Here is a 57,671-nt window from a genome sequence, read left to right as displayed (position 1 = left end):
TTGAACGCGGAGGGGTCCGCGTCGTTGCTCCGCAGCCCCGCCCGGAACATCCCCGGCGGCATGAGCGTCAGCAGCCCCATGTTCACCATGAAGCTCACCGCCTCGTCCGGCTCCCTCAACTTCCGGATGGACTCCGAGAGCGTCTTCTCCAGCGCGGGTGAGCGCAGGTCCTCGGGGCTCGCCACGACCTGCAGCATGCCCAGGTAGTTCCCCAGACCCGAGGGCACCCCCAGCGCGCTCCGCAGGTTCGTGGGAACGAAGGTCCTGAAGCGCAGCTGCTCCTGCCCCCGCTCGCGGCGCAGCGCGCTGGCCGCACGGAAGACCGCGCCCACCAGCAGGTCATTGCGGCTCACGCCCTCCGCCGTGGAGACCGCCTTGAGCCGCTGCCACGTGTCCGCCGGAATCCGCAGCAGGTGGTGCCGCGTGTGCGTGGGCCGCGTGGCCGGGTCATCGGCGAGCACCGCGGAGGCGCCCTTGTCCGTGTCTCCCATGGAGAAGTGACGGCGCACCAGTCTCCACATCCCCGCGAAGCCCCGAGGCCGCAACAGCTCCCGCAGCCGCTGCCCACCATGCCCGGGGAGTCGAGGCGACAGCGCCCGTCCCGCGCGCAGCTCGTTGTACCGACGCACGAGCAGGTCCAGCATCAGCAGCCCACCCTCACCATCAACCGCGCAGTGGTGCACCGTGAGACACAGCCGGTACCCGCCCTCGGGCCGTGGCGCATGAATCACCCGCCACGGAGGCAGTCGCCGCAAGTCCATCGGCGCATCCAACAGGCGTGAGTCCTCCGCCTCCACCGGAGCGTCGGACCAGCACAGCAGCCGCGAGGGCTCCACCCAGGGACGACGGGCGACGAACCTCGCCACGCCCAGCGCCGCCTCGCGCACGAACGAGCGCGCCAACGGGAGCTCGTTCAACACGGCGGCGACAGCGCGCTCCAGCGGCTCGCGCTCCAGCGGCGTGGCCGTGTCCACGAAGTGATGCGAGTTCATCCGCGAGCCAGGACCGTCCTGCAGGTAGAAGTAGCGGTCCAGGCCGTTCAGCTTCAGCGCCTGCGACTCAGGCGCGAGCGGAATCACGAGCAGCATCAACACCGCGGCCACCAGCGGCGGCCATGCGGGCACCACCAGCCACAGCAACGCCGAGGCGACCGCCAACTCCACGAGCAGCCCCCGCCGCGGCACGCGCAACAAGCTCAGCGCGCCATGGGCGAACCCGAGCCAGGCCCACCCACCGAGCCCCGCGGAGAGCAGACACAACACCAGGCCGGCCGCGCGGGTACCCACGACGAACGGCGCTTGAAAGGACGAAGGTGAGGACATGGTGCGAGTCATGACGGAGCCGTGGGGCTACACCCGTCCCGACATTCCTTTCTGACGACCATCGAGGAAGGGCTTGAGCACCGGGCCCAGGTGCCCCAGCACGCTGAAGCGCAGCCCCTCGATCTCGACGTAGACCTGGTGAGTCCGGGGATGGAAGGCGACGACGCGCAGCCTGGCGATGCCCTCCTGGGTCCCCAGGTACGTGCTGAGGACGGCGACCTCCTCACCCTGCGGGAGCGGAGCATGGAGCCGCAGGCTGTCGGCCCCATCCGGGAGGACCAGCGACTCCAGCGAGTAGTACGCCGTCATCCCCGCCGCGTGGTTGATGGCATCGAGCGCGAGCGGCGACACCCGCAGACGCGGAGTGCTCGTGAACGAGAAGAGGTCGCTCGTCCCCACTTCCTTCACCCACGCCGCCTGCTGCGTGGCCGACACGAACCGCAGCTGACGGCAGCCCTGCATGCGAGGCCCCAGGTAGGCCTCCTCGCCCTGGTTGTAGAACGGACCGAAGTCCTGACGTCCTTCCGCCGTGAAGAGCGCCGCCGCGCCGGCCTCCACCGTCACGTCGGCCACGTCCCGCCGCGCGCCGAGCAGCACCGTGCCGGTGTAGAGCTTGCGTCGCAGGGGTGGCAGGTCCGCGCGCGGCCTCAGCTCCATGTCCACCTGGACCGTCACCGCCACGCGCCCGTGCGCATCCAGGACGCCCGTCCGCGCATCGACGAGCAGCCGCGTGCTCCGGCCCTCCCACACCTTCGCGGCCTGGTGGTAGCGGACCGACTCCAATCCCCTCACCTGGAGCCCGGGTCGCAGCAACAAGGCCGCCTCGGCCATCAGCTCCATCCCGAAGGTACCCGGCAGCACGGCGACGCCGTTCACCTTGTGCTCACGCAGGTAAGGGTCCGTCTCCAATCGCAGCTCGCGCAGCGCGGTCAGCGAAGTCTCCGTGCGCTCCAGCACGGCGCCCACCATCGGGAAGGTCTCAGGGCTCAGCGCCTCGTCGTCCTGCCGCCCCCGGTACTCCTCCACCACGAGGTGGTAGTTCGTCCCGCCCATGCCGAAGGCGCTGACGCCCGCCCGACGTGGACCTCCATCCTCGGGAGGAGCCCAGGCACGAGGCTCGGTGATGACCTGGAAGGGCACCGTGTCCCACGCGATGTCGGGATTGGGGCGCTCACAGTGGAGCTGCGGCGGCATCACCTTGTGCTCCAGGCTCTTCAGGACCTTGACCAGGTTGATGACACCCGCCGCCGAGTGCAGATGGCCAATCATCGACTTCACCGAGCCGATGCCCACCGAGCCCGGCGCGCGCCCCTGCATCACCTGCGAGTAGGTGGAGATTTCGGTGAAGTCCCCCACGGGGGTCGCCGTGCCGTGGCACTCGATGTACTGGATGGACGCGGGTGAGACGTCGGCGCGCTCGAGCGCGCGGCGGACCGCCAGCTCCTGGCCCACGGGGTTGGGCGCGAGCAGCGACTTGCCCTTGCCGTCACTCGACGAGCCGATGCCCTTGATGAGCCCGAGGATGGTGTCTCCATCCCGCTCCGCGTCCTTCAATCGCTTGAGCACGACGACGCCCGCGCCCTCTCCGGGGATGAACCCGGACGCGTCCGCGTCGAAGGGGCGGCTCCCGGTTCCGCTCATGCCCCGGAAGGTGCAGTTGATGGCGTACAGCTCCGGCGCCAGGTCCGCGAAGGAGCCGCCCGCGAGCACGACGTCCGCCAAATCCAACTGGAGGTTCGCCACGCCCGCCTCGATGGCGGCCAGCGAGGACGCACAGGTGCTCTCGTAGATGCCCGTGGCGCCCTTGAACCCATACACGTGGGCGATGAGCGTGGCCTCCGAGCTGCCTGCGTAGCCCGCGTGCGTATACGGCGTCATGGGCGCCATGTGCGCCTTGAAGTTCCCCTCCGCGCGACGGGCGAGCCCATCGACGGCGCCAGCGGCCAGCCCGCTCTCCTGGAGCACGCGGCGGAACAGCCCATCCATCTCCGTGTAGGCGATGCGCAGCTCCACCTCGCGCTCACGCAGGCGGCCGGGCATGTCCGCCATGAAGACGGCCGTCCGCTTCGGTGCCTTCTGGGGCGCCGTCGTCTTGCGGAGCGCCTCCGCGGCGACCGTCAGCGCGAAGACGTGCGAGCGGTCCAACTGGACGGCCAGCGTCGGCGGGATGAGGAACGCCTTCTCGTCGAAGGTGAAGTCCTCGACGAAGCCGCCGAGCGGGCAGTAGATCTTCCCCGTCACACCCTCGGGCCCGAAGTACCGGTCGATGTCGAACCGCTCCTTCGGAATCCGGATGATGGAGTCCTGCTTCGCCATCACGTTCTCGAAGAACGTGTCGCTGTTGTGCGCACCGGGCGCGAGGGCGCCATACGCGACGACGGCGACAGGCTCCCGCTTCGGCGGGGGACCGAGGCTCGCCACGAGCTGCGCGTGGTACTCGGGCAGGTACTCCTCCAGCGTGAGGTGGTAGGCCTGTCCTCCCATCGCCAGGGAGTTGATTCCGGCGCGACGCGGGACTCCGCCAGCGGGCGCCATCCACGGCACGGGCCGCGAGCGCACCTGGAACGGCGCGCCCTCCACACGCAGCTCGTCCCGCGGCTCGCGCACGTGCGCCTGGGCCGGCAGCGTCTGGTGCTTGAGCGCCATCAGCGTGCGGACGATGCCGGGCAGCGTGGAGGCCGACAGCAGGTAGCCCACCATGTTCTTCGTCGAGCCCAGCGTGAGACCGCCGGGCGCATGGTTGCTGAACACCTTGCCCATGGCGGTCAGCTCGGAGGCCTCCAGGAACTCCACGCCGTTGGCGTGGCACTCCAGGTACTGCACGGACTCGGGGGCGTATCCCGCCAGCTCGTAGGCCCGCTGGGCCGCGGTGACCTGCGCCTCCACGGGCGGGCTGATCAACGCGCCCCGACGGCCATCGTTCGCGCCGCTGATGCCGCGGATGACCCCGAGGATGGAGTCGCCCTGCTTCAGCGCATCCTCGAGCCGCCGCAGCACGAAGAAGCCCGTGCCCTCACCCAGCAGCGTCCCGGAGGCGTTGGCGTCGAAGGGCCGGGGCTGCGCCTCGCGCGTGAGCAGGCGCATGCGCTCGAAGGTGACGAAGGGCGCGGGCGTCAGGTACGGGCTGGTGCCTCCCACCAGCGCGACGTCGTAGTCCCCCAGCGAGAGCCCGTTGACCGCGCTCTCCAACCCCAGGAGCACGGACGAGCACGCGGAGTTGACGACGAAGTGCGGGCCCTTCAAGTCGAACAGCGAGCAGGCGCGGCCCAGGGCCAGGCTCATGCCCGACACGGTGCCTCGGGTGAACTCGCGGTGGCTGACCTCGCGGAACGTCTTCTCCGAGGACTCCAGGATGCGACGGCGCGCCTCCTCGGGGAGCCCCGAGTCATCGACGGCCTTCTGGATGGCCTCCATCAACTGCGGCAGGTGCCAGAGGAACGGATGGGTGATGCGCGAGTCGTAGCCCATCTCCGAGCCGCCCATGATGACGGCGGTCCGCTCCCGGGCGAACTCACGCTCCAGCAGGCGCGCATCCGCCAGCGCGCGACGGATGGCCTCCACGGTGTACAGCTCGCACCGGTGCAGCTCATCGAGCATCTTCGGCCCGACCTTGTACTCACGCCAGGGCAGCTCCAGCTCACCGAAGAAGGACGCCCTCCACACCTCGCCCTTCTCCGTGTCGGACGCGTCCTGGCTGTAGAAGCTCTGCCACTTGAAGCGCGACTCGGGCACCTGCGCGAACCGGGGCGTCCCCGCGACGATGTATTGCCAGAGCTGCTCGGGTGTTTCAGTCCCCGCCACCATGCACGAGGCCCCGATGATGGCGATGGGCGTGGACTTTCTGATGGCGGACTGCGGGTGCGAAGTCATCTCACGGACTCGTTGAGCAAGCGGTGGACATCACTGAACGCCAGGAGGCGATGGAAACGCGCGACTTCACCCGCCGAGGCCGGGTGCCCCAGTCGGACCACGTCTGGAAGCGCCTGGAGACACGCCCCGAGCGACTCGCCGGTGCCAGCCTCGAGGAAGACGCGGACGCCGTCGTCATGGAGGCGGCGCACGTGCGGCCCCAGCCGGGACGGCTGCGTGTCCAGCAGGGCGAGGTGCCGGGTGAGGAACGCCTCGGGGAGCGGAGCCTCGTAGTAGCGACCATGGATGGCGGAGAGCACCGCGACCGTGGGAGCCCTCCACGTGAAGCGGGACAGCTCAGCCCGAAGCTGCTGGAGCCCTTCGACGGAGTGGGCGGACGCGCCGAGCCGGGCACGCAGGTGCAGCGCCCCCAGCGCGTCCTTCATGGAGAGCATCCCGCTCGCGACCAGGGCGCTGTACTCGCCCGTCCCCTCCCCCAACAGGACATCGACCCGAAGCCCGTACGAGCGCAGGAGGCGGAAGTACGCCACGCCCGCCAGCACCTCGGCCACGTCGGTGACGAAGGTGTCCTCGGCCTTCGAGGCCGCGTGGAGCGGCTGTCCCGTCAGCGACTCGAAGGCGGAGCCAACCTCCGTGAGCGTCTCCTTCACGGAAGGAAACCGCGCCGACAGGTCGCGCAGCATCACCTCGCTGCGTGCGCCTCGATGCGGAAACACCCACGCCCCCCGTCGCGTGAGCAACCCAGCCTCCAGGCGCGGCCGCGACTCGCGAGGAGAGAACTCCTCCACGACGGCGTGGTAGCTGGTGCCGCCCAGGCCCAGAGAAGTGACGCCAGCGCGACGCGGGCCCTCCTCCGAGGCCGTCCAGGGCACGATGTCGGTCGGCACGCGGAAGGGCAGCTCCCGCCATGGGATGGCCGGGTTGGGCGTCGCGAAGCCCACGTTGGGAGGAACCTGCCCGCGGTGCAGCGCGAGCGCGACCTTGAGCAACGACACCGCTCCGGCTCCTGAGTTCAGGTGGCCCAGGTTCGACTTGATGGAGCCCAGCAGCACCTGCTTCCCCGCTCGCCCCTGTCCGTAGACGGCGCGGTACGTCTCCACCTCGACCGGGTCTCCCACGGGTGTCCCCGTGCCATGGCCCTCCAGGTACTGGAGCTCATCCGGCGAGACGCCCGCCTTCTCCACGGCGCGACGCACGGCCTGGACCTGTCCCTCCGAGGACGGCGCCCAGATGGAGGCGCTCTTCGGGTCCGTCGCCCCCGCCACGGCGCGAATCACGGCATAGACGCGGTCCCCTGCGGCCTCCGCGTCGGAGAGCCGCTTGAGCGCGAGCATCGCGGCGCCCTCGCTCGTCACGTAGCCATCCGCGCGTGCATCGAAGGGGAACGAGCCGCTCTGGGACAGTCCTCCGAACGAGCACCACTGGACCAACCCATCCACACCGAGCGACGCATACATGCCGCCCGCGAGCACCAGGTCACACTCCCTCGTGCTCAGCAGCTGCGCGCCCAACTCCACCGCCGCGAGGCTGGAGGCACACGCGGACTCCACCATCATCGCCGGTCCCTGGAAGCCCAGGTGATGCGCGACACGTCCGACCGCGAGGCTGCCCAGGTAGCCGGGCAACGTCTGCTCGGTGATGGGGGGCAGGTCCTTCTTGTAGTCCCGCTCCACCTCGCCGCGGATGAGCGCCGCCGTCGCGTCGTCGATGCCGCGCTGACGCAGGTGCTCGGCCAATCGGCCGTCGAACTCGGCGTAGTACACGCGCGCCTGCGCCTGGAACTCGCGCTCCAGGGGAGGCATGTAGCCCATCGCGATACCCACGCGCTTCGGGTCGACCGCCGCCGTGTCCTCGAGCGCCTGCAACGCGGCCCGCATCGTCCAGCTCTGCCCCCGGTCAATCTGCGCCGCGACCTCGGCGGGGATGCGGACCTGCTCCTGGGGCCAGCTCCCGTCGACGATGGTGCCCACGAGGTTCGTGTAGGGCCGGGCCTTGCTCTTGCGCGTGGGGTCCAGGTAGCGCGCGGTCTCCGCTCGCTCCGGAGGCATCGCGCCAATCGCGCAGCGCTTCGTGAGCAGGTTGCTCCAGAGCTGCTCCACGTTCGCGGCGCCGGGGAACACGCCGCCCAGCCCCACGATGGCCACCGGCTCGGAGGGCCGAGGAGGCGGCAGGGTGCGCGCCAGTCGCGAATGGACGTCCGAGGAGAACTCCTCGAGCGTCAGGTGGAAGCTCAGTCCGCCGAAGCCGAACGCGCTGACGCAAGCCCGTCGCAGCCCACCCGCCACCGCCGGCCAGGGCAGGCCTTGCTTCGCGAAGTAGAAGGGCGTGCCTTCCAGCGAGATGCCTTCGGCGCCCTCCTGGAACGAGCGCTGCGGAGGCAGCACCTGACGGCTCAGCGCCAATGTGGCCTTGAGCAACCCCGCCGCGCCCGAGGCGGCCTGGAGGTGTCCCGTCAGCTCCTTGACTCCGCCCAGCATGACGGGAGCCGCGCCTGCTTCATCCTTCCAGAGCGTGCGCAGGCTCTGGAACTCCGTCGCGTCCTCGCTGGGAATCCCCGCCGCATGGCACTCGACGTACTGCACGTCACGAGGCCCGTAACCCGCCTGGGCGTAGGCCCGGCGCATCGCGAGCACCTGCCCCTTCGAGTCCGGCACCACCAGCGATGGGCCCTGTCCCTCGGACGCCGCGCCGATGCCCCGGATGACCGCGTGGACCTTCGTCCCCGTCGTCACCGCGTCGTCCAGGCGGCGCAGGACGAACACCCCGACGCCCTCGCCCAGCAGCGTGCCGCTCGAACGACGGTCGAACGGCGCCAGCACGGTGGTGCCCAGGCCGCCCAGCTTGCTGAACGCGACCAGGTCATGCGGCGTCAGCAACTGGCTGCATCCCGCCACCACCACCGCGTCACAGTCGCCCGCGTTGAGGTGCTGACTGGCGCTCTGGAGCGCCGCGAGCGTGGAGGCATAACCGGCGTCCACGGCGAAGTGCGGGCCGCGCAGGTCGAAGAGCTTGGCGGCCCTCCCTGCCCAGATGCTGCTGAAGGACGCGGTCGCCTCCGTCTCACTGGTGCCCGCGAGCTCCGAGTCGAGCTGTCGGGTGAGCACCTCGGCCAGCTCGGAGGCGAGTCCCGGGTGACGCGCGTTCAACGTCGTCGACGCTGACAACGAGCGCAGCATGTCCACCAGTCGGGCCTGCACCCGTGAGCCCGGGCGCAGCCCACCGCCCATTGAGCCGAGCACCATTCCGATGCGCTCCGGAGCCACCGCGCCGAGCCCATCTCGCGCATCGTCGAGCGCCTGCGCCGTGGCCTCGATGAACGCGAGCTGCATCCGGTGCATGTCCCGGAGCACCTTGGGAGGAATCCGGTACTTCTTCGCGTCCAGTCGGGGCTCCTCCACGAGCGCGCCGTGGAGGCTGTGCGTGCGGTCCGGCGTCGAACGGTCCGCCGCGAAGTACCACTCCGGCGGGAACTCCCGCGCGTTCAACACACCCAGCGCCGACGCCCCCGTCGTCACCTGCGTCCAGAAGGCCTCGACGTCGTTCGCGCGCGGAAGGACACAGCCGACACCGACGATGGCGACAGGTCTGAAGCGAGGAGCGCTCATGGAACCTCCCGCACGGAGAACCCGCGGAAGAGCGCGACCCGCCGTCCCTGCTCGTCCCACGCGACGACGTGGAAGGTCTGCAGGTCATCGTGGGCCGAAGTCCTCCGCGCGAACACCTGGACCTCTCCGCGCGGAATCGCGTGCAGCTCACCGGACGTGAGCTCCAGCGGGAGCACCGTCCGCTCGCGGCACAACACGCCCAGCGAGAACGCGACATGGAGGATGGCGTTGAGCAGGGACGCGGGCCAGCCCGGTGCACTCGGGTCCTCCTGCCATCCGGACGCCGAGCGGCCCGGGGGTGCGACCACGGCGAGGAGCTGGTCTTGCGCGGGACGCCGATACCGCAAGCCCGCGAGGAACGTGGGCCCGTGCTGAATCTCGCGAGGCAGCCGGTACAGCGCCTCGTAGCGCTCGGCCTCGGTGAAATCCAAGGACTGGAAGCGCGCGGGCGACTCGGAGCGCTCACCCATCCGGACCTCCCCCGAGGCGTGCGTCCTGTGGATGCGAGGGAAGCCCTCACGAGGCGGTGCCATGCTGGAGGAGATGCCCACCGTGACGCGATTCGACTCCGTGGCCTCCGCCGTGACGGAGAACTGGAGCGCGCGGGTGTCCTTGAAGCGCGCCGCCTGCACGAAGCGCACGTCACGCACGCCGAGCACCTGCCGCTCCGGCTGCATCCGATGCGCCGCCTGCGTCATCAGTCCCACCAGATACGCGGCGGGGAACACTGGCGCGCCTTCGACGACATGGTCCAAGAGATAGGGGTCCGTGCGGATGTCGACCCCGCGCTCGAAGCGCCAGCCCGCATCCGTGGCGCTCACCTCCCCAAGCGTCGGCTCATGCGCGCTCATGTCGAGGACACTCCCGGGGCCAGTCGCCACCCCTGCCCCACTCGACGCCAGTCCTCGCGCGTGTCGTGGAGGACCGCCAGCGCATAGCCCTGCCCCGCCACGAGCACTCCGGAGACGGCCTGCTCCCGGCGCCCCGGGAGGTCCAGATGGATGAAGCGGACGAGCGACTCAGGCCCTCCCGTCAGCGGCGCGAGGCGGAGACCCTCCACCTCGGCCTCTCTCCATCCAGAGAATGTCACCTGTTGCAGCGCGGCCCGCAGCCCCTGGCCCGTGCACTTCACCAGCGCCTCCTTGAGACACCAGCCCAGGTTCCACAGCTCATCCGGTGACCGCTGCCAGAGCCGGGCCTGTGTCTCGAGCCACGTGCGCTCGTCCCGGGTGAACACCTCATCCTGGAACGCGGCGCCGCGAGGCACGATGCGCTCCAGGTCCAACCCCACGCGCCCGTGGCTCGTCACCACCGCCATCGCGAGCTCGCGCGAGTGAGTGATGGATACGTCACACGCGGGCACACCGTGGGGGAGCTGCGCCACGGGACGCCCCTGCTCCGGCCCCGCCAGCATCTGCGTGAGGCCCACGTCATGGGGTGACACGCCGTGGCCCTGCGCGTCCAGGTGCGCACACAGCGCGAGCTTCGCGGCGATGCGACCCGCAAGGTGCGCCACCCGACGCTCGAGCACCGCATGCATCCCGCTCACCGCCAGCTCCGCCGCAGTGAGGACACTCGCGATGAGCCCATCAGGCCGTGCGGGCCACGCGCGGCGCACGTGCTCCAGCGGCACCACCATCAACGTGACGCGCTGCCCACCCGGCAGCACCACGGCGACAGGGCCACCCGCGGGCTCCCAGTCGAGGTCAGGGAGCGTCACGGTACTCCTCGAGGATGAGGTGGTAGTTCGTGCCACCGAACCCATACGCGTTGACGGCCGCGCGGCGGGGCGCATCGCCCACGTGCCAGGGACTGGCCTCGCGAGCGAAGGACAAGGGCCCCTCGCAGGAGGCCAGCCGAGGGTTCAGCTCAGCGCCCGTGTAGAGCGGAGGGAGCACACCTCGCTGGAGCGCGAGCACCGCGCGGAGGACCCCAGCCCCAGCGGACGCGATGTAGGAATGTCCGATGTGCGGTTTGACGGCGCCAATCCGCACCGGCTGGGACTCGCGGCCGTAGACCTCCACGAGCGCGCCGGCCTCGGGCAGGTCTCCCTCCAGCATCCCCGTCGCATGTGCCTCGACGTACTGGATGCTCTCCGCGCTGACGCCGCTGTCTTGCAAGGCCCGACGCATCGCCAGCGCCTGGCCGCGTGCCTGGCTCGCGAAGATGGACTTGCCACGACCGTCCGTCGAACCTCCCACGCCGCGAATCAACGCGTGGATGCGGCTGCCGTCCCGCTTCGCATCCGCGAGCCGCTTCAGCACGAAGATGCCGCAGCCCTCTCCATGGACGAACCCGTCCGCCTCTTGCGAGAACGGCAGCATCCGCCCCTTCGGAGAGATGGCGCCGACGAAGCACATGTTCACGCAGTAGGGCGCGGTGATTTGCGACCACACTCCGCCCACCACGGCCACGTCCCACCGGCCGTCCCGCAGCCCCTGGATGGCCAGGCTCAGCGCGGTGAGCGTCGACGCACAGGCGGACTCCACCGTGAACGCGGGGCCTCGCACATCCAGCGCCCGCGCCACGCGGGTGGCCGGCGCGCTGTTGAGGATGCCCGGCAGCGAATCGGAGGAGAGGGACGGCTGCGGTCCCTGGAAGGCCTCGCGCGCCTGCGCGATGAAGCGCTCCACGCGCTCCTCGGTCACTCCCGAGCGCGACAGCACCTGCCGATAGACGCTCGCGAGCTCCGGGAACGCGAGCCGCGTCTCCACCGCGATTTCCTGGAGGTTGCCCGGCGTGGTGGCCACGATGACGGCCGTGCGCTCCGAGGGCAGCGCTCGACCCGCGTCGGCGACAGCGGCCTTCGCGACCTCCAGCGCCCAGCGCTGCGCCGGGTCCATCCGCGCCACCGCGTTCGGAGGGATGCCGAACGCCGCGGAAGGGAACGACGCCTCCGCCACCAACGCCGCCTTGGGTGAGTACACGCGGAAGAACGTCTCCCGACTCGTCTCACCCCAGGGCCGAGAGGCGTCGTGGTAGAGCGACACCGGCCAGCGCGACTCGGGGATGTCTCCCACCGCGCAGCGCCCCCTCAGTGCGTTGTCCCAGAGGGCCTCCGGACTCGGCGCATCAGGGTACTTGCACGCGAACCCCACCATCGCGATGGGCTCCGAGGGAGGACGCGGCGCGCTCACACGGACCTGAAGCCGAGGCGCCTCCGGCTCATACGCCTCCACCACGGCGTGCCACGCGACACCCCCGAAGCCCGCCGCATGAACGGCCGCCCGGCGTGGACCTCTCGTCAGCGAAGTCTGCTCCGTGAGGACCCGAAGCGACGTGTCACCCAGCGCGACGTCCGGATGACGCGTCTGGAAGGAGCGCTGCGGAACGAGGGTCCGCTCGCGCAGCATCAGGACGACCTTCAGCATCGCGGCGAGGCTCGACGCCGTCTGCAGGTCACCCACGGACTCTGAGAGGGCCCCGAGCGACGCACCGTGGGCCCCTCGGTACGCGTCCGACAAGCCCTCGACGAGGTGCGCATCCCACGAGGGGACGCCCGTGGCGCCGGTCTCCACGAAGCAGACCGAATCGGCCGCCACCGCCGCGCGTCGGAGCGCCTCTTCGGCCGCCCTGCGATGCGCATGCGCATCCGTGGCCGTCATCGAAGGGCCAGCGCCCCGGTTCACTCCCCCCACGCCTCGGAGCACACCCTGGATGGGGTCGCCATCCCTGCGCGCGGCCTCCAGCGGCTTGAGCAGGAACATCACCGCGCCTTCCCCCAGCGCGGTGCCATCCGCCCGAGCGTCCAGCGGGAACACGCCGTGCTTCGACAACCGGCGCAGCTTGCCGTGCAACACGTACTCCATGGGCGACAGCGCGGGGCTGGCCGCGCCCACCAGGGCCATGTCCCACTCGCCACTCATCAACCCCTGCACCGCCGTCTCCAACGCGGCGAGCCCCGACGCGGCGTGCGCATCCACGCAGAAGTGCGGCCCGTGCAAATCGAAGAGGCTGCACACGCGCCCCAGCACCGGGCTCATGAAGCCCCAGAAGGCCCAATCATCCGAGCCGTCGATGTGCTGCCGGACGAGCTCCTCCTGGACCTGCCGCGCGACGTGGCCGGCCTGCTCCGATGAGAGCTCCTTCCAGGCCTCCGTCTGGCTCGCGGCGCGCAGCAGCTCGGGGAGTCGCCACTTGGTGTTGAAGCCCAGGTTGCTCTTGCGGCCCATGCCGCTGGAGCCGGCAATCACCGCCACCCTGTCGCGAGCGAACTCGCGCTCCGGGGTGTAGCCCGCGCTGGTCATCGCCTGGACGGCGGACTCCAACACCATCATCTCGATGGTGTGCAGCAGGCGGGTCTCGATGGGCGGGACCTTGAATTTCTTCCAGTCGAACTTCAGCCCCTCGACGGGCGCGCCGAGGAAGGAGTTCGTGCGGTCGAGCGCGTTCGGGTCATCGCTGCCATACGCACTCCAGTCCCAGCGCGCGCCGGTGAGCGGGCGCACCGCCACGTGTCCCGCCTGGAGGTTCTTCCAGAACGTGGGCACGTCATGGGCGTCCGGGAGGACGCACCCCATGCCGATGATGGCGATGGGCTCCTGACACTCAGCCGACATGCGCGCGCACCTTCGGCTCGGAGGAGTGCAGACCGCCGGCAGGGTCCAAGGACGTGCGCAGGTACACCTTCTGCTCGGGGGTGTACGCGTCCACGCTGATGGAGCAGTAGTCGTGGGCCTCCAGGCAGATGCGTCCCTCTTCGTCCCAGACGGTGAAGTCGTAGAACAGCAACTCGCCCACCTCGCGGTTCAGCCGCGCGCGAACGCCGAGCCGCTCACCCGCGCGGGGCGTGCGCCCCAGCACCAGCCGATGCACGCCCTTGGGCACCGGGGCCCGGAGGTTGTAGAGGATGCCCAGCGTCCCCGCGAGCTGGAAGCACCCGTCCAGCACGAAGGGGTCCAGCCAGAAGCGGGCCCACTGCACGGAGGCGAAGTAGCCCGTCGGCTCGGGGACCCGCAGGCTCGCGATGGCGTCGCGCGGACTCGGATAGCGGATCCAATCCACGATCCGGAACGGCGCACCGACGTGAAAGTAGGCGTCCTTCACGTAGGAGCGACTGAAGGGCAGCTCTCCCTCCGCGCCGCGTGCCTCCGCGAAGCCAGGAGGAATCACCCGCTGATGGCGAGCCCCCAGTCGCACCTCGGCGCGGTAGTGCAGCACGTCCGAGCGCAACACCGCGCCCCGGGGGTTGAGCAGGTCCGCGTACGCGGAGACCTCCCATATGTCGTCGCGACGTACGGCCCGGACACAGGCCTCGGTGGGACGCTCGGGCCGGACGCGGATGAACTTCTCCAGCGACACGTCACGCACCTCGCGAACGTCACCCTCGCCCGCGACGGAGGCCACCTCCGCGAGCCACTCGATGGCCGCGGCGCCGGGCAACACGGGGATGCCGTTGACCCGGTGCTCCTCCAGGTACACGTCCTCATGGAGCGCGAAGGTCCGGGTCCAGCAGCCCGGCTCACGCGCGGCGCCTCGCATCGGAAACGCGCCCTGCTCCGGCGTCTCACGCATCGCGCCCTGGAACAAGGGCCCCAACTGCAAGCGTCGCCGGGGGGCCAGCGCGGCCGGGATGGCGCCCGCCGCGAAGTCCAGCGTCAGCGTCTCCGGCTCGTACGCCATGCTCAGCGCGTTGTCCGCCCGGCAGATGGACTTCATCGACGGCGTGACACCCTCGCTGTCGCGGAGGAAGTCGACGGCGGTGTCGAGCGTGAGGTCTCCCTGTCGCTCACGGACCAGGTGCTCCAGGCGCCGATAGCGGTGGAGCGAGTCCTCCTGCATGTCCTGGAGCATCTCCAGCGCCACGGCCTCGTGGCCCCGGGCCGCCTTATGCGCGACGCGCAGGTGGTTGGTGGAGACGATGAAGTCCTGCTCCGGATGCGCCGTGTACTGACCGGAGTGCGCTCCCACCTGCTCCCAGACCATCGCCTGCCCCGAGCGATGGGTGAGCATCAGGTTCCAGCTCCCACCGCGCGGAGTCGCCTCCAGCACGGCACAGGCCTCGTCGAGCGTGCGAGCGCGCGACAGCACCTCCCGGTTCTGGAAGGTGAGCGGATAGAACACGCGCGGGTCCAGCGGCGCGACGGGGACGTTGACGCCCAGGCTCAAGCCCGCCGCGTTCATCCCCGAGCACACGCCCAGCGCAGCGGGCCAGAACGTGACGGACACGTACGGGATGCGCCCCTCGAGTCGATACACGACACACGTGGGGCGCAGGAACTTCGCCAGCGAGGGGTACGGCACATCCAGGTTGTGGCCATGGAGCACCTTCCCGTCCGTCGTCGCGCGTCCGAAGGCCGCGAACTGCGAGCAGCCGATGGGCGCGCCCGAGAGGATGTCGAGCACGAGCGTGTGGTAGAGGATGGTCTCTCTCGGAAAGCCGCTCGCATCCGAGACGCCTCGGACCTCTTCGTGGATGTCCTCGGGCAACAGCGCCGCGAGCGCCGCCATGCGCTCACGCATGGCCTGCTCCGTCACGCCGAGCTTCTCCAGCATCGGACGGATGGACACGTCCTCGATGGAGACGGCGTGCGCGAGCTCCTCCCGCATGAGGGAGCCGTACTGCCGGCCGACCTCATAGGGCCGGCCCGACAAGACCACCAGCGGGAGGGATGCGGACGAATCAGATGGCATAGCGGGTTCCGCCAGCCTCCTTGCCGACGACGCGGAGCGCCTCCTTGTCGTGGCGGGGCAGCTTCAGCGTCTCGAAGGTGCGGTCATCCGCGATGACGACCTCGCCCGCCGAGCCCCCGTACAGGAGCTCCCCGACGAACCAGTACGCGCCCTCGTCGACATGGATGACGCAGATGCCCATGGCGCGCAGGCGCTCCAGGTAGTCCGCGTTGTTCTCCACGATGCCGGCGCCCACCCACACGGGCCAGTCCACCGTCACGCTCCGCACGCCGGGCCGCAGCGTGGAGTAGACGAGCCCCGCCTTGGCGACGAGGTAGTTGGCCAGCGAGTAGTCCGTCTGCCCCTTGTTGCCGTAGCGGCCGCTGCCCGAGCCGAAGTTGATGAAGAACTGGAGGTCGTCGTTCCAGGTCTCCTGCGCGAGCACCTGCCAGAGGTGCGCCTTCGACGCGAGCGTCCGGACGAACGCGTCCGAGGACTTCATCGGCAGGCTCTTGGACTCCTCGATGGTGGCGCCGTGGACGATGCCGTCGATGCGGCCGTGCTCGCGGCGAACCTGCGCCAGCAGGGCCCGCACCGCGCCCACGTCGGTCATGTCGCAGACCTTGTACTCGAGCGAGATGCCCTGGCTGCGGCAGTCCTCGAGGTTGCGGTGCAGCTCACGCCGGTTGGCGATGTCGGAGTCGAAGACGCGCCGCGCTTGCACCGGCGTCTTCCCCGGGTGCTCCGCGAGGTAGCGCTTGATGAAGGACATCCGATAGGCGGGCAGCTCCGCCTCGGGCACCTTCAGCCACTCCTCGTTGCCGCTCGGCGGCGCGGTGCGCCCCGTGATGATGACGCGCGCGCCGGTGGACTTCGCGAGCAGCTTCGCGCACGGGTAGACGACGCCGCGGCCTCCACCCGAGACGACCACCACGGAGCCGGGGCGCAGCGACACCGGCGCAGACTCCTTCGGAAAGGACGTCTCGATGTCACGGAAGACGTAGCGGCGGCCGCCGGTGTAGCCGACCTCGACATCGAGGTCCGCGCTGACCAGCTCGTTCCAGACCTGCCGCGCCCACTGCGCCGCGTCCTGCCCATCCAGGTCCACGACCTTGCAGCGCGAGCCGGGCAGCTCCCGCCGCAGGCACTTGACGAAGCCACCCGCGGCGCCGGCCAGCGGGACGCGGCCCTGCGCGTTGGCGTGACCGAAGAGGCCTCCGCCCGCCGTGGCCACCAGATACCAGCCGCCACCGGGCAGCGCGCCGATGCGGTCGTAGACGGCGAGCGCGCTCTGGTACAGCCCCAGGGAGAAGGTGTTGACGGTGGACGCCCAGGCCGAGGCCTCCTGCTCGTGCAGCTTCGCGGTGGGCGCCGTGGTGTGCAGGAGGATGAGGCCATCCAGCGGCTGCTTCTCCTGGAGCTCCTTCAGCGCGCGGCCGGCGCTCTCGGGGTGACGCCAGTCCAGGGACACACCCTGCTCGGGGGCGGGGCCGGAGGACAGGATGACGACCCGCGCGCCCGCGGCCTCCAGCATCTGCGCCAGGGCCTTGTAGGCGCCGTGCGCGTCCGTGGAGATGCCCAGGGTCTTGCCCTTCAGGTGCGCGACGCTCGGAGCATCGACCTGCGGGGCCAGCTCCACGGGGTGGACCTCGTAGCGCTTGCCCGCGAGCTGGGCCGGCGGCGACACCGACTGCGACGAGGACCTCAGACGGCCCTCGAGGTGTTCGGCCAGTCGGCGCAGCGACGTGGTGTCTCCGCTCGCCTCGCACCGGGCGATGAAGCGACGGACCTCGTCCAGCCCGAGCGCACCCTGCTTCGCGGCGGGAGCCGCTTCCGATAACGCGGGCGCCACCACGGCGTTGGCGACCAGGTACTCCGACATCTTCCGCACGGTGTTGTAGTTGCGGACCCGGAACTTCTCGTTGCGCGCCACGCCGAACTTCTCGCGGGCCATGGCGAACGCTTCAATCTGGGTGACGGTGTCCACGCCCAGGTCGACCTCCAGGTCGAGGTCGGGCTGGATGAGCTCGATGTTGTAGCCCGTCTTCCCCTGGAGCACGGAGACCAGGAAGGACTGCACCTCTTGCACCGTGAGGCCCGCGGACGGCGCAACGGTCGCCACGGAGGCCTGGGGCGCGGGGGCGGCTGCGGCGGGAGCCCTGCTCGTCAGGTACGCCACCATCTTCCGCAGCGTGTTGTGGTCTCGCAGCCGGAAGTTCTCGTCCTTCTCCACGTTCAGGTACACCCTCGCCATCGCGAAGGCTTCCACCTGCTTCACCGTGTCGATGCCCAGGTCCGCCTCGAGGTCCAGCTCCGCCTCGAGCATCTCCGCCGGGTATCCCGTCCGCTCCACCAACGCCCCCACCAACAACTTCATCACCGCTTCACCGTCCACGCCGCTCGCATTCGGCGCCGCGGAGGGAGACGTCACCTGTTGGGACACGGAGGCAGCGGACGTCCGTGTGGCAGCAGGCGTGGCCTTCGCTGCTTCAGCCACCGTCACGAGAGAGGTGGTGGGAGCCGTCGTGGCGGCAAGCGTGGGCTGCGCGGTCACAGCCGCCGGCGCGCCACCCGGGACAGCAGCGGCCCTGCCCGCCAGATACTCCGCCATCTTCTGGAGCGTGTTGTAGTGACGCACGCGGAACTTGTCGTCCCGCTCCACGCCGTAGGTCATTCGCGCGTGGGCGAAGACCTCGACCTGGGTGATGGTGTCGATGCCCAGGTCCACCTCCAGGTCCAACTGAGGCTGGAGGATGTCCAGGCTGTAGCCCGTCTTCGCGGCCATCGCGTCGCGCAGGAGCTGCAAGATGGCGTCGGCGCTCGGAGCGCTCGAAGCCGGAGCCACGGCCGCCTGCGCGACCTGCAGCGCTGGAGCCGCCGCCCCCGGCGCCCTGCTCGTCAGGTACGCCACCATCTTCCGCAGCGTGTTGTGGTCTCGCAGCCGGAAGTTCTCGTCCTTCTCCACGTTCAGGTACACCCTCGCCATCGCGAAGGCTTCCACCTGCTTCACCGTGTCGATGCCCAGGTCCGCCTCGAGGTCCAGCTCCGCCTCGAGCATCTCCGCCGGGTATCCCGTCCGCTCCACCAACGCCCCCACCAACAACTTCATCACCGCTTCACCGTCCACGCCGCTCGCCTGCTTCACGGGCTCCGCGGCGATGGCGAGCGCGGGACGCGCGGACGCCGCATCGAGCCGGGCGAGCGCGCCCCGGGTCTCCACGAGGACCGTCTCCAGGACGGGCCGGTCGCTTCGAGCCGCACAGTCATCGACGAAGGCCAGCACCTGCTCCAGCGAGACTTCCACGTGCCTCTCCACGGTCGTTCCTTTGTCCAGGTGCTTCGAGAGTCCCTGTGCGAGCGTCGCCACCGTCGTGCCGTCCACGCGCGCTCCGACGGGAAGTCGCAGCTTGCGCTCGACGGAGCAGAGGGCGTCCTGGACCTCCGAGGGCGTCAACCCGAGGTCCTCCACGAGACCGACATGAGGCGCGAAGAGCTCGGGCACATACCCGGTCCTCTCCACCAACGCGGCCACGAGCTGTTGTTGAACTGCGTCCTGAGGGGAGACGTTCATCTCGAGATACCTATTCGCGGAGCAGATGGTGGGCGTAGCTGAAGGCGAGGAGTCGGTGGAACTGCTCGACCTCGCCCAGCTTGGGGTGATTGCTGGCCTGAGCCAGGTACGGCAGACCCTTCAACGTGGACTGGATGAACGCCGTCAGCGACCACTTGGGCCCGGCTTCGATGAACAGCCGCGTGCCCTCGTCGTGCAGCTGCCGCACGTGCTGACCGAAGTGCACCGGCAGCACGTACTGCAGCGCGAGGTGCCGGGCCATGAAGCGCGAGTCCATCTCGGGCGCGTAGTAGCGCCCGTGGACGCTGGAGAGGACCGGGAGCTCCGGGGCATTCCAGGTGAGCTGCTCCAGCTCCGCGCGCAAGAGCGGCACGGCGCCGGCGATGATGCGGGAGTGGTACGCATGCGACACGGGGAGCACGCGGACCTCGAACCCGTTCGCGCGGCACCAGCGCGCGACGAACTCGACGGCCTCGACCTCGCCCGCGACGATTCCCTGCCCCGGCGCATTCTCCGCGGCCACCGTCACGTAGCCGCCCGCCTCGGGCAACACCCGGCGCAGTCGGTCGAAGTCCCCGCTGACGCTGAGCATCCTCCCAGGGGACGCCACGCGCAGCCCGGTCACCGCGCGCGTGCGGCGGTACACCGCGCGCAGCGCCTGCTCGAAGGAGAGCACCCCACTCGCGGCCAGCGCCGCGTACTCCCCGGCGCTCTGTCCCAACAGCACATCCACCCGGATGCCCTGCGCGCGGATGAGCCGGTAGAGCGCCACGTTCGCCACGAAGACGGCGGCGTGCACGGTGTCGTCATCCTGGCGATACGCGTCCTCCGTGCCAGGAGGCACCCAGAAGGTGGTCGAGAGCGGCTGCCCCGTCATCGCCGAGAAGGCGGCATCCGCCTCCGCGAGCGTGCGGGCCACCAGCGGGTACTCCACCGCGAGCTCGCGCAGCATGTTGGCGTACTGAGGCCCCTGCCCCGGAAACACCGCCGCCACCTTCCCCGTGTGGAGCTGGCGCGCGTCGCGCACGTCGTAGAAGTAGAGGCCCTGCTCCGGAAGGCTCGGCGAGCCGGTGCCCGCCAGCAACGTCCGGGCGCGCTCCAGCGCCTTGCGAGCCCCCTGCCCCCGAGGAAGCGTCATCGCCAGCCGGCACGGCAAGGACACATCGGCCCTCGGCCCACCCCGAGGGTCCATCCCCGGCTCGCGCTCGAGCGCCTGGAGCAGGTGCTCCACCTGCTGACACAGGTGCTCACGGCTCGTGCCGGAGAGCCCCAGGAACGGAGGCCGGGTCGGCTCGGCGCTCGTCACCTTCACCGCGCCCTGCGCTGGCTTGCGCGAGTACTCCTCCAGCACCGCGTGGAAGCTCGTCCCGCCCAGGCCGAAGGACGTCACGCCCGCGCGACGAAGCCCAGGCCCGTCCATCACCCAGGGCTGGACCTCCGTGGGCACCTCGAAGGACACCTGCGACCAGGGGATGCGCGGGTTGGGTGTCTCGAAGCCGATGTTCGGCGGCACCTGCTGGTGGTGCAGCGCCAGCGCGACCTTCGTCAGCGCCACGGCGCCAGCCCCCGAGTTCAGGTGACCGACATTCGATTTGACGGAGCCGAGGAACACCTTCCCCTCGGACGCAGCCCGGCCGTAGACGGCTTGATACGTCTGGACCTCGATGGGGTCACCCACGGGTGTCCCCGTGCCATGGCCCTCCACGTACTGGACGTCGGTGGCGCGGATGCCGGCCTTCTCCACCGCCCTGCGGACCGCCTGGACCTGCCCCTCCGAGGAGGGCGCCCAGATGGAGGCGTTCTTCGGGTCCGTGGCCCCGGCCACCGAGCGCACCACCGCGTAGATGCGGTCCCCCGCCGCCTCCGCGTCCGCCAGGCGCTTCACGGCGATGAGCGCCGCGCCTTCGCTCGTGATGTAGCCATCCGCCCTCGCGTCGAACGGGAACGAGCCCTTCTGCGACAGGCCGCCGAAGGAGCAGCACTGGCTCAGCGCATCCACGCCGAGCGACGCGTACATCCCCCCCACCAGCACCAGGTCACACTGCTGGGTGCGCAGCTGGTTCATCGCGATGTCCAGCGCCGCGAGGCTGGAGGCACACGCGGACTCCACCATGAGCATCGGCCCCTGGAAGTCCAGGTGGTGCGCGACACGCCCCACGGCCAGGCTGCCCAGGTATCCGAGCAACGTGTCCTCGGTGATGGGCGGCAGCTCGCGCTTGTAGAGCGCCTCGGCGGACGCTCGGAGCTTCGACGCCGTGGCCGCGTCGACGCCGTGGCGCTCGAGTTGCTCGGCGAGGCGTGCGTCGAACTCGGCGTAGTACACGCGGGCCTGCGTCTGGAACTCCCGCTCGAGCGGAGGCAGGTAGCCCATCACCACGCCCACGCGCGACGGGTCGACCTTCTCCCGCGTCGCCCCGGCATCCTCGAGCGCCTGGAGCGCGGCCTTCATCGTCCAGCTGTGGCCCCGGTCGATTTGCGAGGACATCTTCGGCGGCACGCGGATGCGCGCCTGCGGCCAGGAGCCGTCGACGATGTAGCCCGCGAGATTGGTGTAGGGCCGGACCTTGCTCTGCCGCGTGGGGTCCAGGTACCGGTCGATGGGCGCGCGCTCACTCGGAATCTCACCGATGGCGCAGCGCTTCTGGAGCAGGTTCTCCCAGAACGCCGCGGTGTTCTCCGCCTGCGGGAAGACGCCGCCCAGGCCGACGATGGCGATGGGCTCGGCCACCTGGGGCGCCGGGAGCGTGCGCGCCAGCGCCTGGTGATACGCGGGCGAGAACTCCTCCAACGTCAGGTGGTAGTTGATGCCACCGAAGCTGAACGCGCTGACGGAGGCCCGGCGCGGCCCGTCCTGCACCTCCGGCCACGGCATCCCCTGGTTGGAGATGTGGAACGCGGAGCGCGCAAGGTCGATGCCCTCCGCGGCCTCCCGGAACGAGTGCTGCGGGGGAAGGAACTTGTGGTGCAGCGCCAGGGCCGTCTTCATCAGCCCCGCCGCGCCCGAGGCCGCCTGCAGGTGGCCCGTCAGCTCCTTCACACCGCCCAGCCGGATGGCGCCGCGCCGCACCTCCGCGCCGAACACCTCCTGGAGGCTCTGGAACTCCGTGAGGTCACCCAGGTTGGTGCCGGTGGCGTGGCACTCCACGTACTGCACGTGGTGGGGCGCATAGCCCGCCTGCGCGTAGGCCCGGCGCATCGCCAGGACCTGGCCCCGCGAGTTGGGCGCCATCAACGACTTGCCCTTGCCATCCGAGGCCGCGCCGAGGCCGCGCAGCACCGCGTAGACCTTCTCGTTCCGCGCGAGCGCGTCGTCCAGGCGCCGGAGCGCGAAGACGCCGACGCCCTCGCCCAGGAGCGTCCCGTTGGCGCGGCGGTCGAACGGCGCCAGCGTGGCGTCGGACAGGCCTCCGAGCTTGCTGAACGCGATGAGGTCATGCGGGGTGAGCAGCTGACTGCACCCCGCCGCGAGCGCGACGTCGCAGTCGCCGGCGTTGAGCTGGTCGCACGCGGTCTGGATGGCGGCCAGCGCGGAGGCGTAGCCCGCGTCGACCGTGGCGTGGGGCCCCCGGAGGTTGAAGAGCTTGGCGGCTCGCCCCACCCAGACGCTGCTGAAGGAGGCGATGGCCTCGTCCTCGGTGATGCCCGCCAGCTCAGCCTCGACCTGTCGGGACGTGGCCTCGAGCAGCTCGGAGGCCAGGGAGGCGGGGAGCGCCGCCTCGGAGAGCGCCCGGGAGAGACACTCCCGCATGTCCAGCAAGCGGGTGCGCACGCGCGTGTCCGGACGAAGCCCTCCGCCCAATGAGCCCAGGGTGAAGCCGACGCGCTCCGGTGCCACCGTGTCCACCACGGCCCGTGCATCCGTGAGCGCCTGCGCCGTCGCCTCCAGGAACGCGAGCTGCGTGCGGTGCATGTCCTGCGCGACCTTCGGAGGGATGCGGTACTTCCGATAGTCGAGCGTCAGCTCGTCCAACGGCGCGGCGTGCCTGCAGTACGTGCGGTCCGCGGCCGTGCGGTCCGCCGCGTAATACCCGTCCAACCGCAGCTCACGCCCGGTCAGCTCCCGAATGGCCGTGGGCCCCGAAAGCACCCGCTCCCAGAACGCCTGGGGATTGGCTGCCTTTGGGAAGACGGCACCGATGCCGACAATGGCAATCGGCCGAAAAAGGCGCTCCTCCATGAATACCCTCGGACGTCCCCAATGGATGCGCTCGGCGAGCGCCGGGCCAATGCCTTGTCGCAAGCGCACGGGCCCTCCCCTCGATTACAAGGTAGACGAGATTGTTCAAGCAGATCAATCCCTCCTTTCATTTCCTCCCTCGGACACATGGCCTTTCACGAGGGCGGAATTTGTAGCGCGGAGAGACACACGCATTTCACCCACTCTGAGAATGTCACTGCCCCGCGACAGACACACGCGGTGACATCAATGACACATCAGACACCATCAGGTCGGCCCATCCCGCGCGCGCCGCCCCACCCCTGACCTCCGTCTCCCCTCGGAGAATCCATACATCGCGTGGCGCCCCGTGGGGACGTCATGGATTGTCTCCGCCCTGCCCTGGGGTCCCACCCGGCTCAGGGCCGGGTTTCGGCGGAGCCCGGCGCGGCGGCCGCGGGCGCCTGGGGCAGCTTCTTCAGCAGGTCGATGTTCGGCCCGCCGACGGCCAGCAGGGTGCCAGCGATGTACTTGCTGGCATGGCGCCGGGGCAGGCCGCGCATCCACGTCGGCTGCTCGGGCATGGCGCCGCCGGTGGGCTGACGGTCGTCGATGGTGACGCCGCGCTCCCACAGCATCGTCAGCATCGAGGTGGGACAGGGCGTGGCCAGCTCCTTCTGGAGCTCCGCGTAGGCCGCGCGATACGACGGCTCTGCGACGGGCTGGAGGTACCTCGCCGAGTTGCTGGCCTCGACCAGCCCGGTGCAGCGGGTGATGGCCGAGCCGCAGGTGCGCGCCTTCCGCGCCACGTCCACGGGCGCGACGATGCTGGAGAACGACGTGCTCGCCCAGAACACGGCGCGCATCCGGTCGCCCTGCGCCTGGGGCATCGGCGTCCACTCGGCGGGAGGCTGCTTCATCAGCGCGTGCGCCTTGCGCTCCTGCGCGAGCAGGGCATTGCCAATCATCGCGCCGAGGATGGTGTCCGTCCGGTACGACAGCCACGCCAGGTGGCGCACGTCCCGGGCCGCTTCCAGGGGCTGCCCCGTCTTCAGGCCGTGGAGGAGCCGGAACTTGGACCACTCCAGCAGGGAGATGAAGTTGGGCACCGGGGCCGTCATCATGTTGTACGGCTCCGCATGCCGGAACGGGAGGTTTTGCGTGATGTCCCACCGGTCGAAGCGCTGGAGCTCGCGCATCCAGTCGAAGCGCAGCGACGACAGGTCCGGGTCCGCGGCGGCCCACTCCTCCAAGCTCTTCTTCTCCTTCAGGTGCGCGGGGAGCTGGAGCGGTGAGTCCGCGGGCATCGCCGGCCCCGGGTTTTCCCAGTGCACCCAGGCGTTGAGCACGGGGCCCGCGTCCCCCTGAGGGCGCGACTCGTGGAACCACGGGTCGGCCGCGAGCTTCGCCTGCTCCCGGCAGAACAGGTCCACGTGCGCGATGACGTCCTGTCGCTGCGCGTCCAGCGTGGGCTCGTATTGCGAGCGCATGAACAGGTCGAACGCGACCAGCGCGCCGACGAGGAGCACGACGAGGCCGCTGATGAACCAGACCAGCACTCGCGACACGCTTCCTCGGACCCGCCGCACGTTCGGACGCATGTCTCGACTCTAGCAATCCCTCGCACTTCCTTAAATGTCAAATAGTCAACTTAGTCCAATTTTACGGCTATTTACGGTTTAGGCCAGGGAGATGCTCCTGGGGCGTCGCGCGGTGGCGTGGGAATCCAGGCCGTCGGCGCACTCCCCGTGGTCAGAGACGAGAGGGTCTCATGTTCAAGAAGGCAGCAGTCTTCGCTGTCACCTGTGGTGCGTTGTGGGTCGGCTGCGGTGTCGACCCGGAGATGGAGAACGAGGAGATCGTCTCCAACCTCGTGGAGGCCGGCTTCCGCGTCGACGACATCCTGGTCGCCGACGGCAAGGTGTACGTCGGCCGTGACGCGCACGTCACGCTGGAGGCCTCCCGGGAGATGCTCCAGTTCCAGGACGAGAGCAAGGAGCAGTACCGCACGACGAACCAGGTGGGCACGGACGTGACGAAGATTTGCGTCAACTCCACCGCCACGTTCGACAGCTACAGCATGCTGAGCCAGGGCCTGGACCTGGCCATCGCCAACTACAACGAGCGAGGGCTGCGCCTCACCTTCGCGCGCGGACCGAGCACCGGCTGTACGGCGAACATCATCGCGCAGACGACGACGGGAACGGGCGGCTCGGCGGGTTTCCCCTCGGGCGGACTGCCCTACGGCATCATCAACATCGGCACCGGCCTGCAGAACTACAGCGCGGACGTGAACGAGCACGTCATCACGCACGAGCTGGGGCATGCCATCGGCTTCCGTCACTCGGACTACTACAACCGCAGCATCAGCTGCGGCGCCGGTGGTGACGAGGGCGACGCGGGCGTCGGCGCCATCCACATCCCGGGCACGCCGACGACGGCCGTCGAGGGCGGCTCCGTCATGAACTCCTGCTTCCGTTCGACGGAGACGGGCGAGTGGACCAGCTCCGACATCACCGCGCTGGACGCCCTCTACGGCACGGGGGGTGGCGTCGCGGCCTGCTCCACCTACAACTTCACCTCCTACCGTGGGCAGAACGGGACGCAGGTTCGCTGCAGCTGCCCGGCCACCACCAGCGGCTCGGTCTGGGGCACGGACATCTACACGGATGACTCGAATGTCTGCGCGGCCGGCGTGCACGCGGGGGCGATTCCCTCCAGCGGTGGCACGGTGACGGTCGTCATCGAGCCGGGCCAGAGCAGCTACACGGCCAGCACCCGCAACGGCATCACCTCGTCGTCCTACGGCTCCTGGGTGGGGAGCTTCTCGTTCACCAACACGACGCCCGTGCAGGCCTGCTCCAACTACAACTTCACGACCTACCGCGGGCAGAACGGGACGCAGGTTCGCTGCAGCTGCCCGGCCACCACCAGCGGCTCGGTGTGGGGGACGGACATCTACACGGATGACTCGAACGCCTGCGCGGCGGCGGTGCACGCGGGGGTGATTCCCTCCAGCGGTGGCACGGTGACGGTCGTCATCCAGCCGGGCCAGAGCAGCTACACGGCCAGCACCCGCAACGGCATCACCTCGTTCTCCTACGGCTCCTGGGTGGGGAGCTTCACGTTCACCGGCGTGACGCCCGTGCAGGCCTGCTCCACCTACAACTTCACGACCTACCGCGGGCAGAACGGGAAGCAGATTCGCTGCAGCTGCCCGGCCACCACCAGCGGTACGGTGTGGGGGACGGACCTCTACACGGATGACTCGAACGCCTGCGCGGCCGGCGTGCACGCGGGCTCCATCCCCTCCAGCGGCGGCACGATGACGGTCGTCATCCAGCCGGGCCAGAGCAGCTACACGGCCAGCACCCGCAACGGCATCACCTCGCTGTCCTACGGCTCCTGGGTGGGGAGCTTCTCCACCAGTCCGTAGTCATCGACAAGGCGCGGGCCGGAGGTGACGTGCTGAAGCGCACCGCCGGCGTTCGGGCCAGGGTCCTCCGGGAGCACCGCTTCCCGGAGGACCGCATGCGCGGCCCTCAGCAAGTCCTTCGCCGGGTGCGCCCCGCTGGCACGCGAAGCGCCCGTCGTCGCGGCTCGGGTTCGGCGATACGTCGTCCAGATGCGCGCTTCGGCTCGCTCAGGGCGCGACCTGCGAAGTGGGCAGCTTCGAGAAGACGGAGCCCGCGGCCCGCGGCGAGATGCGTTGATACCGCGCATAGGCGTCCACGAGCGCCGCGCGCAGGGCCTTCGGCTCCGTGGGCCCATGGCGCGCCACGGTGGTGGCCAGCGCCTCCAGCAGATAGGCCTCGGGCGCCATCAGCGTCCTCGTGAGCGCGATGGGGCTCGCGCCCAGCGCCTTCAACACCGGTCCGAAGTACTGCTCGCTCATGCAGGCCAGGACGACCACGGGCCTGGGCGTGGCGTCCGGCGGGGCTTTCACCTGGGGAGGCTCGCGGTCCATGAGCCGGTCGTGCCCGGCCCACACCAGCAGGTCGGCGCGACTGGCGCCCGCCGCCGCACGCAGGAAGTCCTCCAGCGCCGTGTCGATGGCGTCGCCCGCATAGGCATGGAGTCGCAGTCTCACGGGCCGCTCCCCCTTCGCGGGGGTCCGCTCCAGGACGAGCTCACGCAGCACCACGGAGCCCTCGGGCCCCGGCTCGCGACTCACCACCTTGAAGCCCGGAGCCCGCGAGAGGTATCGCTCCGCGCCGTACATCGCGCCCCAGTAGAGGTTCGTCTCCAGCGCGCGCGGCGCTCCCGCGGGAGCCCGGCCACAATCAATCAGCGCGTTGTCACACAGCGGGACGAAGACCTCGACCTCCACGGGAGGCACGGCCAGCAGGGTCAGCATCACGAGGGTCAGCACACGCGGCCTCCAGGGGCATCGTCCTGAGACACCCCTGGCCCCGCGCTTCGTTCCGCGGCGCGTGGAGTCACGCCGCTCGCCCTTTCAGGTGGCTCAGCCGCCTCGCCGGCCCGACACGCGCTTCGCCGAGAGCACACCGGCCAGGGCCATCACCATCCCCCCCGCGAGCGGCACCACGAGCAACCCCACGCGCAGTCCCGCCGCGTCGGCGATGAGCCCCACGACGGGGGGCGACAGCAGGAACCCCAATCGCATCAACCAGCTCACCACCGTCAGCCCCGTACCCGGCCGCAACCCAGGCAGCTCGTCCGCGCCGTGCATCGCCGCGGGCACCAACGTGGCGACCCCGAAGCCCGCGAACGCGAACCCCACGATGGTCGCGGGCACGGAGGGGAGCAACAGCGCGCCCCCCATCCCCAGCGCCGCGAGCGCGCCCCCCGTCCGCGCCACGGCCCGCTGGCCGAAGCGGTCGACGAGCCTGTCCCCGAACAACCGCCCGATGAACTGCGCGCCCACCAGCGCCACATAACCAAACGAGGCCACCGCGGCGCTCGCGCCGAGCGTGCCCGAGAGATACACCGCCGCCCACGTCATCCCCGCGTCCTCGACGAGCACGCCGCTCGCGGCAATCAACGTCAGCGCGGCCATCGAGAGCATCAGCGGCCATCGCCCCGTCCCCCGCTTCGTCGCGGCGCCCTCCACGTGCGCGTCGGGCGAGGACACATCGCTGGACTCGGGCCCGGGCAACAGGAAGCGCAGGGCCGTCAGCGAGACCGCGGAGAAGAGCAGCGCGGAGAAGCCGAGGTGGAGCCCCCGCGGCACGGCGAGCCCCGCCGCGAGCCCGCCCATCAATCCTCCCACCACCGCGCCGACACTCCACAGCGCGTGGAACGAATTGAGGATGGAGCGGCCATAGAGGCGCTGCACCCTGAGCCCGTGCGCGTTCTGCGCCACGTCGGTGATGGCGTCCATGCTGCCCGCCAGGAAGAGCATCGTGGCGAGCGACAGCCACGAGGGCGCGAGCCCCGCGAACAGCAGGCCCAGACCGGTGAGCATGGTTCCGGCGACGGCGACCCGGGAGGAGCGGAAGCGGCGGATGAGCGCGCCGGCGGCGAGCCCCGCCATCAAGGCGCCGAAGGGGAAGGACGCGACGGCGAGCCCGTACTGGGCATTGCTGAGCCCCAGGTCCGCCTTGATCTGCGGATAGCGCGGCAACAGGTTCGCCAGGATGGCGCCGTTGGTGAGGAACAGGGCCGCCACGGCGGCGCGGGCCGCCCGGTGCGCTCGGAGCACCGACGGAGCAGATGCGGGAGTCATGAGGAGAGGGCTCTAGGGGGAGAGGAATCGAAGCACGGCGTCGCGCGTGACGTCGCGGCCGTGCGGTGTGGCATCCAGGCTGACGTGGATGAACAACCCTTCAATCAGCGCATCGAGCTTGTGGGCCGTGCGCGCATCGACGTGTCGTTCGAGCACCGCGCGGCTGCGGCGCATCCATTCGTGGGTGATCTGCCGGAAGGCGGGCTTCCGGGCCGCGAGGGTGTAGAGCTCCAGCGTGAGCACCAGGTCATCCGGCCCGGCCACCAGGTCCTCGTGCACCAGCGCGACGATGGCCGAGGCCAACTGCTCGCGGCGGACCACCGCGGAGAGGCGCGCCGTGAAGCGCTCGCTGACCCGCTCGGCGAAGCGGGTGAAGGCCTCGCGCAGGAGCTCATCCATGCTGGTGAAGTGGTAGGTCATCGACCCCAGGGGCACGCCCGCCCGCTCGGCGACGCGTCGATGTGACGTCCCCGCCACGCCGCCCTCCGCGATGACGGCGAGCGCGGCGTTGATGATGCGGTCGCGGCGGTCGGGGTCGTGGCGGCGGGGCATCGGCTTCCAGGAACGGGGCGCCAGGAAATCCGGCATGTGTACGTTCGTACATATCGACACCGAGCGGTACGTCTTTCTTCCCGGCAAAGCGCACCCGGTCCGGTGAGCAACACCGACCCGAGGCTCGAGCGCTCCATGGATTGCCGGAGCTCCAAGCCAACACCAGGATTCGCCCCTCGTCGTGCCAGGGCCATCCCATGACTTCCAGGCTGTATGTGTGTCTTCTCGCCATCCTGACCCTGCCCTCCCGGGTCTTGGCGGAGTCGTTCGACCGGGTCTTCACCTACGAGGCCGAGACCGAACTCCACCACGCCGTGGGCCAGGCAGACGGCGACGGCTGGTCCGCGAACACGGCGTCCCCCACGCGAGGGACGCTCGTCCACGGCCCCTATGCAACGAATTGGGGCGCGGGTGCGGGCCAGGCGGTCTTCCGCGTCATGATTGACGACAACACGGCGGACAATGTGCCCGTCGCGGTCCTGGATGTCTTCTGTCACGACAGCAACCGCGTCCTCGTGAGCAAGGAGGTGCTGCGGCGTGATTTCAACCAGCCCCTCACCTACCAGGACTTCACCCTCTGGTTCGACCTGCAGCCCTGCGCCGACCAGCGCATGGAGGTCCGGCTGCACTGGCTCGCGCGGGCCTACCTGAACATCGACAAGGTCACGGTGCGGCTCGATGACTTCACCCCGGGCGAGCCCCAGGTGTTGAACTTCACCAGGAGCTCGCCCGCGCACGTGAAGACGCTGGTCCGGCGCGCCCTCCAGGGGCTGGGGTTCGGCACCTACGAGCCGCCCCCCGCGACGCCCCGGCGGGATGGACCGAACGCCGGGGACCTGGTCTTCGTCGGCAGACACTACCTGGCCTGGATCGACCAGACCGGCTTCTACGGGAAGATGAACGCCCTCTGGCTGCTCAACGGCGCGGAGGCAGACGCGCTGGGGTTCGTCCATGAAGAGCCCACCACGCGCCGCCCGGTGAGCTTCCTGGGCGTGGCCGAGGACGGCAACGGCGCCTGGCTTCCGGGCTACAGCGGCGCGGAGCACTACGAGCTGCCCCATGAGTTTCCCGAGCCCGGCGAGGACCGCAACGGGAACGGCCAGTGCGACACCAACGAGGCCTGCACGGGCAGCGCCTGTGTCCGCACCATCTGCAACTGGTACAGCCTCAACGAGGCGGCGGCCGTCACCGACCCCAACGTGCCCCACTGGACGGCGTGCGCGCGCAACCGCATGGCCTGGGCCCGGCGCGTCCGCCCCACGCTCCAGGAAGAAGGCGAGACCTCGCTCCGGCTGGTCTACGAGGCGCCCATCACCAAGGAGTCGGATGGGGGCAGGGATGGCGCGACGGACGGAGACCTCTGCCACCAGGACTACCTCTTCGCCGACGGCATCCGGCGCCCCGTGTTCCTCCGGCTCGGCTACGTCCTGCATGCGGACCGGCCGTTCTTCGACCGGACCTACCAGCTCGACAATCCGGCCGGGAACCCGGCCTTCGGCCAGGAGGTGTGGTCCGTGATTGGAGGACTCGTCCTCTCGAAGCTGCCCGCCTCGCAGCCGGCCAAGGCGGCCCTGTTCCACACCGTGCGCCCGGAGCTGCGCGACGTCTCCGGGCCCGTGCCGCCCTACACGTTCCCAGCGGGGCAATGGACCGCGCGTCCCGCCAAGGCCACGGCGGACGAGGCCTGGGGATGGCTCGCCACCCCCATCTCCTGGAGCGCGCGCGGGCGGGCCTCGTACGGGGACTCGTTGAAGCTGGAGCTGCTGGGCCCCGCCGACAATGACGACACCGGCTTCTGCCTTTGCAACACCCACGGAGGGATGGAGATTGGCGGAGGGGTGCTGCACCGAGGTGTCTCGCTGCCCATCGAGGGCGGCACCCGGACCCTCGAGACCACGCGGCGCATCTCGTTCCCCTCCGAGCACGCCCTCCCCTTCGTCCACGAGGCGGAGGGTGAATCACTCTTCAAGCTCGTGGGTCGAGGCGAGGCGGATGGCTGGTCCGCCAACACCGCGGAGGACCCGCCGGGCTGGCTCATCCACGGGCCCTATGCCAGCCATTGGGGGGACGGCCCCAAGACGGCGGTCTTCCGGCTGATGGTCGACTCCGTCGTGACGGGGGGCAACGTGGTGAGTCTCGATGTCTACGATGCGACGGCGGGCCAGGTCATCGCGAAGCGAGTCCTGTCCCGGGCCGCCTTCACCCAGCCCTTCATGTTCCACGACTTCAGCCTGGGCTTCTCGTTGGACGGCCGGCTGGGTCACGCCATCGAGACCCGCGTGTACTGGCATGACATCTCGTACGTGAAGGTCGACCGGATCTCCGTGACGGACCGGTAGTGCCCGCGTGGACCGCACGCCCGACCGGGACGGGGCCCCCCGCCCATGTCCACCCGTCCCGGTCAGGACTCCTGAGGACTACCGCCGGATGCTCACCGTCACGGACGAGTACACATGGACGGTGTTCCCCCCGGACTGGATGGCGGTGCGCTCGTAGGCCACCGGCTTGATGAAGAGCCCCTGCGCTTCGTGCTCGTTCTGGTTCGTGGCGATGAAGCGCGAAATCACCGTGGTGCCCATGGACATGCCCATGCAGCCCACGCATCGGGGCGCGCGGTACACCATCACCGTGCCGCCCTCGATCTGGTTCACGTCGTTGAACCGCGGCTTCGGCACGGCGATGAACAGCCGCTGGTCCGTCCCGGGGATGTCCCAGACCGCGCCCAGCCGATGGTCGCCCTGCGCGCTGGTGAGCTCGGTGTTGCCGCCCACCGGACGGAGCTTGACCAGGACGGTGCCGCCGTTGTCGACGACCGAGTTCACCTTCTGCAGCTCCTCCTTCTTCGTCCAGCCCAGCCAGTGCAGCTGCGGGAGGTTGTAGTTGTCCGAGGGGAAGCTGCCCATGAAGGTGCTCGCGTCGCCGTAGTGTTTGACCTCTCCCGTCGCCGGGTTGCGCGTGTTGCCGTGCGCGAGCCCCAGGACGTGGCCGACCTCGTGGGCGTAGTCACGGAACAGGCCGCCCTTGAGGTAGACGGAGCGCGAGCCCGCGTTGGAGGTGGAGCACATCCCGCTGGGCATCGAGTACACGGTGAGGAACGCGTTCGACCGGGCCTTCTGGACCGCCTGGCTCTTCGCCGTCTTGCAGACCGCGCTCGTCACCTCCACGGTCTGCGACGCGACAACCTCCAGGCTCACCTGGCCCCGCGACGCCACGTCGAAGAAGTCGTACAGGCCGCGGACGCTGTTGCGGATGGTGGTCAACGAGGGAGTGGTCCGCCCCGGGTAGGTGACGCGGACCACCTTGACGGTGTGCTTCTTGTTGATGCTGGCCAGCCGGGCGTTGTCGTTCTCCACGCACTGGGGCTCCGAGGCGGAGCAGGTGTAGCGGTAGGGCGAGGCGGGCGCCGTGACATCCTGGATGCGGTACGAGAGCACCGCGCCGTCCGCGCTCGCGCCACTGGCGAACGTCGTCTCACACAGGTTCGCGTCCGTTTCGACGGTCACCGAGTCCCCGGCGCAGTTCGCCCCCGCGTAGAGCGTCACCGACTTGCCGATGGACACCTCGAAGAACGAGGCCCCCGCGTTCGGCCCGAGCGCATGGCAGCCGTTGGCCGACGCCTCGTGGATCAGCGGAGGCCCGCCCTGGCAGCTGTCGAACACGCGGACCAGGGGCGTGGTGGAGAGCAGCTGCGCCCTCAGCGCGGGCCAGTTGGCCACGGTGCAGTTGTCCGACTGCACCTCCTCCAGGAAGTGGCCGTCGTCGAGCTCCGGGTGCGAGGACACGTCGCACGCGTCGTACAGGTCGCTCCAGTGGTCCCAGTCGCACGTCCCCGCGTTGACGTACGTCTCGATACAGGTGAGCGCCGCCGGGAGCGAAAGAGAGGCCGCCTGGCGGGACAGCTCTTCGCCCGGGAGCTCCGAGGGCTCCTGCTCCGCACCGCTGCAACCCGCGACCCATGCTCCGCACAGCAGGACGCCCGTCATGGACAGCTTGCGCATACCGCTCCCTTTCGCGGCCCGGGCCGGGGGGCGCCAGGACACGTGTTCAGTCGGGGTGATTGTGGAGTTCCAGCTCTTACACGGAGTTGGAACAAAAAACCATCCGTTCAATATGGTTTCTGGGGCGAAGTCCACGCAACTCCGGCGCGGTGATCGCGATAATCCCCGCAAGTTCCTCTTTTTTTGAATTCGTGAGGCCCCGCCATGGGTTTCGACATCCGCAAGACCTTCAACACCGTCCGTACGAACGTCCAGAAGACGGTGCAGGACGTCAAGAAGACCGTTGAGGACAACAAGGAGCTCGTCAAGGGCACCACGACGGCCGCCACCCAGAGCATCCGGGCGTTCGGGTTCGGCAAGGACGCCTTCCAGCAGATCAAGAACGTCAAGAACGGCGCCGAGGGCCTGCTGACGGGCAAGAACCTCGACTTCGTCAGCAACCCCACCTTCAAGCCGGGCGAGTTCAAGGGCCTGACGAAGCTGGGCGCCAACATGAAGGCCTTCGCGCGCCACATGGGCATCCCCGGGGCGCTGGCGGCGGGTGGCACGGCCATCAAGGACATCCGCCAGGCCATCCGCACGGGCAGCAAGGACGACATCCTCGCCGCCACGCGCTCCTCGCTGGACGCCACCAAGGCGGGCCTGACGGCCGCGACGGGCGGCATCGTCGGCGGCAAGGTGACGGGCGGCCTGCTCGGCGGCACCGTCTTCAAGGAGAAGCTGGACGCGGGGAAGAAGGCCGTCGACGCGTTCAAGAAGACGCTCCCCAACGCCAGCGACGACGTGCTCAAGGCCGTCAAGAACGCGGCCACCACCAGCCTCTTCGAGGGTGGCACGACCAAGGGCGTGAGCCGGGCCGTCAAGGCCGCCGCCTCCGAGACGGCGAAGGCGACCAGCACCCTGGCCCAGGGCCTGGGCACCGGGCCGCGCACGGCCGCCAAGGCGCTCTTGAAGACGGCGGGCTCCGAGGCCGGTGAGGCCGCGCTGAAGCAGGGCGCGAAGGCCGCCGCCGGCACCGCCGCCAAGACGCTGGGCCGCTTCGCCCCGGGCGTCAACGTGGCCATCGCCGCGGTCGACGTGGCCAACGCGGGCGCGACGCTGATGGACAGGAACGCGAGCACCGGCAAGAAGGTGACGTCGGTCATCACCGCGGTGGGCTCCATCGCCGCGGCCACCAACATCCCCATCGTCAGCCAGGTGGGCGCCGCGGTCTCCACGGTGTCCAGCATCGTGGGCGCCTTCTTCTAGAAAAGCGGCCCTTCGGGGTTTGTCAGAGCGGCTCGGCTGGACTATGCCCTGGTCCATGCCGAGCCGTCGCTTTTCCCCCCATTGGCGCGGACGCTGGCAGGCCTATCTCCCGGGAGCATTCGTGAGCAGCAAGCAAGGGTCTCAAGGAGCAGGTCAAGGCGTCGAGCGGCTCCTCAAGATGAGCCCGGTGGTGAGCCTCGCGTCGGCGAAGACGCTGGAGCTGCCCACCGTGAGCGCGCCCTCCCTGGAGGGAATCTCCGTGGTGGTCCCCACGCCGCCGGACCTGACGGAAGAGGACTTGCTGCGCGCCTTCCACGAGAAGCACCGCGCCATCTCCCCCTCGCGCGAGCGGCTGGCGGGTGAGTCGCTGGCGCTGGGCGACGAGGTGAAGCTCAACATCGTGGGCTACTGCGATGGCCGGCTCATCCCCTTCTCCTCGCGCTTCGGTCTGACGACGGAGCTGGCGCCCATCGAGATGTTGCCCGGGCTCAGCGAGTCGCTGGCGGAGGGCGGCAAGGTGGGCGAGTCCCTGCAGATTGCCCTGGAGCTGCCGGACACCTACCCGGTGGAGTCGCTGCGTGGAAAGCCCGCGCGCTTCCTGGTGGACGTCGTCGGCGCGCACGAGGTGACGCCGCTGCCGGACAGCGACCCGGAGTTCCTGACGAAGCTCGGGATGGGCGCCACACTGAACGAGGCGATGAACCACCTGCGCGAGGAGCTGGAGGACGCCGGGGCGGCCGAGCTCTGGGTGCAGGCGCGGGACATGGTGCTGGACGAGCTCATCCAGCGCGCCCCGGTGGAGCTGCCGCGCGCGCTGGTGGACGAGGAGCTGCGCCGCCGCTGGGTCCAGGCCGAGGGCCAGAGCCTGGTCGACCACCAGTTCGACGTGGACGAGCAGCGTGAGGCGCTCGACGGCTGGCTCACGGACGACACCACCCGCGCGGACGTCGAGCGGCGGCTGAGCATCGGCATCGTGCTGAAGGCCGTCACCGAGGAGCACAAGCTCCAGCTCACGCCGGAGAAGCTCGAGCAATTGGTGGCCATCCAGATGGAGCCCTTCGGGCTCACCGCCGCGGATGCCCACGCCGCCCTGCGCGAGTCCCCGGAGACGACGAAGCGACTGGCGGAGATGGGCTGGTATCTGCTCGCCGTGGAGTACGTGATGAACCGCGCGAAGGTCACCTTCGAAGGCGCGGAGCAGGCGAACTGAGCCGCCCCAGGGGGCTCAGCTCTCGCTGAACCACAGGCCCGCGGCTCCCGCGAGGCCCAGGCCCACGAACAGCGCGGCCAGGCCCCAGGTCTTGCCGCGCGACATGCGCAGCGACTCGCCATACCGGTGGCCACACACCAGGACGAGCAGGGCCAATCCCAGACAGATGGACGCGGGCCCCAGCGCGACGAGCACCTTGCGCGGAGTCCCGCTCACGTCCAGGACGCCCAGCAGCGCCAGCGGCCAGAAGCCGATGACGAGCAGGCCGAGCACCAGCCCCCACCCCCACTTCCCCTCGGGCGAGGTCAGCTCCATGAAGTCCAGGAAGCGCGCCCACGGGCCTTGCGGTGGCTGTCGACGACGAGGCGGGGCGGACGTCGGCACGGGGGAGGCTCCGGGGACAGGGATACGGTGGACCGGGGAAGACTTCTAATGCGGGCCGGCGCCTGTTTGAAGCGGGTGCGCCGGCCCGGATGTCCTACTACCAGGAGCTGCTGGCTCCGCCACCGCCCGACGAGCCCCCGCCCCCCTTCCACGAGCTGGAAGAAGAGGAGGACGAGGAGGACGACGAGGAGCTCCGGCTGGACGAGGACGACGAGGAGCTCCGGCTGGACGAGGAGCCCGACGACGGCGACTCATAGGCGAAGAAGGCCTTGAGGAAGGAGGGACGAGGGGCCTGGGCCTTGGCGGTCTCGAGGGCCTGCTGTCCCGCCGAGGCCCTCTGCTTCGCGCGGGCCTTGGAGCGTCGCTGGCCCTTCGTCGAGGACCGCTGCTTGTTCCTGGAGGCGCGACGGCTCGCGGAGCGCTTCCCCGAGGAGACCTCGCTCGCCCAGAGGATGCGGGGCGCCAGCGCGTCGATGATGCCGTAGAGGAAGAACAGGCAGATCACCGTGGGGATGCCCCCGGCGAAGATGCCGATGAAGCCTCCGCCCAGCAGCTCCACCAGCTCCGTCGCGGGCCGGAACTGCGTCTGATTGGAATAGACGAGCATGGCCGGGGTCAGCAGCATCGCGCCGCCCACGGGCCAGAGGCCCTCGCGAACCAGGTGCCAGGCGGTCGACATCAGCGCCAGCATCACCGCGCCCGCGAACATGATGGCCAGCGCGGAGTGCCCGGCGGCCCTCCCGAACATTCCGCTGAGGGCCACCGCGGCGCCCGCCACCGTCGCGCCCACGAAGAAGTGGCTTTGCTCATCGGGGCTCAACGTCTTCCAGCCGGCCGACAGCCCTCCCCGCTTCCACCTGGCCACGGCGGCGGGGAACCTCCACCACGCCAGGGCAATTCCCAGCACGCAGCTCGCCATGAGCATGCCGTAGACGAACGGGCGCGCGTCATGGGCCGGGGTGTCCTCGTACCGGGGCCCATCGAAGACAGGCGCGGTGGAGGCCGTCGCCTCGCTCGTCGGGTCCAGGGGAGCGCCCTGTGAGACCTGCTCACCCACGCCCGCGATGATGGCCAGCAGCGCGTCCTCGAGCCGGCCCTCGCGCATCTTCGGCCCCTGCGCATCCAACAGGGTCCGCGCCTCGCCGTCGGTCAGCAGGGCCTCCAGGCCGTAGCCCACCTCCAGGCGCATGCGCCGGTCATCGCGCGCCACGACGAGCAGGACGCCGTTGTCCTTGCCCGCCTCGCCGCCCTTCCACGCCTGGAAGACCTGGTCGGCGTAGTCGTCGATGGGCTGCCCTTCCGTCGAGCGCACGAGCAGCACGGCCATCTGCACCTGACGCTGGGCGCGAAGGTCCACCAGGGCCCGGGCGACAGCCTCCCGCGGCTCGGCCCCCAACATCCCCTGCGCGTCCGTCACCGGGCGCTCGATGGAGGGGACAGCGCCCAGCAGCACCGCGGGCAGGAGCAGGGTCAACAGGACGGCCTTCACCATGTGGAGACCTCCGACGACAGCGGGAGTGTGGCGGGCAGGCCGCTCAGGCGACCTATCCAGCCGGCGGGGAATGACGTGGCGGCCGCGTTGAAATTCGCGGCGCGTTCGTCATAGCGGCGAATCTCCACGGACACGCGGTTGTCCGCGCCGGACAGCTCCGCGTCGCGCTCCGGCCCCGGCGTGAGCGAGGCCTGTCGCGCGCGCAGCGACTCGCGGCGCTCCAGCACGTTGCGCACCTGGGCCCGCTGCCGCGCCACCTCCGCCAGCGAGGACGTCAGGCCATTGCGCACCACCAGCCCCGACACGGCCAGAAGCCCCAGGAGCGCGGCGCCGACCCAGGCGCCCCGACGCAGCCGCAGGGCGCGCTGGCGGGCGTGCTCCTCACGGGCGCGCGCCTCCAGGGCTTGGGCCTCGCGTCGGCGAGCCAGCGCCTCCAGGGCCTGGTCCACGTAGCGCGCGGGGATGTCCAGCTCCGCGCCGATGCGCCGCAGGTCCTCTGCCGTGAGCGTCTCCGGCGCGGTGTCCTTCTGCATCAGCCGGGTGGCGGTGGCGATGAGCTCGTTGACGTCGTCGTAGGCGACGTGAGTCTGTGCTGGCTCGCGGCCGCGCTCGGACATGCTCATGGCGCGAGGATAGGACAGCGACTCCCCAGCAACCAGGGCACGGGGCCCGGTGTCTCAGCGGCGGCCGAGGAACTGTGGGTCGCTCCAGTCCCAGAGTCGCTCCGGGTGTTCATCCACGTCGAGCGGCAGGCTGTTCCAGCGATACACGGCGCGCGAGCTGGCGCCATGGATGTGGATGAGCAGGCTCAGCGTGGCCAGCACCGCGAAGGTGGCCGTCAGTCCGCGCCGGGCCTCGGGGCCCTTCCACTGGAGCGAGCGCACCACGGGGACGAGGAAGAAGACGAGGTAGGGCACCATGTCCGTGAAGAAGCGCGGGCCATACGAGTGCCCTCCCCACCAGTGCGGGAAGGTGGAGATGGAGAACCAGTGCAGGGCCACCACCGCGAGCAGGACGGCGTGCAAGCGCGTGAAGGTCCGGGCGCGCACGTCCAGCCACAGGCCCCAGGCGCTCAGGAGCAGCACGGGGGTGAAGACGAGCAGCCCACGGCCCGGGGACACGAGATTGCCGGCCAGGGCCTCGACCACGCGGGAGGTGGACCACTCCAGGCGCTGCGGCTCGTAATAGGGCGCGAGCACGGAGCCGTAGTGACTGAGGTTCACCGCCACCCAGGGGACGGCCACCAGGAGCGCGCTCGCGAAGAACCTCCACGCCTGACGCGGGTGGGTCCACACGACGTAGAGCGACAGCAGCAGCACGGACAACCCGTTGGTCGGCCGCATGACGTAGGCGAGCGCCAGCGGGAGGCCCGCCCAGCCGACGGTGGCGGGAGTGTCTCGCGCGCGGACGAGGCAGACGAGCGTCAGGGTGAGGAACAGGAGCGAGGGGCCGTGCTGCCACAGGGCGCGGCTGGCGGTGGAGAGCAGCGGCGTGCAGAGCACGAAGACGGCGGCGAGCAGGAGCGCGCGCCGGCGGGACAGGTTCAGTGACGTGCCGAGCACGAACATGGCGACACCGGCCAGGGCCGTCACCGCGGAGGCGAAGAAGCGCTGGGGCTCGTTCCACGTGTCGAGGTCCACCTGGCCGGTGGACTCGTAGATGCGGCGCCAGTGGGCCAGGGGCTTGCCCAGTGCCGGGTGGAGGCTGCCCACGGGGGTGACGAGCCGCACGAACCCATCCACCAGCGCCACCATGGGCACGGCGACGAGCGAGGGGCCCAGGGGAAAGTAGTTGTAATAGTGGCCGTCGCGCTCGAAGAGGCCGTTCTGGTGCACCTGGAAGGTGGGCGCGTATTCGTCCAGCTCGATGTTCCCCTCGCGCAGGAGCGACAGCGTGGTGGGGAGCGTCAGCTTGGAATCGAAGGGGGTGTAGACGGGGAACGCCGCGAGCACCGCGAAGAAGCCCACGAACATCAGCGCGCGTGTCGCCCAGGGACCGGACATGGAGGCCCTCTTAGTGCCTCGCGCCACGGGGGTCATCCGAAACCAGCGGAGGGTGGGTGTGCGCTTACCCTTTCCGGCAGGACCCTCCAATCCCTACCAATGACAAACAACTCCACGACACCGTGACGGCCTTGTCACCCTCAAGGGCGCGCTGCTGATGACGGCTGGGACGGCGCGCGCCGACACCACCTTCCACGACGTGACCGAGGCCTATCAAGGCAATCCCTGGCAGATCTGGCTCACCGCCGGGAATGGCTTCAGCTTCTGTCGGCAGCGGGGATTCAACACGATGGTGGACTTCACGGGGACATGTGGCGAGGACGAGTCCTCCTATCTCGACCATGTCTTCGCCACGAACACCTGGGTCCTTCGCTCGAGTGGCAGCATGAACGGATGCTATCCGCTGTTCAGCAGCATCACCTGCCGGTAGCCCGCGCGCTGGGGCGCACGCGCATCGCCTCGCGCGTGCGCCCCGGGACCGCACTCCCACCGAACCGAGGAGAAGCAGGAAGACAGGCGTCCGGGCGGGCGTCCGGGGCCGGCCCAGCGAGGGGGCGTCCGAGCGGTGGACGCCCGGAAGATGCCTGTTCGTTGACTCCTGGCGACTCCAGAATCTTTGTGACACGGCCGACTCGGCCGGGCTGATAACCCAGGTCCACCCGAGCGGGGCACGGAGGAGGCACATTTGGTGGGTGGGGCTGGAACAGCCAGAGGCACACGGGACGCGGAGCTCTTCGACGCAGTGGATGTCTCCTTGTGGGTGGAGGACTTCACCGCGGTGACGAACGCGCTCGACGCCCTGCGCGCGTCGGGAGTCACCGACCTGCGCGCCTGGCTCGCGGAGCACCCCGGCTTCGTGATGGAGGCCGCGGGCTGGGTGGAGGTCCTGGACGTGAACACGGCCACCGCTCGCCTGCTCGAGGCCCGCAGCCGCGAGGAGGTGATGGGCACCCTCTCCCTCTCCCGCATCTTCGTCCCGGAGACGACGGCGTCCTTCACCGACGAGCTCGTCATGTTCTGGGAAGGCGGCACGCGCCTGGAGCTGGAGACCGTGCTCAGGACCCTCCAAGGCCGCCACGTCGAGGTCATGCTCACCCTGACCCGGCCCTCCGCGGAGCACAGCGACCGCGTCTTCGTCACCATGCGGGACGTCACCACCCAGAAGGCGTCCCAACGCGCCCTCGAGGAGAGCGAGGCCCGCTTCCGGAACATGGCCGACCACGCCCCCGTCATGCTGTGGGTGACGGACGTCACCGGCCGCGGTCTCTACCTCAGCCGGAGCTGGTACGAGTTCACCGGACAGACCGAAGCCGAGAGCCTGGGCTTCGGCTGGCTCGGCGCCGTGCACCCGGACGACGCCGAGCACGCGGGCGCCGTCTTCCTCGCCGCCAACACCGAGCACCTCCCCTTCCGACTCGACTACCGGCTGCGACGCAAGGACGGCCAGTACCGCTGGGCCATCGACTCGGCCAGCCCCCGCTTCGGACCCGCGGGAGAGTTCCTGGGCTACATCGGCTCGGTCATCGACATCACCGACCGCAAACACGTCGAACAGGAAAGAGAGCGACTGCTGACAGCCATGGACGAGGCCATCCGGATTCGCGACGAGTTCCTCGCCGTGGCAAGCCACGAGCTCAAGACGCCACTGACTCCGCTGCACCTCAAGCTCCAGACGCTGGCCCGGGTGTCCCGGGAAGGTCGCGGCCCGGAGCTGCTGGAGCGGCTGCCCGCGGACCTGGAGGTCATGCAGCGCCAGGTGAAGCGCCTGTCCACCCTGGTGGGCGAGCTGCTCGACGTCACGCTCATCAGCGGAGGCCAGCTGCGCCTGACGCCGGAGCCGGTGGACCTGGGCGCGCTGCTCCAAGAGGTGTCCCTGCGCTTCAGCGCCGAATCCCAGCGCACCCGCACGCCCATCCACACGCAGCTGGACGAAGTCGTGGGCCAATGGGACCGGGCGAGGCTGGAGCAGGCCGTGGCGAACCTGCTCTCCAATGCCCTCAAGTACGGCGAGGGCCACCCCATCCACCTGCGGACCGGACGCACCGCGGAGCACGCCTGGTTCAGCATCCGCGACGAGGGCATCGGCATCCCCCCCGAGGCCATGGACCGCATCTTCGAGAAGTTCGAGCGCGCCGTCTCCGAGCGGCACTACGGCGGCCTGGGACTGGGCCTGTACGTCACCCGGCAGAACGTCCAGGCCATGGGGGGCACCATCGACGTGCGCAGCACGCCAGGCCAGGGCGCCACCTTCACGGTGCACCTGCCCTGCCAGGTGTCGATGGCGAGCGCGGCGGGGAGACTGGCGACATGAGGGGGCCCCGAGCGGTGGAGGAGGTGCTGCGCGGCGGCGGCGAGTGCGGCGCGTTGCTCCGACGCATCGACTGGGAGAAGACGCCCCTGGGCCCCGTGGAGCGCTGGCCGCAATCCCTGCGCACCACGGTGGGCATCGTCCTGGCGTCCAACTACCCGCTCTATCTGGCGTGGGGCCCGCGGTACGTGCAGATGTACAACGACGCGTACCGCCCCATCTGCGGCGCGACGAAGCACCCCGCCGCGCTGGGACAGGAGGCCGCCATCACCTGGCCGGAGGTATGGGACACCATGCTCGCCCCCGGCTGGGAGCGCATCCAGGCCACCGGAGAGCCCATCCGCGTGGAAGACCTGATGATGCCGCTGGACCGCAACGGATACCTGGAGGAGTGCTACTTCTCCTACAGCCACAGCCCCATCCGCGACGAGTCCGGCGGCGTGGGCGGCATCTTCGCCGCCCTCACCGAGACCACCGAGCGCGTGCTCAACGAGCGCAGGCTGCGCACGCTCTCCGAGCTGAGCGCCGCGGCCCTGGGACAGGCGACGCCGGAGCTCACGTGCCGCGAGATGGCGCGCGTGCTCGCGAGCAACCCGAACGACGTGCCGCTGGCGCTGCTCTACCTCACCGACGACACGGAGCGCATGGCGAGCCTCGTGGCGCTCAGCGGCCTGCCCTCGGACAGCCGCGCTGCCCCCGCCAGAATCCCCCTGGATGAAGCGCCCCGCCCCGACACCTGGCCCCTGGCAAGCGTGGCGCGCACCGCGGAGGCGCTGCGCCTCGAGCAGCTCCCCGAGGCCCTGGACGCGCTGCCCGGAGGCCCCTGGCCCGAGGCCACCACGTCCGTGATGGTGCTGCCCATGCCCCGGCCCGGACATGCCCTGCCCCTGGGCTTCCTGGTGTTGGGCATCAGCCCCCGTCGGGCGCTGGACGAGGCCTATCGCCGCTTCCTGGAGCTGGTGGCCATTGGCGTGACGACGGCGGTGGCCACCGCGCGGGCCCGCGACGAGGAGCGCCGCCGCACGGAGGCCCTGGCCGAGTTGGACCGCGCCAAGACGACCTTCTTCAGCAATGTGTCGCACGAGTTCCGCACGCCGCTCACGTTGATGCTGGGCCCGGTGGAGGACGGCCTGCGCGACGCCGAGGAGCCGCTGGGCCCCCACCAGCGTCATCGCCAGGAGACGGTGCACCGCAACGGGCTGCGGCTCTTGAAGCTGGTCAACACGCTGCTCGACTTCTCACGCATCGAAGCGGGCCGGACGCGGGCCGCCTTCGCGCCCACGAACCTGGGCGCGCTCACCGCGGACCTGGCCAGCGCCTTCCGCTCCACCGTGGAGCGCTCCGGCCTGAAGCTCGTCGTGTCGTGTCAGCCCCTCCCCCAGCCCGTCTGGGTGGACCGCGAGCTGTGGGAGAAGGTCGTCCTCAACCTGCTCTCCAATGCCTTCAAGTTCACCCTCGCCGGAGAGATTCGCGTCGCGTGCGCGGCGAAGGACGACGGAGTGGAGGTGTCGGTGACGGACACGGGCACCGGCATCCCCGAGGCGGAGCTGCCGCGCATCTTCGAGCGCTTCCACCGCGTGCAGGGCGCGCGCGGCCGCAGCTACGAGGGCAGCGGCATCGGGCTCGCGCTGGTGCAGGAGCTGGTGAAGCTGCACGGCGGGAGGCTCACCGTGCGCAGCGTGGAGGGACATGGCAGCACCTTCACCGTGTGGTTGCCCTTGGGCCATGCGCACCTGCCCGCCGAGCACCTGGCGGCGCAGCAGCCGGGCCACGCCACGCACCTCCAGGCCTTCGTGAGCGAGGCGCAGACGTGGCTCGAGGCCCCGGCCTCCATCGACGTCACCGACGACGAGGCATCCCCTCGGCCTCGCCGTGAAGCCCCGACGTCCCACGCCAGGGAGACGGTGCTCCTGGTGGACGACAACGTGGACATGCGCGACTACGTCCAGCGCCTCCTGGGCGGACGCTACGCGGTGCGGACGGCCGCCAACGGACACGAGGCGCTGGAGCAGGTGCGGGCCCGACGACCGGACCTGGTGCTCAGTGACGTGATGATGCCGGGGATGGATGGCTTCGGGTTGCTGCGCGCGCTGCGAGCCTCGCCCATGACGGCGGACATCCCCGTCATCCTGCTGTCCGCCCGCGCGGGCGAGGAGGCCACCGTCGAAGGGCTGGAGGCGGGCGCCAATGACTATCTGGTGAAGCCCTTCTCCGCGCGGGAGTTGCTCGCGCGCGTGGAGGGGAACCTCGCCGTGTCCAGGGCGCGCGAGGAGAAGCGCCAGGTCGAGCAGGCGAGGCAGGCGCTGGCCGTCGTGGTGGAGCAGAGCTCGGATGCGATTGGCATCGCCGACACCGAGGGCCGCATCACCTATCTCAACGAGGCCGGTCAGCGGATGCTCGGCGTGACGGGGCTGGAGGCGGCGCGCCACACGTCCCTGCTGGACTACTTCCCCGAGGAGGACCACGCCTTCGTCCAGGACACGCTCCTGCCCGCCGTGACGGCCCAGGGACGCTGGGAGGGCGAGCTGCAGGCGCGAAACCTCCGGACGGGAGCGCGGCTGCCCGTGCGCTACGCCCTCTCCACCCTCACCCAGGCCCGGACGGGCCAGCCGGTGGGAATGGCCGTCATCGCGCACGAGCTGTCCGAGCAGAAGCGGCAGGAGGCCGAGACGCGTCGGCGCGTGGAGTTCGAGCAGCAGCTCATCGGCATCGTCAGCCACGACCTGCGCAACCCGCTCAGCGCGATTCAGCTGGGCGCGTCCGTGCTGGCCCGGCGCGAGGAGCTCAGCGAGCGCAACCTGCGCTCGGTGCTGCGCATCCAGACCTCCGCGGAGCGCGCGGTGCGGATGACGCATGACCTGCTGGACTTCACCCAGGTGCGCCTGGGCGGGGGGCTCCCCATCCACCGGCGACCGGTGGACCTGCATGATGTGTCACAGCAGGTCATCGAGGAGCTGCAGATGAGCCACCCGGAGCGGGAGCTGCGCGTGGAGTCGGACGGGGACGCCTTCGGTGAGTGGGATTCGGACCGCATCGCCCAGATGCTGGGCAACCTGGTGAGCAACGCGCTTCACTACAGTGCCGCGAGCTCGCGCGTGACGGTGCGCGTCCACGGCGAAGCACATCGCGTCGTCCTGTCCGTCCACAACGAAGGGCCTCCCATTCCCGACGACGCCCGCGAGCGGCTCTTCCGTCCGCTCCAGCGCGCCCGCTCGGGGGACACCAACACGGGGCGCAGCATCGGACTGGGGCTCTTCATCGTGAAGAACATCGTCGAGTCCCACGGGGGCACCGTCGACGTGACGTCCCGAGAGGGTCAGGGCACGACGTTCTTCGCCCTGCTGCCCCGTCGGGCTTCCAGCCAGGGCACGAGCTGAGCCGAGGCACCGTGTCCGGCGCCATCAGGGGCCGTGATGTCCTCGGGCCCCGGACGGGGTGCACCTGACGGCAAGTCCGTGCAGACTCCGCGGCAAGCGCCTCTCGTGGAGTCCCCGGTGTCCGTTCCCGCTGTTCCCAAGCCGCCGCGCCGTCGTCATCCGGGCGCAGTCCTCGCCACCGCCGTGCTGCTCATCGGCGCCGCGCCCGCCCCGACGAAGGAGCTGGTGTTGGGCTCGGCGGAGAGCACCCCGGGCCTCGAGGCCGTGGCCATGCCGTGCAAGCAGGGACAGCGCGCGCTGCGCGTCCGCGGCGGTGCGGCGAAGCGCACGGCGACGCTGTCCGCGCCCTATGACGCCCTGACGTGCGACGTGACGAAGGCGACGGAAGGAGGCTGGGACTGGGGCGGTGGCGAGGAGTCGACCTCGTGGAATCTCCGGGTCCGGGCAGTGGACCTCCCGGGCGGGCCGACCGCGCTCCTCATCACCCACCAGGGCGGCTTCGAGCATGTGCACCGTCAACACGCCCTGTTCGTCGCGGACGAGCAGGGGGTGAAGCGGGCCTGGGAAGGCAGCGAGGGGATGGGGCCGTCCTCCTCGAGCGTGGAGGCGCAGGACGGCCGGCTCTTGTTCTCGCGCACGCTCGACCTCGGCGGCGGAGCGCAGGCCGACAGCTGGGCCCTCTCGGAGCTGCGGTGGGACGCGGAGCGCAAGAAGGTGGTGGAGAGGCCCGCGGAAGCGTGGGCCGTCATCCTCCGCACGGCGGACTCCGTGTCCGATGCTCGCGCGGCGGAGACTCCGTTGGAAGCGGCCTGCCAGGGCACATCGCTGCTCACCGTGGACACCCACGACTTCCGGCGGCTCACCCGGGACAAGTGGGCGGTGGCCAGCTTCCACCCGTCCCGTCAGGGCGCGGAGGCGGTGCTGGAGCGACTGCGCGCGTGCGCGCCGGGCGCGTACCTGCGGCGCGTCCAGTAGGCCCAGAGCCCCGCTCCGTGCGAGCAGCGGGGCCCCACTTCATCCACTACGGGCGCTGCTGCGCGAGCAGCCACTCGTAGAGGTTCGGGGAGTGATACGTGTGGTCCGTGTAATAGGCCCGGGTGTAGGCCGCATGCCCCAGGTCATCGTAGCGAGTCACCAACGTCGGTGACGGGGGCGCGCAGGCGTTCAGACGCGTGACGAAGTCCGAGGCCGTCCACGCCCAATCTCCGTCGTTCTTCCCGTAGAACTGCCAGACCTTCACGTCGGCCTGCGCGAGATAGCAGGCGTTGGTCGTCACGTTGTCCAGGTCCGGCGTCCAGACGATGCCGCCATAGTGGGCGCCATCCGTGGGCGCGATGGCCGCGATGCGCTGGGCGTTCGCGAGGGAGAGCTCCACGAAGGCCGTCGTGCCGAAGCCGCCCAGCGACACGCCCGTCAGGTACACGCGCTTGGGGTTGATGCGGTAGCTCGTCTGCGCGACGTCGAGCAGGCGCTCGACCAGATAGGGATGCCAACTCGAGCCGCTCTCGCCGAGCTGGGGCGCGAGCACCACGAAGGACTCGGTCACCCCGTTGACAGTGAACTCCAGCGGATGCCCCGCGTTGATCTGCGCGGGCACGCCATGCCGCAGCACCCTGGACAGCTCCGTCGTGCCGTTGCCACGCTCCCCCATGCCATGGAGGAAGACGAGCAGCGGCCACTGGCGGCTCGGGTTGGCGTCATACCCGCGCGGCAGCGACTCGTAGTAGCCCAACTGTGCATTCCAGAGCTTGGGCACCGTGGTCGTCCTCGGCGTGAGCGTGCGCTGGGTGACGGGCGGCGGCGTGCTGACGCGACGGTGCGAGAGCATCCAGTGATAGATGTTGTTGGCCGGCGGCTGCGTCGGCGACGCGCCCGAGCCGATGATCCAATGGTTCCCCGTGGCGGGGCGCGTGTAGCGCGGCGCCGGGTCCGGCGCGGGTGAGCAGCCGTTGAGGCCGTTCACCGCGGCGTCCGTGTAGCTCACGTGCACCGTGCCGTCGTCCGCCGCGTGGAACGTCCACACGGGCACCTTCGAGGTGGCCAGCCGGCAGATTTGAGACACGCCGTTCACGCTGTAGACGCGTCCGCCCGAGAAGGGAACGATGGCGGCGATCTGCCGGGCGTTCGTGTCCGAGCGCTGCGGGAAGCTCCAGGTGTGGAACGCGCCCAGCGAGAAGCCCATCAGGTACACGCGGTCCGCGTCGGTCCGGAGGTTCGTCTTCGCCGAGTCGATCATCGCCTGCGTGAAGAAGTCCTGCCAGTCGCCGTAGTTCCCGTGGAGCTGCGGAATCAGGACGATGAAGGACTCGGTGACGCCGTTGATGTCGAACTCCAGCGGCACGTTGTCCCGCACGAGCGTCATGTTGCCGAGGACGCTCGGCAGCGACTCGGGGGTGCTGCCCTTCTCGCCGACGCCGTGGTGGAAGACGATGACCGGCCACTTGCGGTTCGGGTCCGTGTTGTACCCGCGAGGCAGTGACTCGTAGTAGTGGATGACCTTGCCGCTCGCCGTGACGGACTTCTCCGTGAGGGTGCGCAGGAAGGGCGTGCCGCTCCCCGTGCTCGGCACCACGGACACGCTCACGTCATCGGACGCGCTCGCGCCCAGGGCATCCGTCACCGTGAGCCGGAAGACGTAGGTGCCCTGCGCCAGGTTGCTCGCGACGAGCGGAGTCCAGGGGTTCTGGTACAGCCGGGCCGTGGTGGGACCGGAGACCTGCGTCCACACGAAGGTGGTGGCCTGCCCCTCCGGGTCGGAGAAGGACTGCTGCAGCGCCACCGTGTTGGTGGGCAGCGGCACGGTGCGGTCGGCCCCCGCGTTCACCACGGGCGGCTGGTTCACCACCACGCCGCCGTCCTGCTCGATGACCTCGAGCACGCCCAGGTAGCCGAAGATGGCGCCGGGCTTCATCGTCACGGTGATGTCCAGCGCGCCGTTCGAGGGCACCAGGTTCGTCAGCTGCACCACGCCGTCGATGTTGTTGGTCGCCTGCAACTCCACCGCCTGCGCGCCCACCGCATAGCGCGTCGTCCGGTCCGCCGTGTCACCCGCCATCCGCGACGCATAGAAGCGCAGCGAGTAGGTGCCGTTGATGGCCAGCCCGGAGAGGCGGACCTGCGCCTGCGTGTCCGTCGTCCCCTCGTTGGTGCCGATGAAGAACGTGTCCCGCGTGGCCGACGCGGGATAGACGGTGCTCGCGGTGGTGCCGCCGCCGTTGTAGGCGCCCGTCCACCCCTGCCAGAACCCGTCCGTTATCTGGAGCGACAGCCCCGAGCCCACGCCCGCGCTGTCCACCAGGTTGTTCAACGAAGAGCCGGTGGAGCCGAAGTGGAGGTTGTTCCACCCCGGCGTGGCCGTGGGCCCGTCACCGAAGTCGACCAGGAAGCGCCGCTCGGCGGCCTCGGCCTCGGAGACGCCCCAGACCTGCAGGAGCAGTGAGACCACCGCGAACATGGGAAGTCCGGGCATGGCCCGGCGGAAGATACGCATGATGGAGAACCCTCCTTGGTTCACCACCATGATATCCAGACATAGCTCAAATTACATGAATTTCAGATTCTCTCGGATTCGTGATGTTGTTGCATCTGTACCCGGATGCTCCGGTGGAACCGCCACACGCGCCCCGCGCCGACGTCCCTGGGGGTGAGATCCACGCTCGCCTCGCGAGGTCAGGACGGTTAGAAACGCCCCTTCCATGGCGCCTCCTGGCCTCGCTCCCCCCGCTCCCCCAGCCCCCGTCTCCGGAAGTGGGGGCGTCCGCGTGAAGGTCGAGGGCCTGCGCCGCGCCTTCCCGGGTGACCTCGCCGTGCTGTCGGGGCTGGACCTGGAAGTAGCGCCCGGCTCGTTCGTGGCGCTGCTCGGGCCCTCTGGCTGTGGCAAGTCCACGCTGCTGCGGCTGGTGGCCGGGTTGGACCGCGCGGAGGCCGGGCACATCACCTTCACGCCGACGCTGGAGCGCACCCACGGTGAGCGCGCGCCCATCGCGTACGTGTTCCAGGACGCGCACCTGCTGCCGTGGCGCTCGGTGTTGGACAACGCGGCGCTGCCGCTGGAGCTGACCGGCGTACCCCGGCCGGAGCGACAGGCCGCCGCGCGCGCGGTGCTCGAGCAGGTGGGCCTGGGCGACGCCACGGAGCGCCATCCGGCCGAGCTGTCCGGCGGCATGCGCATGCGCGTGTCCCTGGCGCGCGCGCTCGTCACCCGGCCCCGGCTGCTGCTCCTGGACGAGCCCTTCGCGGCGTTGGACGAGCTGACGCGCGGCCGGCTCGATGACCAACTCCGCGCGCTGTGGCGCCAGTTGGGGATGACGGTGCTCTTCGTCACCCACTCCCTCTCCGAGGCCGCCTACCTGGCCGAGCGGGCCGTGGTGCTGTCGCGGCGCCCCGCGCGCGTGGTGCTGGACCGGACGCTGGAGCTGCCCGCCGAGCGCGGCGCGGACCTGCGCACCGAGGCCTCCTTCGCGCGCGAGGCCCGCCTGCTCCACGAGGCCCTGGAACAAGGAGAGCGCTGGTGAACCGCCCGGCCCTTCGCGCGGCGCTGCCTCCGCTGGTGGCGCTCGTCGTGCTGCTGACGCTCTGGGAAGGCACGGTGCGCCTCTTCGAGATTCCAGTCTGGCTGGTGCCGCCGCCCTCGGCCGTGGGGACGGCGGGAGCCCGGGAGGCGGGCGCGCTCCTCGGCGCGGCGCTCACCACGGGACGCGCGGCCCTGGTGGGCTTCGGGTTGAGCGCGGTGCTGGGCGTGCTCGTGGCCGTGCTGCTGGCGTCCTCACGGATGGTGGAGCGCGCGCTCTACCCGTACACGCTCTTCCTGCAGACGGTGCCCATCGTGGCCATCGCGCCGCTGCTGGTGTTGTGGTTCGGCCCGGGCCCTCGCGCCGTCGCGGTGTCGTCCTTCATCGTCTCGTTGTTCCCGGTCATCGCCAACACGCTCACCGGGCTGCGCTCGGTGGAGCCGGCGCTGCGGGACATGTTCCGGCTGTATGGCGCCGGACGCTTCGCCACGCTGTGGAAGCTGGAGCTGCCCGCGGCGCTGCCGCACCTGTTCACCGGGTTGAAGATTGCCTCGGGCCTGTCGGTCATCGGCGCCATCGTCGGCGAGTTCGTCGCAGGCTTCTCCGAGGGCTCGGCGGGGCTGGGAATCCTGGTGCTGTCCGCGTACCGTCAGCTGCGCACGGACCTGTTGTTCGCGGCGGTGCTGGCGGCGTCGGGGTTGGGGCTGGTGTTGTTCGGGGCGGTGAGCCTGACCGGGGCCCGGCTGCTGCGGCGCTGGCACCCGTCGGCGCAGGGGAATTGAGTCACGTGGGAGGGAGGCAGAACGTGAGCGGACGTCTCGTGAAGCTGTGGGGGTGCGTGGGGCTGCTGTTGGCCGCGAGCGCCTGTTCGCGTCAGAAGGAGGAGCCCCCCCAGGGCGCCCAGGCGGGCACCCCGGCGCCGCAGAAGGCCGCGTTGGCCAAGGTGAAGCTGGCGCTCAACTGGGTGCCGGAGCCGGAGTTCGGCGGGTTCTACGCGGCGCGCGAGTCGGGGGCCTTCACCCGTCACGGGCTCGACGTGGACATCCTGGGCGGCGGCGCGGGCGCGCCGGTGCCGCAGATGGTGGCCATGGGCAAGGCGGAGTTCGGCATCAGCGGCGCGGATGAAATCATCACCGCGCGCGCCCGGGGCCTGGATGTGATTCCGCTGTTCGCGGTGTACCAGACGTCGCCGCACGCCATCATGGCCCACGCGTCTCGTGGGGCGAAGGGCATCAAGGACGTGTTGTCCTCGGGCACGGTGGCGCTGGAGCCGGGCCTCTCCTACGTGGCCTTCCTGAAGAAGAAGTACAGCTTCGACAAGGTGAAGGTGGTGCCCTACGACGGAGGCGTGGCGCGCTTCCTCGCGGACAAGGACTTCGCCCAGCAGTGCTTCGTCACCGCGGAGCCCATCGCCGCGAAGCGGCAGGGCGCCACGCCGGCCGTGTTCCTGGTGGCCGACGAGGGCTTCAATCCGTACATCGCCGTGGTCATCACCCGGAAGCAGTACTGGAAGGAGCATCCCGAGCAGGTGAAGGCGTTCGTGGCGGCGGTGCGGGAGGGCTGGCGCACGTATCTGGACAACCCGGGGCCGACCAACGCGGTGATGGGCAAGCTGAACACGACGATGGACGCGGAGACGTTCGCCGCCGCGGCCGAGGCCCAGAAGCCGCTCATCGAGACCGAGGAGACGCGGACCCGGGGCCTGGGGATGATGAAGCGCGAGCGGTGGGAGCAGCTCTCCCAGCAGCTCGTGGAGCTGGGCATCATCGACAAGGTCCCCGCCGTGGATGAGTACCTGCTGCCGGAGTTCAACGGCGCGCGGGAGTGACGTCCTGTCGCGCATCCTCCGTCAGAGGATGATGTGTGTGATGGGCGTCCAGACGGGCTGGAGGTCCCGGGTCACGCCCTGGGCCTCGGGCACCTCCAGCACTTCGGTGTGCACGAGGTAGGCGCCTCCCTGGGGACGCTTTCCGACGAGCACGTACGTGTAACGGCCCGCGGGCAGCGCGTCGTAGACGACTTCGGCAGAGGACGGCTTCGGCGGGCCGGGCACGCCCTGCTCGCGCATGAGCCGCTCGAAGCGTGAATAGGTGCGCACCTGCGGAACGGTCCCCGGGATGAGCACGGCTGCGTGAGGAGCGACATCCTCGGGGGTGACACCCGTGAAGCGGGGCATGCGCAGACGCAGCGAGGAGCGCCCCTCCCGCTCCTGGAGTTGGAGCACCCGCTGCTCCTCGGGCGCCAGCGTCACCCTGCGGGGGACATAGCGGCCAGAGCGCCTCTCCGACCAGACGCTCCCCAGGGAGTCGTGCACGGAGAGGACCTTGAAGGCGTACTCCCCGGGCTCCAGCCCAGCCACATCGAAGGTGCCGTCCCGGACCTGCACGCTGGTGGGCGAGTGGCCCGGGTGGTCCCCCAGGGGAAATACTCGCAACACCACGTTCGCGGGCCGCCCCTCACGGTCCTTCACGGTGCCCGTCACTCGCGCACCCGAGGAGAGGCGCAGCTCCAGCGGCTCCTCGCTCACGCGCAGCGAGCTTCGCAGGGGTAGACAGCCGGAGCGCGAGACGTCCAAGCGCAGCGAGCCGGCCTCCACTGGAGCGAGCGCGAAGGCACCTGTCGCGTCCGTCTTCGCGCTCGCCAGCTCGGGCGCCGCGATGCCCTCGGAGCCGGCCTGCGTGTGCCGGACGGCGACCTTCGCGCCCTCGATGGGAGCGGAGGTCCTCGTGTCCAGCACCCGCCCTCGTATGCGAAGCCCTGCGTCGAGGACGAGGTCACCCAGGTCCACGTCCTGACCGGGCTCGACTGGCACCTCGCGGACGGTGCGCAGCAGGTCCGGCGCTTCGAGCGTCAGCCAGGTCATGCCCGGTTGCTGGAGGGGGAGCCGGAAGGCCCCGTCGTCGTGCTCGATGGGCTCGTCGTTGATGCTGAAGCGGGTGATGGGCGAGCCGTCCGAGCGCCGGAGCCGTCCCCGGATGCTGCCCTGATAGCGCATCACCAGCGTCACGTCCGTCGCACCCGCCACGACGGTGCGCTGGGAGTCCTCGCCGTCGTGCTCACGCTGCACGTAGCCAGGCTTCTCGACGGAGAGGAGGCATGTTCCTGGTAACAGGTGGTGGACCGTGAAGCGCCCCGAGTCATCCGTGCGCGCGGACGAAGCCGACACCCGCGGGCCGCGCTCTCGCTCGTACAGTTCGGCGTGGGCTTCCGGGTCCGACCGGGCCGACACCTCGGCGTGAGCCACGGGGCGGTTGGCTTCGTCCACCACGGTGCCGGACACGGAGCGACCGGTGTCCATCCGCAAGGTCACCGTCGTCGGCTCCGAGGGACGGACATCAATGACACGCGACACCCGATGCGGCGCGCCCGTGTCGAAGACCGCCGCGAGTTTGTATCGGCCAGGCAGCACGGTGTGCAGTTGGAAGCGCCCCTGTTCATCGCTCTTGCTCTCGGCGACATGGGTCTGGATGCCATCGGCGAACAGGAAGAGATTCACGTCCGGGAGTGCGATTCCCGTGGCGCTGACCACGGTGCCCTCCACCTGCCCACCGGCGCGCAGGACGAGCCGGAGGTCCTTGGCTGGCGCCGAGACGTCCACGCGCGTGACGACGAAGCCCTCCGCCGAGGCGACGAGGAAGTGCGACCCCGCCTGGGCCACCTCGAGGACGAAGCGGCCCGCGTCGTCGACCTCCATCTCGAACCGGTCGGAGGCGTAGTCTCCGAACCACTGCGTCACTCCCCCCACCTGTTCCACGGGGTCCAACTCACCGGTGGGTCGGGCGACAGCCTTCATCAGTCGGGGGGGTGTCATCGCGACCACCGTGGCCGCCGTCACTGGCTGGTCGTCCTCGTCGAGGATGATGCCCTCCAGGAGGACAGCGGAGGCTGGGTGCTGCTGGGCGCCCTCGAGAGGTTCCTCGGACGCGCCAAGGGTCGACGGCGCTTCGTCCGGCGGTGTCGCGGTGAGCTCCCGCACCGGGAGCATCGCCGCCTGCGTCGTCGAGCGCTCATTCGAGACGAGCGCCACGCACACGACAAGGACGCCGAGGATGATCGCCACCACGAATGACCTGAGCATGCGCCCTCCCGTGGCGACGACGCTATCAGGCTCGAACATGACGCTGAACCCATGTGCACTTGGGACTTGGCGTCGAACGCAGTTTCAAGACGAGCGCTTCGGCCCCGGGGGCTTGCGCTCGATGCCCAACTCCAGAAGCGCCTGCTCGAACCGAGGCTCCCAGTTCGAATGATGATGCAACCGGTCCTTCGCCTCACGCCGGACCTTGAGGTCATTCGCGCTCTCCACCCCGCCTCCCAGCACCCTGCCACTGAAGACACTGTGCCCATAAACATACGTCGCATTCCCTGTGTCGGAGAATTCGACCACCGAGTACTCGCTGAACCGCAAACAGAAGGCGCTCACGTCACCTTTCGCCAAGCGCCTCGCCCTCCTGAACGCGGCTTGCTGCTCCAGGGGGAGCGTTCTGACGCTCCTCTGCAACGCGTCGTAGGTATCCGGCGCCAGCCAGCAGGTCGTCGATTGGATGACGCCCAGGTAGCGCAACCAAAAGGCATGCCGGTCCCGTTCGTTCATCGCTTTCTCGAAGAAGAACTCGAGGTCCTGCTGGATGAGCGCCGACAAGAACGCATCGAACGCCTGCTTCGAGCACTTGCGAACGGCGCTCCACGCCTCCGTCAGGGTGGACAGTCGCGGGTCCCCGAAGACGCTGTCCCTCGCGACGAGCCGCTCCTCGACGCGGGCCTGCACGTCCTTGCCGACGCGCCCTCGCGCACGACACTCCAGCAGTGTCGCGACGACGGCGACGCGCGCCTCCACCGGAGCGCCCAGGACACTCCCTCCGCCACTCACGCCCGGCAGCCACGCCCGCCCCTCCTGAGAATCAACCAGGAACAGCAGGGACTCCGACACGTCCTCGCGAGCGACGCACTGTCGCAACAGGTGCTCCGCGACGACATGTCCCGCGTAGCCAATCGAGGGGCGCAGTCCCGCCTGCCCTAGCAGCGACACCACCTCCCGCAGCGGATGGGCTCCCCAACCCGCCGCGACGCTTCTCGGCCCCTCTGGCTCGAGCGCAAGCTCAATGGGCACCGGAAGACGCCACCGCAGCGAAGGCAAGTCCTTCGGACAGCGCCGGGTCAACCCCGTCCATTCTCGCAGGTGCATGGAATCCGCATCCGCCAGACACCAGTCGCGAAGCCGTTGCCTCACGAGCCGAGACCAACCGTCTGGAAACTGCTCCAGGAACTCCGCCATGCGCACGGGCTGGACCTTCCGCCAGAACGAAGGCACGACGCGTCGTTCACGCGGGCTCAACTCCGAGTAGCGCCTGCCATTCATCTTCTCGAGCAACCCGTCTACATCGAGCGAAGCGACCATCCGCTGGACGCGTCCTGGCTCCCTTTCATCCATGCGCCGCTGCGATTCGTCCAGGCTGGACTGAAGCTGTTGCAGCCCGCGCTCCACCTGCTGCTGGAACGTGCCGAGCCCGGCGAGCGCGGTGCGCTGCCGCTCCTGCACCTTCGTCAGCCATGCGTCCAGGTCCATGGAGCCTCCTACAGGCGCAGGTCGCCACGCACGCGAATGACGAGACGTCGGTTCTCGGCATCACCGCCATCGGCGCCCGGACGTGGCGCCGTCTGCCCTCGTCCCGAGACGACGAAGTTCGAATCGAAGCAGTCCCGATCCTCGCCAGCGTCGCGGAGTTGCTTGCGCACGGTGAAGAACACCTCCTGGGCACGCGCGGCACTGGCCCTGACATTGTTCTCGAAGCTGTGCTGGACCACCCCGTCCCGAACCCCGCACTCCGAACTCGTCCCCAGGAAGGGACGGTCATCGGTGTGTCCTTCCAGGATGATGGAAGGCTCCGCGCCCGCGTCCCGCATGGCGTTCACCGCTTCGCAGACTCGATGGATGAGGGGGCCCGCCCCCCGCTCGAACTGCTCGACATAGGCGGGCGGGGTCCGGCATTGACCGAGTTCGAACTGCATGTTCTTGAATTCAATCTCCAAGGCATTCACACCACCATCCAGTTCGCTGAGCGCGATGAAGCCCCCACCCAGCTCGGCATCCAACACCTGCAAGCTCGAGTGCAACGCGTAGAGCGACTCCTCGACGCCCTCCTTCTGCGAATCCACCTTCTCGATGGCGGCCTCCTTGTCCCGGATGGCTGCCTCGCGCTGCTGATGCGCTTCCAAGATGAAGATGACCGCCAACAGCAGGAACACCACCGCGACGCCCGCCATCAGGTCTGCCAGTGACTTCTCGCTCCCATCCCCCGAGGCACTCATGGTCGCCGCACCTGCGTCGTCAGCGCCTTGCTGAGCGCCTGGACCGTCTCGTTGAGCGCATCGACGCCCTGAGCAAGCTCTCCCGATGACATCGTCACCACGCTCTGCATGTCCTGCATCACCTTGCTCCACTGACCGCTCAGGGTCTGCGCCTGGGCCTTGACGGACTCCTCGTAGCGACTCGCCAACCCATCGAGCACCGGCTGGACACGCTCGAACGCCTGCCGTTGTGCGCTGAGCAGCCCCTCTTCCACCCTGGCCACCTCGCGGCGGCTCTGGGAGACCTGCATGAACTCCTTGGCGGTCTCCCCGAGCTGACGCGTCACCTGCTCCATCTGCGCCGCGGCCCCTCGCGCCTTATCTTGCGTATCCCCTGCTCCCCGAGTCGCGGAGACGAGTTGAGCCGCGGTGTTGCGCAGTTGCTCCGTGAGTTGGCGAAGGCCGTCCTGGGTGGTTCCCATGACCTTCGCGAACGCCTCGGAGCGACTCTGGAAGTTGCTCATGTCCACGTTGGCGGCCGAGCGGAGCATCTCCACCTGTCGGGCCAGGAAGTCCGCCTGTTCCCCGGTCTGCTGCTGGAGGTGCTGAGCCGACTGCGAGGTCGAGTCCACGAGCCTCTGCGTGCTCGCGTCCATCCCCTTGAGCACCTGCTCGAACCTCTCCACGACGGACTCCACGCTGCGCTCCAGTTGGCCGAGCATCTGCTGGTTCTCCACCCCCAGTTGCTGCGACGACTCCTTGGAGGCGGCGAGGACTCCCGCGGTGGCACTCACCAACCCATCCCGGACACGGTCGAAGCTGTCGACGACAGTGGCGACACGTTCACTGAGGACCTGGATGGAACGCTGGTTCTCCGCGCCCCACTGCTCCGCCTGCGTCCCCATCACCCGGGCCATGGCCTCGAACTGCTGCTCGAGCCGGGGCAGCACCCCCATCAGTTGTTCCATCTGCCGAGCCATGTCCTGCGACTGGGAATGGAAGCCACCCGACACGGAGTCCCGAAGTTGCTCGAGGATGCGCCCCAGCTCGTGCTCCTGTCGACCGGCGAGCGACTGCTGGATGGCCCCCAAGCTGTCGCGAACCGTGGACAGCTCGGTCTGGAGCGTTTGCGCGAACCCCGAGGCGATGGAGCGTTGCAGGTCCGCGGCAATCTCCCGCACGGCCTTCTCCACCGCGGAGAGCTGCCGCGTGATGACGTCGCCGACCTGCTCCTTCATCATCGAGCCGAAGGTCGACAGCACATGGGTTCCGATGTCCTGGAGCGTCACCTCGACGTTCTCCAATCGGGCGAGTCGCTCGGAGAGCTCACGGCGGGTCTGGACCAGCTCATCCTTCAACGTGCCCAGCGCATCCCCCCTCGCCGTCGCGAGCAGGATGTCTTGGGCCTCGAGCGTCCGGGTGGCGGACTCGAACCGGGACCGCATGGCATCCAGCCGTGCCAGCAACCGGCTCTC

At 69.7% G+C, this 57,671-nt stretch carries 34 protein-coding genes (2 of these 34 only partly in view); 11 read left to right on the top strand and 23 right to left on the bottom strand.

Going from position 1 to position 57,671, the window contains the following annotated elements; all coding sequences use genetic code 11:
• From LXT21_RS20385 to LXT21_RS20340, 10 genes are all read right to left on the bottom strand, one after another.
• Nucleotides 1–1,322, bottom strand: partial view of a non-ribosomal peptide synthetase gene (locus LXT21_RS20385; protein ID WP_254039810.1) — the 5' portion only. 271 nt of this gene lie to the left of the window's left edge; the window shows 1,322 of its 1,593 coding nt (coding positions 1–1,322); the start codon lies at nucleotides 1,320–1,322; its stop codon lies beyond the left edge, outside the window.
• 27 nt (nucleotides 1,323–1,349) lie between these two features.
• Nucleotides 1,350–5,192: a polyketide synthase family protein gene (locus LXT21_RS20380; protein WP_254039809.1), complete on the bottom strand. Its 3,843-nt coding sequence runs from the start codon at nucleotides 5,190–5,192 to the stop codon at nucleotides 1,350–1,352.
• Nucleotides 5,189–8,797 carry a type I polyketide synthase gene (locus tag LXT21_RS20375; protein WP_254039808.1) on the bottom strand — a complete coding sequence of 1,203 codons (3,609 nt, stop codon included), beginning with the start codon at nucleotides 8,795–8,797 and terminating at the stop codon, nucleotides 5,189–5,191. The genes LXT21_RS20380 and LXT21_RS20375 overlap by 4 nt, the downstream gene beginning before the upstream one ends.
• Entirely contained in the window at nucleotides 8,794–9,648 is an 855-nt protein-coding gene (locus LXT21_RS20370) for a polyketide synthase dehydratase domain-containing protein (RefSeq protein ID WP_254039807.1), read from the bottom strand. Before LXT21_RS20370 ends, LXT21_RS20375 begins: the two co-directional genes overlap by 4 nt.
• Nucleotides 9,645–10,517, bottom strand: coding sequence for a 4'-phosphopantetheinyl transferase family protein (locus LXT21_RS20365; protein ID WP_254039806.1), 873 nt, complete (start codon nucleotides 10,515–10,517; stop codon nucleotides 9,645–9,647). Before LXT21_RS20365 ends, LXT21_RS20370 begins: the two co-directional genes overlap by 4 nt.
• Nucleotides 10,504–13,356 (bottom strand): beta-ketoacyl [acyl carrier protein] synthase domain-containing protein, encoded by a 2,853-nt coding sequence (locus LXT21_RS20360; protein ID WP_254039805.1) that lies wholly within the window; start codon nucleotides 13,354–13,356, stop codon nucleotides 10,504–10,506. Before LXT21_RS20360 ends, LXT21_RS20365 begins: the two co-directional genes overlap by 14 nt.
• A complete protein-coding gene (locus LXT21_RS20355) occupies nucleotides 13,346–15,430 on the bottom strand; it encodes a C45 family autoproteolytic acyltransferase/hydolase (RefSeq protein WP_254039804.1) in 2,085 nt (694 codons plus the stop codon). The genes LXT21_RS20360 and LXT21_RS20355 overlap by 11 nt, the downstream gene beginning before the upstream one ends.
• On the bottom strand, nucleotides 15,420–18,980 hold the full coding sequence (locus tag LXT21_RS20350) for a KR domain-containing protein (protein ID WP_254039803.1): 3,561 nt from the start codon (nucleotides 18,978–18,980) through the stop codon (nucleotides 15,420–15,422). The genes LXT21_RS20355 and LXT21_RS20350 overlap by 11 nt, the downstream gene beginning before the upstream one ends.
• Before the next feature lie 10 nt (nucleotides 18,981–18,990).
• Nucleotides 18,991–23,157 carry a type I polyketide synthase gene (locus LXT21_RS20345; protein WP_254039802.1) on the bottom strand — a complete coding sequence of 1,389 codons (4,167 nt, stop codon included), beginning with the start codon at nucleotides 23,155–23,157 and terminating at the stop codon, nucleotides 18,991–18,993.
• Nucleotides 23,158–23,555: 398 nt separating this feature from the next.
• Nucleotides 23,556–24,737 (bottom strand): hypothetical protein, encoded by a 1,182-nt coding sequence (locus LXT21_RS20340; RefSeq protein WP_254039801.1) that lies wholly within the window; start codon nucleotides 24,735–24,737, stop codon nucleotides 23,556–23,558.
• Nucleotides 24,738–24,907: 170 nt separating this feature from the next.
• Between LXT21_RS20340 and LXT21_RS45400 the strand changes: the two genes are divergently transcribed.
• Nucleotides 24,908–26,572, top strand: a complete 1,665-nt coding sequence (locus LXT21_RS45400) for a M57 family metalloprotease (RefSeq protein WP_323394733.1) — start codon at nucleotides 24,908–24,910, stop codon at nucleotides 26,570–26,572.
• Nucleotides 26,573–26,779: 207 nt separating this feature from the next.
• Here the strand turns inward: LXT21_RS45400 and LXT21_RS20325 are convergent, their stop codons facing one another.
• From LXT21_RS20325 to LXT21_RS20315, 3 genes are all read right to left on the bottom strand, one after another.
• The gene (locus LXT21_RS20325; protein ID WP_254039800.1) at nucleotides 26,780–27,508 is read right to left on the bottom strand and encodes a hypothetical protein; all 729 of its coding nucleotides are present in this window, start codon (nucleotides 27,506–27,508) and stop codon (nucleotides 26,780–26,782) included.
• A gap of 93 nt (nucleotides 27,509–27,601) precedes the next feature.
• Entirely contained in the window at nucleotides 27,602–28,825 is a 1,224-nt protein-coding gene (locus LXT21_RS20320; RefSeq protein WP_254039799.1) for an MFS transporter, read from the bottom strand.
• A gap of 12 nt (nucleotides 28,826–28,837) precedes the next feature.
• A complete protein-coding gene (locus tag LXT21_RS20315) occupies nucleotides 28,838–29,413 on the bottom strand; it encodes a TetR/AcrR family transcriptional regulator (protein WP_254039798.1) in 576 nt (191 codons plus the stop codon).
• Between the two features lie 161 nt (nucleotides 29,414–29,574).
• Here LXT21_RS20315 and LXT21_RS20310 point away from each other — a divergent pair, with 161 nt between their 5' ends.
• Nucleotides 29,575–31,716: a hypothetical protein gene (locus LXT21_RS20310; RefSeq protein WP_254039797.1), complete on the top strand. Its 2,142-nt coding sequence runs from the start codon at nucleotides 29,575–29,577 to the stop codon at nucleotides 31,714–31,716.
• Nucleotides 31,717–31,794: 78 nt separating this feature from the next.
• On the opposite strand, the gene LXT21_RS20305 is transcribed toward LXT21_RS20310, so the two are convergent.
• A complete protein-coding gene (locus LXT21_RS20305; RefSeq protein WP_254039796.1) occupies nucleotides 31,795–33,375 on the bottom strand; it encodes a hypothetical protein in 1,581 nt (526 codons plus the stop codon).
• A gap of 204 nt (nucleotides 33,376–33,579) precedes the next feature.
• On the opposite strand from LXT21_RS20305, the gene LXT21_RS20300 reads away from it, so the two are divergent.
• Both LXT21_RS20300 and LXT21_RS20295 read left to right on the top strand, forming a co-directional pair.
• A complete protein-coding gene (locus LXT21_RS20300) occupies nucleotides 33,580–34,623 on the top strand; it encodes a hypothetical protein (protein WP_254039795.1) in 1,044 nt (347 codons plus the stop codon).
• A gap of 121 nt (nucleotides 34,624–34,744) precedes the next feature.
• On the top strand, nucleotides 34,745–35,833 hold the full coding sequence (locus LXT21_RS20295; RefSeq protein ID WP_254039794.1) for a trigger factor: 1,089 nt from the start codon (nucleotides 34,745–34,747) through the stop codon (nucleotides 35,831–35,833).
• A 15-nt stretch (nucleotides 35,834–35,848) separates the two neighbouring features.
• On the opposite strand, the gene LXT21_RS20290 is transcribed toward LXT21_RS20295, so the two are convergent.
• The 4 genes from LXT21_RS20290 to LXT21_RS20275 form a co-directional block, all read right to left on the bottom strand.
• Nucleotides 35,849–36,217, bottom strand: coding sequence for a hypothetical protein (locus tag LXT21_RS20290; protein WP_254039793.1), 369 nt, complete (start codon nucleotides 36,215–36,217; stop codon nucleotides 35,849–35,851).
• Between the two features lie 97 nt (nucleotides 36,218–36,314).
• Nucleotides 36,315–37,709, bottom strand: a complete 1,395-nt coding sequence (locus LXT21_RS20285) for a TPM domain-containing protein (protein WP_254039792.1) — start codon at nucleotides 37,707–37,709, stop codon at nucleotides 36,315–36,317.
• Nucleotides 37,703–38,332, bottom strand: a complete 630-nt coding sequence (locus tag LXT21_RS20280; RefSeq protein WP_254039791.1) for a LemA family protein — start codon at nucleotides 38,330–38,332, stop codon at nucleotides 37,703–37,705. The genes LXT21_RS20285 and LXT21_RS20280 overlap by 7 nt, the downstream gene beginning before the upstream one ends.
• Before the next feature lie 54 nt (nucleotides 38,333–38,386).
• A complete protein-coding gene (locus LXT21_RS20275) occupies nucleotides 38,387–39,712 on the bottom strand; it encodes a hypothetical protein (RefSeq protein WP_254039790.1) in 1,326 nt (441 codons plus the stop codon).
• Nucleotides 39,713–39,869: 157 nt separating this feature from the next.
• On the opposite strand from LXT21_RS20275, the gene LXT21_RS20270 reads away from it, so the two are divergent.
• The 4 genes from LXT21_RS20270 to LXT21_RS20255 all read left to right on the top strand — a co-directional run bounded on the left by LXT21_RS20270 (nucleotide 39,870) and on the right by LXT21_RS20255 (nucleotide 46,372).
• Nucleotides 39,870–40,142: a hypothetical protein gene (locus LXT21_RS20270; RefSeq protein WP_254039789.1), complete on the top strand. Its 273-nt coding sequence runs from the start codon at nucleotides 39,870–39,872 to the stop codon at nucleotides 40,140–40,142.
• Between the two features lie 312 nt (nucleotides 40,143–40,454).
• Nucleotides 40,455–42,023, top strand: a complete 1,569-nt coding sequence (locus LXT21_RS20265; protein ID WP_254039788.1) for a sensor histidine kinase — start codon at nucleotides 40,455–40,457, stop codon at nucleotides 42,021–42,023.
• Complete coding sequence (locus tag LXT21_RS20260) at nucleotides 42,020–45,397, top strand: ATP-binding protein (RefSeq protein ID WP_254039787.1); 3,378 nt, start codon at nucleotides 42,020–42,022, stop codon at nucleotides 45,395–45,397. The genes LXT21_RS20265 and LXT21_RS20260 overlap by 4 nt, the downstream gene beginning before the upstream one ends.
• Nucleotides 45,398–45,514: 117 nt before the next feature.
• Nucleotides 45,515–46,372 (top strand): hypothetical protein, encoded by an 858-nt coding sequence (locus LXT21_RS20255; protein WP_254039786.1) that lies wholly within the window; start codon nucleotides 45,515–45,517, stop codon nucleotides 46,370–46,372.
• Nucleotides 46,373–46,418: 46 nt separating this feature from the next.
• Here the strand turns inward: LXT21_RS20255 and LXT21_RS20250 are convergent, their stop codons facing one another.
• Nucleotides 46,419–48,887 carry a carboxylesterase family protein gene (locus LXT21_RS20250; protein WP_254039785.1) on the bottom strand — a complete coding sequence of 823 codons (2,469 nt, stop codon included), beginning with the start codon at nucleotides 48,885–48,887 and terminating at the stop codon, nucleotides 46,419–46,421.
• Between the two features lie 271 nt (nucleotides 48,888–49,158).
• Between LXT21_RS20250 and LXT21_RS20245 the strand changes: the two genes are divergently transcribed.
• The 3 genes from LXT21_RS20245 to LXT21_RS20235 are packed head-to-tail and all read left to right on the top strand — an operon-like array spanning nucleotide 49,159 to nucleotide 51,736.
• Nucleotides 49,159–49,911, top strand: a complete 753-nt coding sequence (locus LXT21_RS20245; protein WP_254039784.1) for an ABC transporter ATP-binding protein — start codon at nucleotides 49,159–49,161, stop codon at nucleotides 49,909–49,911.
• Entirely contained in the window at nucleotides 49,908–50,690 is a 783-nt protein-coding gene (locus LXT21_RS20240; protein ID WP_254039783.1) for an ABC transporter permease, read from the top strand. The genes LXT21_RS20245 and LXT21_RS20240 overlap by 4 nt, the downstream gene beginning before the upstream one ends.
• A 23-nt stretch (nucleotides 50,691–50,713) precedes the next feature.
• Nucleotides 50,714–51,736: an ABC transporter substrate-binding protein gene (locus tag LXT21_RS20235; RefSeq protein WP_254039782.1), complete on the top strand. Its 1,023-nt coding sequence runs from the start codon at nucleotides 50,714–50,716 to the stop codon at nucleotides 51,734–51,736.
• 21 nt (nucleotides 51,737–51,757) lie between these two features.
• Here the strand turns inward: LXT21_RS20235 and LXT21_RS20230 are convergent, their stop codons facing one another.
• From LXT21_RS20230 to LXT21_RS20215, 4 genes are all read right to left on the bottom strand, one after another.
• Nucleotides 51,758–53,986, bottom strand: coding sequence for an MSCRAMM family protein (locus tag LXT21_RS20230; protein ID WP_254039781.1), 2,229 nt, complete (start codon nucleotides 53,984–53,986; stop codon nucleotides 51,758–51,760).
• A gap of 84 nt (nucleotides 53,987–54,070) precedes the next feature.
• Nucleotides 54,071–55,474 carry an EH signature domain-containing protein gene (locus tag LXT21_RS20225; RefSeq protein ID WP_254039780.1) on the bottom strand — a complete coding sequence of 468 codons (1,404 nt, stop codon included), beginning with the start codon at nucleotides 55,472–55,474 and terminating at the stop codon, nucleotides 54,071–54,073.
• Nucleotides 55,475–55,482: 8 nt separating this feature from the next.
• Nucleotides 55,483–56,172 (bottom strand): hypothetical protein, encoded by a 690-nt coding sequence (locus LXT21_RS20220; protein WP_254039779.1) that lies wholly within the window; start codon nucleotides 56,170–56,172, stop codon nucleotides 55,483–55,485.
• Between the two features lie 41 nt (nucleotides 56,173–56,213).
• On the bottom strand, nucleotides 56,214–57,671 hold the 3' portion of the coding sequence (locus LXT21_RS20215) for a hypothetical protein (RefSeq protein ID WP_254039778.1). The gene runs 567 nt beyond the window's last position; the window shows 1,458 of its 2,025 coding nt (coding positions 568–2,025); its start codon lies off the right edge, out of view — the gene reads right to left on this strand; its stop codon occupies nucleotides 56,214–56,216.

The sequence above is a fragment of the Myxococcus guangdongensis genome (genome assembly GCF_024198255.1).
Classification (GTDB): domain Bacteria; phylum Myxococcota; class Myxococcia; order Myxococcales; family Myxococcaceae; genus Myxococcus; species Myxococcus guangdongensis.
Note: the sequence above shows the minus strand (reverse complement) of the source record. Positions and strands in the feature narration are given on the sequence as shown.

What these genes read in the sequence shown, in the direction of transcription:
- LXT21_RS20380 (WP_254039809.1), bottom strand. Translation starts at nt 5,192, where the DNA reads ATGACTTCGCACCCGCAGTCCGCCATCAGAAAGTCCACGCCCATCGCC.
- LXT21_RS20375 (WP_254039808.1), bottom strand. Translation starts at nt 8,797, where the DNA reads ATGAGCGCTCCTCGCTTCAGACCTGTCGCCATCGTCGGTGTCGGCTGT.
- LXT21_RS20370 (WP_254039807.1), bottom strand. Translation starts at nt 9,648, where the DNA reads ATGAGCGCGCATGAGCCGACGCTTGGGGAGGTGAGCGCCACGGATGCG.
- LXT21_RS20360 (WP_254039805.1), bottom strand. Translation starts at nt 13,356, where the DNA reads ATGTCGGCTGAGTGTCAGGAGCCCATCGCCATCATCGGCATGGGGTGC.
- LXT21_RS20355 (WP_254039804.1), bottom strand. Translation starts at nt 15,430, where the DNA reads ATGCCATCTGATTCGTCCGCATCCCTCCCGCTGGTGGTCTTGTCGGGC.
- LXT21_RS20350 (WP_254039803.1), bottom strand. Translation starts at nt 18,980, where the DNA reads ATGAACGTCTCCCCTCAGGACGCAGTTCAACAACAGCTCGTGGCCGCG.
- LXT21_RS20345 (WP_254039802.1), bottom strand. Translation starts at nt 23,157, where the DNA reads ATGGAGGAGCGCCTTTTTCGGCCGATTGCCATTGTCGGCATCGGTGCC.
- LXT21_RS20340 (WP_254039801.1), bottom strand. Translation starts at nt 24,737, where the DNA reads ATGCGTCCGAACGTGCGGCGGGTCCGAGGAAGCGTGTCGCGAGTGCTG.
- LXT21_RS45400 (WP_323394733.1), top strand. Translation starts at nt 24,908, where the DNA reads ATGTTCAAGAAGGCAGCAGTCTTCGCTGTCACCTGTGGTGCGTTGTGG.
- LXT21_RS20320 (WP_254039799.1), bottom strand. Translation starts at nt 28,825, where the DNA reads ATGACTCCCGCATCTGCTCCGTCGGTGCTCCGAGCGCACCGGGCGGCC.
- LXT21_RS20315 (WP_254039798.1), bottom strand. Translation starts at nt 29,413, where the DNA reads ATGCCGGATTTCCTGGCGCCCCGTTCCTGGAAGCCGATGCCCCGCCGC.
- LXT21_RS20310 (WP_254039797.1), top strand. Translation starts at nt 29,575, where the DNA reads ATGACTTCCAGGCTGTATGTGTGTCTTCTCGCCATCCTGACCCTGCCC.
- LXT21_RS20305 (WP_254039796.1), bottom strand. Translation starts at nt 33,375, where the DNA reads ATGCGCAAGCTGTCCATGACGGGCGTCCTGCTGTGCGGAGCATGGGTC.
- LXT21_RS20300 (WP_254039795.1), top strand. Translation starts at nt 33,580, where the DNA reads ATGGGTTTCGACATCCGCAAGACCTTCAACACCGTCCGTACGAACGTC.
- LXT21_RS20285 (WP_254039792.1), bottom strand. Translation starts at nt 37,709, where the DNA reads ATGGTGAAGGCCGTCCTGTTGACCCTGCTCCTGCCCGCGGTGCTGCTG.
- LXT21_RS20280 (WP_254039791.1), bottom strand. Translation starts at nt 38,332, where the DNA reads ATGAGCATGTCCGAGCGCGGCCGCGAGCCAGCACAGACTCACGTCGCC.
- LXT21_RS20275 (WP_254039790.1), bottom strand. Translation starts at nt 39,712, where the DNA reads ATGTCCGGTCCCTGGGCGACACGCGCGCTGATGTTCGTGGGCTTCTTC.
- LXT21_RS20270 (WP_254039789.1), top strand. Translation starts at nt 39,870, where the DNA reads ATGACGGCTGGGACGGCGCGCGCCGACACCACCTTCCACGACGTGACC.
- LXT21_RS20260 (WP_254039787.1), top strand. Translation starts at nt 42,020, where the DNA reads ATGAGGGGGCCCCGAGCGGTGGAGGAGGTGCTGCGCGGCGGCGGCGAG.
- LXT21_RS20250 (WP_254039785.1), bottom strand. Translation starts at nt 48,887, where the DNA reads ATGCGTATCTTCCGCCGGGCCATGCCCGGACTTCCCATGTTCGCGGTG.
- LXT21_RS20230 (WP_254039781.1), bottom strand. Translation starts at nt 53,986, where the DNA reads ATGCTCAGGTCATTCGTGGTGGCGATCATCCTCGGCGTCCTTGTCGTG.
- LXT21_RS20225 (WP_254039780.1), bottom strand. Translation starts at nt 55,474, where the DNA reads ATGGACCTGGACGCATGGCTGACGAAGGTGCAGGAGCGGCAGCGCACC.
- LXT21_RS20220 (WP_254039779.1), bottom strand. Translation starts at nt 56,172, where the DNA reads ATGGCGGGCGTCGCGGTGGTGTTCCTGCTGTTGGCGGTCATCTTCATC.